The organism is Flavobacterium olei, assembly GCF_039749035.1.
Taxonomy (GTDB): Bacteria; Bacteroidota; Bacteroidia; order Flavobacteriales; family Flavobacteriaceae; genus Flavobacterium; species Flavobacterium olei.
In genome coordinates, this window is sequence record NZ_JBDKWC010000004.1 from 461,371 (window position 1) to 519,041 (window position 57,671).

Here is a 57,671-nt window from a genome sequence, read left to right on the forward strand (position 1 = left end):
CGGCGTTTCCATGGATACCAAAAAGCCTTTATGGACAGCAGCAATAGCAAAAGCTAAATTACCATGGATCAACGTAAGCGATTTAAAATACTGGACTTCTCCGGTTGTAGGAGATTATATGCTGCAATCCGTTCCGTTGAACTTTTTAGTAGATAAAAACGGAATTATCATAGCGAAAAATATTCATGGAAAAGCTTTGGAAGACAAGATAAACAGCTTGTTGCAATAGTTTTGTAACGGCAGGAATAAAGCAAAGCCGCAGGTCGCAAAGGCAATAAACCATATAAGTTATATAAGCATGCTGTAGTGAGCTTATATAACTTATATGTTAAAAAAAAAACTCGGCGACTCTGCGGCTTTGCGAGATAAATTACTTCGCGCTACTGGTGTATTTTTGGCACCTTTACGGTTAAGCCAAACTTCAAAAACACAAAATTCCAATTGAAACCATTGCTTCAATTGGAATTTTTTAATTTGAAATTTTGCTTCTAAGATTCTTTCGTAGTTTTTTTAACACCTCCAAAACTCGTTTTCAGCATTTCTCTTATCTGAAACTGGGTTTTGTTTCCCGATGCGCTTTTCCAGTCTTTAAGATCATAAATATGAATTTGTTCTGCATACGGATTTGTAAGAAATGAAATTCTCGAAATCGTGTATTTATAGTATTTCAGTTCGTGAGATACATGTCGGTTTGGGACTACAATCAATATGTTTTCCCAACTCAAAAAGTCCTGCGGAACGTCGTTTCTTTCAAGCAATCCTAAAGATTCGAAAAAAGCATAAATCTTCTGATCATTAAGTTTGTGTATCTTAAGATCGAGGGTTTTAAAAGTACTCTGGAGTCTATTTTCGTTAATAATAGTACTCATAGTGGTAATTGCTTTTTAAGATTTAAATATAAAATTACATCAAAAGAAAATAATTTCTGAAAGTTATGCCATTAGATTCATTCTAAATTTTGTTCTCCCTGTTATCCACATTATTACAAAAGAGTTATCATATTTTGATAAAATACTATCGGTGTATTAAATGTAAATGCTATAATTTTATCGTTCTATGATTTCTACTAACTACCAAACCTTATGAAAACTACTCTGAAAAAACGATTTACTTACTACTTCTTTATAATATGTTTTACCATTTCTGCACAGACAAAATCGCAAAGAGAACTTCTGTTAATTGATACAGACTGGAAGTTTTCGTTCGGGCATTTATATGATACTAAAAAAGATTTCGGTCATGCCGAAGGCTATTTCTCCTATTTAACCAAAACCGGATTCGGAGACGGACCTGCAGCCAAAGATTTTGATGATCGGGCGTGGAGACAATTGGATCTTCCGCATGATTGGGCAGTAGAGCAGCCTTTTAGCGAAAGCGCAAGTTTTAGTCACGGATTTAAAGCGGCCGGAAAAAATTATCCGGAAAAAAGTATTGGCTGGTACAGAAAAAAAATCAGCATTTCTAATGAAGATCTTGGACGTATTATTTCTTTAAAATTTGATGGCGTTTTCAGGAATTCAAAAGTATTTTTTAACGGATTTTATTTAGGAACCCAACAAAGCGGCTACAATGGTTTTGAATATGATGTGACGGCGTATGTGAATTACGGAGGAGAAAATACAATTGTAGTCCGCGCCGATGCTTCGATGGAAGAAGGCTGGTTTTATGAAGGTGCCGGAATTTACAGACATGTTTATCTTCAGAAAACAAATCCCGTTCATGTAGTTACAAATGGAACTTATGTGACTTCAGTACTTAAAAACAATGATGCGGATGTTACTGCTGATGTGACGATAGAAAATAAGGGAAATTTTAAAGGTTCGATAGAAATTATAAACACAATTTTTGATGCCGAAAAAAAACAAGTTGCCTATAGTTCTGAAAAAGAACTGGCTCCGGAATTTTATCAAAAAAGAAATTACAGCTCGAAATTATATGTCAAAAATCCGCTTTTATGGGATATTGAATCACCGAATCTGTATCGTTTACATACTGAAATCAGGCAGGATGGAGAAGTTATCGATAGTTATGAAACAAATTTCGGTATCAGAACAATTGAATTTAATGCAGAAAAAGGATTTTTCTTAAACGGAAAGCCTGTGAAGTTAAAAGGCACAAACAATCATCAGGATCATGCGGGAATAGGTACAGCCTTGCCGGATGAAATGCAGTATTACCGAATTAAAAAACTGAAAGAAATGGGTTCGAATGCCTATCGCTGTTCCCATCATCCGCCAACACCAGAATTATTGGAAGCCTGTGATCAACTAGGAATGCTGGTTATAGACGAAACCCGTTTGATGGGAATAAACGATTATCATCTAAATGATTTACAAAAAATGATCGAGCGCGACCGTAATCATCCCAGTATTTTCTGTTGGTCTGTGGGTAATGAAGAATGGCAGATAGAAGGTGGCATTACCGGCGAAAGAATTACAAACGTAATGCAGCATTTTGCGAAAAGTATTGATCCGACAAGGCCTGTAACAGTTGGAATTAGCAGCGGGTTTAAAAGCGGAATTTCGTCTGTGGTAGAAATTATAGGATACAATTATTTGGGTAACGGAGATATCGATGCACACAGAAATCAGTTTAAAAACCAGCCTGGAATGGGAACCGAGGAAGGTTCTACTTTTGCAACTCGAGGCATTTATTTTACCGACGACGCAAAGCATTACCAAAGCGCTTACGATAAAAAACCGCGTCCCACATTTTACAGCATCGAAGAAGGCTGGAAATTCTATGCAGAAAGGCCCTATTTAGGCGGAATTTTTATCTGGACAGGCTTTGATTACCGCGGTGAACCTACCCCGTATGGCTGGCCGTCTGTAACATCTTATTTTGGAATGATGGACGTTTGCGGTTTCCCTAAAGATAATGTTTTTTACCTCAAATCCTGGTGGGGAACTGAACCTGTCTTGCATTTGCTGCCGCATTGGAACTGGAGCGGAATGGAAGGCAAAGAAATTGATGTTTGGGCGTATTCGAACTGTGAGGAAGTCGAACTTTTCCTGAACAAAAAAAGTCTCGGCAAAAAGAAAATGCAGCAAAACGGACATTTAGAATGGAAAGTTAAATACGAATCAGGTGCATTGGAAGCAATTGGTTATAAAAAAGGTAAAAAAGTTTTAACGGAAATTCAAAAAACAACCGGAAATCCTGAAAATGTAAAACTGACTCTGGATAAAGAAAACAAAGCCAACTCAAAAGTTAGTGTTATAACTGTAGAAGTTACCGATAAAAAAGGTCTTCATGTGCCAACCGCAGACAATGAAATTACTTTTGATATAAAAGGAGGAAAGATTTTAGGAGTAGGAAACGGAAATCCGACTTCTCTTGAGAACGATCAGTTTATTGCTGATTTAAAATTAGTTTCCATTACGGATTTTGAGGAACAAAAGGGAAAAACTGCCGATCTTTCTTTGCAGTCCGGTTATCCTGAAAATGAATGGATTTCAGCGTTTAAAGATCGGGATTACAAAAATCAGGCACTATCGTATATTTACCGTGGAAATTTTGAGTTGACATCGGTCTCAGAGAAAAATCAGGTGAATTTCTTTTATAAAAAAATCGGAACCGCGGCTGAAGTTTACATTAACGGAAATAAGATAAATCCAAGTAAGGAAGATCCGCAAAGATATATTTTGGATACAAAACTTTTAAAACAAGGTAAAAATTCTGTTAATATCATTACAACTCCGTTGCAAAAAATAAAAGACTGGGATGTAATGAATACAGATCCCGGAATTATTCAGGTTATTATTCCGGCAGAAAACTGGAAGAGAAAACTTTTTAATGGTTATGCCCAGATTATTATTGAGAAAGAAAATAGTACCAAAGAAGTTGTTTTAACCGCTTCCGAGAAAGGGTTAAAGAATGCCACAATTGTGGTGAAGTAAACGCAAAGCACGCTAAGATATACGCAAGGTTCGCAAATAATATTTAATATGGCAAAATCGCGAAGACGCAAAGTTTGTTTCAATTGCCTCCAGCTTTAGCTGGATTAAATTGATTATCCGCAAAGTTTTGTCATTCTGAGCGAAGTCGAAGAATCTCCTTAAGGAACTCTACAACAGAAATTGTAAAAAAACTTTCCAAACTCTCTGATTTTGAGTTCACATTTAGCTTTAATAAGATAAAAACTTTTGAGAGCATGCGTAAATTTTAACGCTCTTAGCGAAAAACCTGAAACCTGAAACAAAAAAAAACAAAGCGAAATATTGTTTGATTTTCATAACTTTGCAAAATGGAAAAGCAGACAGAAATACAGAATTGTGATTTTACATCAGATTTAAAGCTCAAAGGTTTCAGAGTATATCAGATAAATGGGGATCTGAGTAAAATTCCGGTTTACAGCCGAAGAGATTTTTACAAAATCTGTATCAATACAAGTAAAAGTATTATTCAATATGCCGACCGCGGAATAGAAACCGATGGAACTATTCTGTTTTTCGGAAACCCGATTATACCTTATTCGTGGGAAACAATATCCGAGGAATTTGAAGGATATGCCTGTGTATTTACCGAAGAGTTTTTGAAAACAAAAGACCGTTCAGAAACACTCCATGAATCTCCTTTGTTTAAAATAGGAGGGACGCCGATATTTACTTTAAATCCTGACCAAAAGGTGTTTATAGATTCATTATTCCAAAAAATGATTACGGAGTATGAAACTGATTATGTTTTTAAAGATGATTTAATGCGCAGTTACATCAATCTGATTATTCATGAATCTATGAAGATGCAGCCATCAGATAACTTCTTTAAACATAAAAATGCTTCGTCTAGAATTACCTCTTTGTTTCTGGAATTGCTGGAAAGACAATTTCCTATCGAGACCAAAGATGAGCCTTTAGCATTAAAAACACCTCAGGATTATGCTCAAAATCTGGCAGTCCATGTAAATCATCTCAACCGTTCGGTCAAAGAAGTAACTGGGAAACCAACAACGGCGCATATCACAGAAAGAATTATTACAGAAGCAAAAGCTTTATTGCAGCACACCGACTGGAGTATTTCGGATATTGGTTATTCTCTCGGATTTGAATATCCGAGTTACTTTAATAATTACTTCAAAAGACTTACAGGAACGGTTCCAAAATCGCTTCGCATGTAAATTGTTTGAATTTCATAATTTATTGTTTGATTATTATTAATTTCGATGCGAATTGCTGCTGTAATTTTGCATCAAATAATTAGTATTAATCCTTTATCAGTTTTTAGATAACTAAATAAACTTCACAAAGCACATTCTTGCTTTTAATTTAGTTTAAAAACCGATTTCAAAAAACAAATTAATTATGAAAGCAACAGATCAAATTAAATCAACCATTTTTTCCAAAGGAGATTTAGCTTCTGCGGATTATTTTACCGGAAATGCATGGGTTAAAATGTTGGTACCCAACGATCCCGTTTTGAATACCGCTGTAGGTAATGTGGTTTTTGAGGCAGGTGCACGCAACAACTGGCACACACATCCTGGCGGACAAATACTAATTGTAACCCAAGGAACAGGATATTATCAGGAAGAAGGAAAGCAAATTCAGCTATTACAAGCAGGAGATGTAGTTAACATTCACCCTGAGATAAAACACTGGCATGGCGCCGCTCCGGACAGTGAGTTTACACATATTGCAATTAGTACAAATACAGACAAAGGAATCGTAGATTGGCTTGAACCTGTGACAGACAAGCAATACAATAGTTTCAAAAATAATTAACTTAAATAACATTTTTATGGCAATACAGTATTCAGCAAAAATAGAAGAAGGAACAGTCCCGAATACCTTTATGACCGGAAATGTTTCTTATAAAAAGCAAACTAGTGATATCCATCCTGAAAACACGATAATCAAAGACGTTTCTTTTGCGCCGGGAGCAAGATCCAACTGGCATAGCAATGCAGGTCTTCAATTGATTATTGTGACCCAGGGCGAGGGTTACTATCAGGAAAGAGGCGGGAAGATCAATCTAATTCAGAAAGGGCAGGTTCTAACCATTTTACCAGGTGTAGAACATTGGTACGGCGCAACGCCAGAGCGTTCTTATTCTCACATTACCATTGTTACAGAGATTGATAAAGGTTCCGGAATCTGGATGGAAAGCGTTACAGATGAAGAATATTATTCTTATTAAGCAGCTAAGTTTTATAAGTTGCCAGTATATACAGTTTTTAAAAGCGATAAAAAGCTAAAATTTTATTAACTTTATATCTGTATCTTTTTGATATATAATTAATTGCGTTTTTATTTATTATGTGTCTTGAATTAATCTTCGCGAAATCTTCATTCAGATAAAAAACTATTCTGGTATTTAAGATAACAAAACCTGAACCTGATCCCGAAGCCTCGGGAGAAACCTGAAACCTGAAACAAAAAACAAAAAAATATATGGAAACTAAAAACATCAAAGCCTTTGGTACAGAAGCTGCCGAAGCACCTTTACACACATTAGACATTAAAAGAAGAGAAGTTTTGGCACACGATGTTGAAATTGAGATCTTATATTGCGGAATTTGCCACTCTGATCTGCATTCGGCCAGAAATGAATGGCATGGCACCACTTACCCAATTGTTCCCGGACATGAAATCGTTGGGCGTATCACAAAAATTGGCGATCATGTAAAGGGTTTTAAAGTGGGAGATTTAGCCGGAGTGGGCTGTATGGTAGATTCTTGCAGAGAATGCGAGCATTGTAAAAACGATTTAGAGCAATTTTGTGACGAAGGAAATATCCAGACTTTCAATTCGCCAGACAAACATTTAGGAGGACAAACTTATGGTGGTTATTCGCAAAGTATTACAGTAGATGAGAATTATGTTTTGCATATCTCAGATAAGTTAGATTTAGCCGGAGTTGCCCCTTTACTATGTGCCGGAATTACAACCTACTCTCCTTTAAAACACTGGAAAGTCGGTCCTGGCCAAAAGGTGGGTATTGTAGGAATTGGCGGTCTTGGTCATATGGGCATCAAAATAGCCAAAGCAATGGGCGCACACGTGGTGGTTTTTACCACTTCTCTTTCTAAAACAGAAGATGCACAACGTTTGGGTGCAGATGAGGTTGTTTTGTCTACAGACGAAAATCAGATGGCGCAGCATGCCAAAAGTTTAAATTTTATTCTGGATTGTGTTTCTGCAGAACATAATATTGATGCCTATTTAAATTTACTAAAAGTAGACGGAACACTTACATTGGTGGGAGCACCTATGGATCCGCTTCCTGTAACCTCTTTCAGCTTAATTTTAGGAAGAAGAAGTTTTGCCGGGTCTCTTATCGGAGGAATTGCCGAAACTCAGGAAATGCTTGATTTCTGTGCCGAACACAATATTACGGCAGATATCGAATTAATTGGTATCAATGAAGTAAACGATGCCTACGAAAGATTACTAAAAGGTGATATTAAATATCGTTTTGTGATTGATATGGCTTCTTTAAAATAGTTTATAAGATTTAAGCTGCTAAGATTTTATGCTTTAAAGTTAATTTTGAAAAATTAAAATCTTAGCAGCTTAAAAAAACAAAACCCCTCAAGCAATTCAACTCTTGAAGGGTTTTTAAAAATAAATAATAACCAATTAATTTATTTTATTTTTTGTCCAGACTTTCTTTTAAGGACTTTGCGTGTTGTAAATGCGTTGTAATTACAGGGATACTATTAGAAGCCCATGTTTTTACTTCAGCATCAGTTGCTTTTTCAGAAGCATCTTCTAGTTTTTTAATGGCTTTTTCGTGACCGTCAACCATCATTGAAACGTATTTTTTATCGAAGTCAACTCCGGATTTTTCGTTTAACTTGTTATATTCTTCCTGACCATCTTCTGTTAAAGCAGTTGGTAGTGTAAAGTTTTTTGCTTTTGCTAAAGCACTAACTTCAGAAGCAGCTTTGGTATGTTCGTCAACCATCATTTTACCAAATTTTTTAACCTCTGGGTTTGTACTTTTTGTCTGAGCCAATTTGCCAAGTTCAATTTCAGCTAAATTAATTTCAGCCTGATCTACTAAAAATTCAGAATCATCTTCTTTATTGTCAACAGAGTCAAATTTAGTTTCGTTAGCGTCTTCTGCAACTTCTTTTGGATCTTCTTGTTTGGTTTCATTTTTACAAGATTGAAGGAATAAAATAATAAGTCCTGCTCCTAAAATGGCTTTTCCGGCTAATAATAACTTTTTCATAATTTGTATGGTTTTAATGTTATGATGTAAAATTACCTTCAATGTGTAAGAATATTTTACAGGATTTTGCAGAAATGTTATAGGATTTGTATGGTTAGTATTTTTACATTATAAAATGTATTAAGTATATTAGCCTTATAAAAAGCGTTTCTGATGAAAATAATAAAGAAAATTTGTGGATGTATTCTAATTGTACTGGCATCGATATTATCGCTGACCACTTTTGCCGGACTTTCACAAGCAATATTTATTAATAGTATAGAGGAAATTAAAAAATCTACGCCTCATGGAATTGGATATTTAATAGGAACATTAATAATGGGGTTTCTCTTTATTCTTTTAATACGCTTTATGTTTAAGTCCGGGTTTCGATTAATTAAGCCTGACAACAAATATGTTGAATTGATTGATGATATCGGATTATGAAAAGCACCTTTATAATTTTTTTTCTTGTACTGAGTAATTTTCTTTTCTCCCAAATAACTTACTCCGGTTTTATTGATAAATACCCGATAGAACTCGTCACCGATATTTATTCTGATGGTCCGGGCTCTGCAATTTATGCCTATTCTAATGTTGATACGCCAATTGTTCTTAACGGAGAATTGAAAGGAAACGTACTGGTTTTTACAGAAAAGAACCAGGATAAACAAAATGCAAAACTTACTTTTAAAAATTATGATTCCCAAAGCGGGCAGTTAAATGGAATCTGGAAAGATTTAAATTCTAGTAGAGAACTTCAGATTAGCCTGAAAAAAGAATTTGATATTAATTCTAATCCCGAGCAGGCAGAAAGAGAAATCCTGCAGTCTTCTTCTTTAAAAAACAGCTATTTTAAACTCATTATCTCTAAAGATTCAAATGTAAGCGGAGTCAGAATTATTGAAAAGAAGACCGATAAATTAATTCAGAAAATAACGGTACAATGCCAGCTGTGGGGATTAAATAATATAGATACCGGCGATTATAATTTTGACGGATTTGAAGATTTCTCGGTTTTTGAATCGAGTTATGCGGGTCCTAATACTTCCAGGATTTATTTTCTATATAATCCGAAAACGCGAAAATATTTTGAAAGCAGTTATAGCGGAACTTCTTTGGAATTTGACAGTAAAACCAAAAGAATTTATGAGCACAACCAATGTTGTGCCGGCAGAAGTATCGAGCGGGCAGAATATAAATTAGTCAATAATAAAATGGTTTTGGTAAAAAAGACCTGTCTGGAATATGACGATAAAACGCAGGATTATAAAAAGATCATTTGTGACTGATCGCTATAAATAAAATTATTTAGTAAAAATCCCAACTCATTCGAGGCGGGATTTTTTTTTGTCTCAAATCCAAATAATTCATAACGATTTAATTATAGAATTTCTCTGAAAAATTATGTAACACTTTTCTTGTGTTATTGATGGAACTTTGACTTAACAGATTTTTGAAATCTTTAATCCAAAATTTACAAGTCATGCCAGATGGAATAAGAAATGAAGAGCAGTACGAAGCACTTATAAAAAAGGGTTACAGTAAAGAAAAATCTGCACGAATTGCTAATACACCCGATTCTGGGGAAAAAGGAGGAAAAGCAAAACCATACGAAGAATGGACAAAGGAAGAACTCCTGAAACAAGCTGGTAAAGCAGACATTAAAGGTCGTTCTTATATGAACAAAAAAGCCCTTATTCATTCTTTGAGAAATAATTAAACATTTAACAATTCGCCAAAATGAACGCCGCAGCCAGAAAAGAAAATTTAATGAACCAATTGATTAAGACGCCTCATCTGGTGATTGATAAACTGGATTTGGAGTATGTTAGTGATAATCGGTTGACAATTGTACGCTGTCGTGAAGGTGAGAATTTCGTTTATAAAAAAAATGGCAGAGATGTAAAGTCTAAGTCAGAATTAAAACGAATTAACAGTTTGGTTTTACCGCCGGCGTGGCAAGATGTAAGAATTGCAGATTGTACAAATGCTCATTTACAAGCGGTCGGAATTGATGATAAGAACAGAAAACAGTATCGCTATCATCCGAAGTGGAATTTAATTCGAAACCAGACCAAATTTTATAAGATTGCCGAATTTGGAGCCAAGCTGCCTGCAATTAGAAAGCAAGTGGATCTGGATCTGGAAAGGAAAGAATGGTGCAGGGAAAAAGTTGTGGCTTTGGTAATTCGATTAATGGAAGAGACGCACATTCGAATAGGAAACGAAAAATATGCGAAAGACAATAAATCGTACGGGCTTTCGACTTTAAGAAAACGCCACATCAACATTAATAAAAATTCGTTGCGATTTGAATTTATTGGAAAAAAAGGAAAACAGCACACCATAACCACGCGAAACAAACAGCTGATTAAACTGGTTAGCCGTTGTGAAGAAATTCCGGGTTGGGAAGTTTTTAAATATTACGATAAAAACGGCGAAAGAAAAGTACTCGACAGTCATATGGTAAACGAATATTTGCATGCCATTTCGGGACAATATTTTAGTGCGAAAGATTTCAGAACCTGGGCAGCATCGATCATATTTTTCGAAAGCCTCATGGAAATGGGAGTAACGGCTGATGAAAAAGAAGCCAAAAAAAATGTGGTTGCCGCTTTTGATATGACTGCTGAAGCACTGGGGAATACCAGAAAAGTATGCAAAGATTATTACGTTCATCCTTTATTGATTTCAACTTATGAAGACGGATCAATTCAAAAGTATTTCGATGACGTTAAAAAAAGCAGAAGCAATAAAAAATATTTCACAAGATCAGAAACTGCATTCTCTGAATTGATTCAGAATTATGAAATCAATTTGATAGACTGCAAATAAATAAAAGAGTTAATGCTCTCTCTAAAAGCTTCATACAGAATCATTATTAACTAAAAAACTATTATTATGTTACGTTGGACAGTCACCTTTATTATTCTAGCCATAGTGGCGGGAATATTTGGTTTCGGAGGAATCGCCGCTGGAGCCGCAAGTATAGCTAAAATTTTATTCTTTATATTTTTAGTCTTATTCATTATTTCGTTAATCAGCGGAAGAACAAGAGTTTAAAAAAGAATAGCATTCAATAACAATTAAAACGACACATTCATTCAGAGTGTGTCGTTTGTGATTTATAACAAAATAAAATAAAATCATGGGAACAAAAAGTGGCGCTTATCAGGATGTTTACGTTAAGAGGGAAGATAAAATGGTAAGCTTAAAAAAAGATGTGACAGATTTTTGTGAAAAGTATATAAAACCTGTTCATCCGGAGAATTGGGACTGGTCGGTTCGTGATTTTGAAAATCCCGAAAACGACCCAACAGTTGAAGAAGCAAGAGCCATTGCAAATGTTATTCTTAAAGATTTAAATTATAAAGAAGACACAGACGTGGATCTTTCTACAATGAATAATGTCCACGCCATAAAAGCGTATTTAGATCCCGACAGCAAACATGAAGCTTTTAATATGGAGGAATTTGCTTTTGCATTAAAAGTAGAATTAGAACACGGAAGGATCAAAGATGTAAATGTGACTAATAATCATCCTTTTTTGACAGCCATGATTGCACTTGCTCACATGACAGAAACATTAACTTATTATAAGAGGCTGAAAGTGATGGAAGCGGAGGGAGAGATCTACGAGATTACCAGAAAGATGCAACATTCTACAATCGATAAGGAGAAATGGCAGGCTGAACTTCACGACGCCGAAGAAGAACTAAAAGAAGCCAGAGCAGGACTAAAAGAACGCCTGGAGAAAATGGACGATATTCCGGTATTGAAAATTATTGGAGATTGAGTTATTAGATTTAAGCCAAAAAAACCGTTAATATCTTAATTAACGGTTTTTTTATTATCGCTGAGAAGGCTTAGAATTTTCTCGGATCATTTTCAGGATACTCTTCGTCATCATTGTCTTCCTGAACATCATCTTCGATGTATTCGTTGTCATCCTCTTCGTCTATATCTTCTTCAATAAAATCGTCGTCTTCGTCGTCAATATCTTCAAGCGCAGCTTCTGTTTCATTGAAATCATATTCTTCCTCTCTCAGATCTGACGGATTGTCGAATTCGTCATTTTCATCTTCCAGTTCCACTTCGTAAATAGCATCGCTATTGTCTTCTAAATCTCTGTCTGTATGAAAATCATCATCCAGATCATCCAGATCAGAATCTCTGGTAAAAATTTCCTCATCTGGATTTGGTCCGTCAGGATTGCTGCCATTTCTCACGGTATAGCCACGTTCTGCAATTTCGCTGGCATCGGTGTCAGAATCCTTTGTGTCTTCAATATCGTACAGATCTTTACCTAAATTTCTGTCATTAGAGATGTGGTTATCAAACTCTCTGTTTTTGCTGTCGTTATTATCTATAGTGCTCATGATGTCTTTATTAATAATTAGTATAATACAAATCTAGCACCGATGAAGGGAAATTTATTATAGAATTATAAAGTCTAATTGTATAATTAACAGATGTTTAGAATAGAATTTAAATTGATAATTTTATAACCAGTCCCGCATTTGTCTAAGTAATTTTATAATCTAATTAATTCTTAAAATTATTATTATGAAAACTGCAAATAGTACAAAGAAAACGGAAAGCACTACAAAGAAAGCACCAGCAAAAGAAACCACACCAAGAGGAGTTACAAAGCCAAAAGCCAATGCAGCATCTGGTCTTACAGAATTATTTGAAGATGCATTAAAAGATATTTACTGGGCAGAAAAAGCACTGACTAACGCGTTGCCTGTTATGTCTAAAAATGCTACATCGCCTGAGTTAAAAGATGCTATTGATAACCATCTTACAGAAACCGAAGAGCAAATCGTTCGTTTGGAAGAAGTTTTTAAAATTATCGGTCAAAAAGCTACAGCAAAAAAATGTGATGCAATGGAGGGCTTAATTGAAGAAGCAAAAGGAATGTTGGAAGAAACAGAATTAGGCGTTGTGCGTGATGCAGCAATTATTGCAGCCAGCCAGAAAATTGAACATTACGAAATTGCTACATACGGAACCCTAAGACAGTTTGCAGAAACACTGGGATTGCAGGAAGCTGCAACTTTATTGGAGCAGACACTTGATGAAGAAAAAGATGCAGATAAACTATTAACAGATGTTGCTGTAAATGCAGTAAATCTTGAAGCTGCTGAATTAGAATAAAAAATCAGAATGCAAAGAAAGTGCAGTTTTAGGACTGCACTTTTTTTAATTCAACTAAAATCAATTGTATGCCAGAAGGTCCTTCCATAGTAATCTTAAAAGAAGAAGTACAGCAATTTACAGGACAGAAAGTAATTTCTGTTTCCGGCAATACTAGTATTGATATTTCTGGTTTAAAGGATAAAACTGTAATTGCTTTTAAAACCTGGGGAAAACATTTTCTCATTTGCTTTGATTCTTTCACCGTTAAAATTCACTTGTTGATGTTTGGTACCTACCGGATCAACGAACGAAAAGAGTCTGTACCAAGATTAAGCCTGGTTTTTGAAACCGGTGAACTGAATTTTTATACCTGTTCGGTCAAAATTTTAGAAGGAGACATCAATTCTCATTACGACTGGAGTGTCGATGTAATGAATGAAATTTGGGATCCGAAAAAAGCACAGACCAGTATTGAAAAAATGCCGGATAAAATGATTTGTGATCTCATTTTAGATCAGGATATTTTTTCGGGAGTAGGGAACATCATCAAAAATGAAGTTTTATACCGCTGTTATGTGCATCCTGAATCTGTTGCAGAGAAAATTCCGCCACATATTATCAGTGAACTCATCGCAGAATGTTCCACTTACAGTTTTGAATTTTTATATTGGAAAAAGAAGTTTGAACTTAAAAAGCACTGGAAAGCCCATACAAAGAAGACTTGTCTGAGGTGTAATCTGCCGTTTCAGAAAAAACATACCGGAGTAAAAAAACGCAGAAGTTTTTTCTGCACGAATTGTCAACAGTTATATAAATGAAAAATAAATTAATAATAGGATGTTCCAGCTATTACAATAGTTTTTGGAAAAATGTTTTTTATCCGCAAAACCTGCCTTCCAAAAAATGGTTTGAGTTTTACTGCCAGCATTTTGATACTTATGAATTTAATGCCAGTTTCTATAAATTTCCAACGGTCCGCGTTTTTGAAAATTGGTATAACAAATCACCGGAAAATTTTCTGTTTTCTGTTAAAGTGCCAAAAGAAATTACACATCTTAAAAAACTTAATGACTGCGAAAGTCTATTGAATGAATTTTACGAAGTCTGCAAAACCGGAATGAAGGATAAACTTGCCGCAGTTTTGTTTCAATTTCCGCCAAGTTATGCTTATAGCAGAGAAAAATTAGATGCAATAATTGGAATACTCAATTATGATTTTAAAAATGTAATCGAATTTAGACATGAAAGTTGGTGGAACGATGAGGTTTGGAATTTATTCAAAGAAAATAATATTACATTTTGCAGTGTAAGTCATCCCAGTCTTCCGCAAACAATTTTCACTGATTTTCCAATGATTTATTTGCGTTTTCACGGAATTCCGAGATTATTCCATTCCAGTTATTCTACTGATGAATTACAGCATATAGACAAAAAAATCCACTCTAAATCGGGATTTGTTTACTTTAATAATACCGCCAGCGAAGCAGGAATTCTAAATGCCCTGGAGCTAAAAAGAATGATTGATTAATTATTTAAAGCAATAATAAAAAACAAAGAGCGCAAAAGGTTTACTTTTGCGCTCTTTGTTTTTTATAGAAATAAAAAGTCTATAATTTAAGACTTCCTTCAATTCCGTCATCCATTGTTTTTCCGGTTACAAATGCCGCGGTCATTTTAGCAATAGCTACCATTTTTCCGTTTTTATTATTCCAGTAATATCCATCCTCAGGAACTACTTTAATAACGCTCAAGTTGGGATCATCAACTCCGCCCGGCATCCAGACTTTTACAACCGGACTCCATAATTCCTCAATAGTTTCTCTGTCATAAGAGATAGAAGCTGTTCCGTGTAGTGTTAAAAACTTATCGTGAGGTTCAGAAAAGAAAATTTCTACCATCGGATTCATAGTAATTTCTGCATTATGCGTACTGTTTCTGTCAGATAAAAACCAAAGTTGACCTTTATCGTCTATTTTTTGAACAGACATTGGTCGTGATTGTAATCTGTATTCGTTGTACGTACAAAACATACATGTTTTAATATTTTCAGCAAGATCTTTTATCTTATCTACTGCAAATTCATCTGTAAGGTCTTTATGATCGCCCATAACTTTATATTTTTTGTTTATATTTTTACTATCAGACAAATAAATCATCTGTCTTTTGCTACATATAAAGTTGCATAATTTTGCTGTTTTACGGCTTATATAATTAAAGTTATAAATTATGAGATTCCAATTTTGAGTTTTGTACGAATTTTTGTTTATTACTCATTTGGTATTCAGATTTATATTATATTTGAATTGTATAACTCTAAGCCGAATAACATGACAAATTTTACTATTTTCTATACTGATGATGATGAAGATGATTTGAGTATTTTTGCCGATGCGGTAGAGTCGATTCCACAACAAATAACACTTCAAACTTATTCGGAAGGGCAAAATTTCCTAAACGCCATTGCAGAAACACCAGCGACACCTTATGTTGTGTTTTTAGATTTAAATATGCCGGGTAAAAATGGATTTGATGTTTTGGAAGAACTTCGAAATTCATACAAAAAAAACATTCCCGTTGTCATATATTCTACATCCAGCGAGCCGGGTATTATAGAGAAATGCAGAAAACTTGGCGCCAATTGCTTTATAACAAAGCCTGTTTTAATGAGCGATATTAGAAAAGCAATAGAATATGCCATACAAATCGACTGGAACCAATTTATTCCAACTCCGTCCAATTTTGTTTTGAAATACTGATTCTAAGTTAAATCCGGAATATAAATATTAAAAACAGAACCTTTGTCCTTTTCACTCGTAACAGTGATAAAGCCTTTGTGATTCTCTACAATTTTTTTGACGATTGCCAGACCAATTCCGGTTCCTTTAAATTCGCTTTCTGTATTTAACCGCTGGAATACTTCAAATATTTTTTCTTTATAAACAAGATCAAAGCCAATACCGTTGTCCGACACTTTTAGATGATGATATATTTTATCTTTATATTGTGCATCGGGAAGTGAGCTGCCGTTGACTTCTGTAAACGAAATTTTAATTTTGGGAGCAACATCTTTTCTTGTAAATTTTAATGCGTTTTCAATTAAATTATGCAGCAATTGTCTAAACTGAAACTGAATCAGAGTAGCTTCTCCTAAATTTTTATACTCAATTGTAGCCTTTTTTTCTTCAATACGATCAGAAAAATCGCTTATTACTTCTTCTGCAATTTCGTCTACCTTCACCACGGTAAAAACCCTGTCGGCAGAATTTGCTCTGGAATACGTTAATAAATCCTGTATTAAAGTCTGCATTTTTTTTGCCGAAATTTCAATTCTAGAAAGATAAGTCTTCGCACTAGCCGACATATTTTGATCGTCTAAGTCGGAAAGACGGCTCGCAAAAGTTTGTATTTTTCGTAACGGTTCCTGCAGGTCATGGCTTGATATATAGGCAAAAGACTGTAATTCGATATTCATATTGACCAAATCCCTGTTTTTTAATTCCAATTGAGTTGTACGCTCAAATATTTGATCTTCAAGCTGATTCGTGAAGTTTTTTTGTTCTTCGATATCCGTGCTGGATCCTACCCACATTTGTATTTTTCCAGCTTCATCCAATTGCGCTATAGCGCGGCTCAATTGCCATCTATAGGTGCCGTCGTAACGTTTAAAACGATGAATAAACAAGAAATCACGCCCTGTCTTGACAGACTCCATCCAGAGTTTTACATTCTCTTCGCGGTCATCGGGATGAACAATTTGAAGCCATCCGTCTTTTTCTATATTTTCTCTGGACAGACCCGAGAAATTGTATAAAGTTTCATTAAAATAATTTAAATTTCCAAGGGCATCGCTTGTCCAGATCAGCTGTGGCATAGAATCGGCGAGAAGCTTGAATTTTTGCTCGTTTTTAATTAATACGTCCTGAATGTTTTTATCTTCTGTAACATCCATCAGCGTTCCGATCATTTTTAATGGATTATGATATTCATCAAAGAATATTTTTCCATGTACCTTAATCCAGCTGACAGAATTGTCTACTTTAATTATTCGGGCTTCATATTTATATATGCCATTTTTTAAAGCTTCTGAGAAAGCATTTTTTACAATATGGTCATCTTCGGGCAAAATTCGGTCGCGAATATCCTTGTGCGTAATTTTTGTGTCTTTTTCGAACCCAAAAATGTGCAGTAAACTGTTGCTGTAAATTATTTTTTTCTTGATGAGGTTTAAATCCCACATCGCAATTTCGCCGATTTCTGCCGCCAGACGGACTCTTTCTTCTGCAGTTTCTACTTTTTTTCGTGCCTTTACTCTGGAAGATACATCGTTAACAGTACACATAATACCCGATGTTTCGCCATTTTTTTCATAAAGCGGGGTATATTCGTAATCGAGATAGAATTTTTTTAATCTTCCTTTTATATCATAGTAGGCAAGAGATTCATTTTCGCGGATTGTTTTTCCGTTATAGAAAACTTCCCTTAATAACTCGGGATATTTCTGATTGAGCAATTCCGGAAAAACTTCTAAAACAGGTTTTCCTAAAAACTCCTTTTCTTCTTTTTGCCAGACATCACGCATCATCGTTTTGTTGGCCATTTCGATAATATAATCTTTGCCTCTGAAAATTGCCATTGCAATAGGAGATTCGGTAACTATATTTTTAAAAGCGTTGGCGCTTTCTGTCAAAAGATGTCTTTCTCTGGCTTCAGAAGTTACTTCATATACGACCGCAATTACGCCGGCAATTTCGTTTTCTTCCTTCAACGGATAAAATACAAGATTAAAATAGCCCTGTTCTTCTTTGCCGTAGCGGTTTAAAGTTACGGGAAGCTCGTCGGTGTAATAAGGGATTCCGGTTTCGTAAACATTCTTCAGTAACGGATAAACAGTCTCTTTTGCCTCCGGAATTGCCTCGAAGATTGGTCTATGCAAAATTTCGCTTTCTTCTCTGTCAATAATATGAAGATAGGTTTCATTAGCCATATCTGCGACAAGCTCCGAACCTTTTAAAATGACAACTCCCAGAGGAATCTGCTTTACAATATTTTTAAAACGCTTTTCGCTGTCTTCCAGTTTACGGCGTGTTAGTACTTTGTCTGTGGTTTCATTGCAAATTACAAGAACGCCTGCCGGTTTACCATTTTCATCTATAACCGGGCTGTAGCTAAAAGTCCAGTGTGCATTTTCTATCTGGCCATTTCGATAAATTGGCAATAACTGGTCTTCGTGCCAGGTTGGTTTACCTTCAGCCATAACCTGATCTATTAAGGGCTTGATAAAATCCCAGATTTCTGGCCAGAAATCTGCACCTTTTGCTCCAAGAATATCAGGATGTTTACCGTCTTTACCCAAACTGGGACGATAAGCGTCATTATAAAAACAAATATGCTCTGGTCCCCAAAATAAAAACATAGGAAATTTAGAATTCAAAAGAATCCCCAAAGTAGTGCGAAGGCTTTGTGGCCATGATTCTACAGCTCCAACTTCCGTCTTGCTCCAGTCTTTGGAACGGGTAAGCTGTCCCATCTCTCCGCCATTTGCCAGAAAATCATAGTTACTATTCATGGTTATATCTATTGTCGTAACGACTTTTTTTGTTTACTAAATTATCAAATAAATTTAACGTTTATTAAAATTAATAAAAATAAATAGCCCTTTAAATATGAATTTTGAATGAGGCAAGATTAAAATCAATTGAGTTAATTTTATTTGGTATCAAAACGGAAATTTGATATACAGATAAAAACAAAAGATATGAAACGAGAAGATTCAAAACACGAAACCGATAATATCAAGATCTATCAGGAGGAAGGATATACCGCTAATTATCTTTTCCAGAACGATCATTTAGTAAATGCAGAGACTAAGGAGATATATAATCCCGAAGATATATTTATTGTAGCACATCACCGTTATGAAGGGATGAGTGATCCGGATGATATGTCTATATTATATGTAATCGAAACTAAAAAAGACAATCAAAAAGGAACCCATTTATTAGGATACGGACCAATGGCAGATTTGGAAGAAGCAGAATTCTTTAAAGATATTCCGAAAGCCAACTATTCTAAAAATTCTGACATAAACGAATTGACTTAAAAAATAAAAATAGATTGGTATTTTTATTTTGCTGATGAGCAGTTGTTTCAAATTTATTTGGAGCAGCTGCTTTTTTTTTTGGAGGTTTATTCATTTAGAGGGACAAAGGTTCAAAGGTGGGAAGGTGCAAAGGTTCAGAGGGACCAAGGAACAACAAATGATGAATGACAAGGCTTTAAGATCTAAAGCTTGTCCTACTTACAATAATCTTTTTAAGATTTCCTAATTCAATTATTTTTAAATGCCGTGTAAAAATTAAAAAAAACAAAAGTTATAGATACAAAGCAAAGCAAGCGAAACCTCATTTGTTGTTCTTTTTCCCTTTGTCCCTTTAAACCTTTATTCCTCTGAACCTTTTTTCCCCTTCTTAAAATCTAATAATAAAATTATGAAATATCTCACCGAAATTGTATAAATGTTTGAGTTACAATATGAACGAAATTTGGTTTAGAATTAAGACAGAAACCAAGGCGGGTAATTGACTTTCTAAATAAATTACCTGCAGGTTATAAAACCAAACCAAACCATGAAGAAACTTTACATAAATACAGGAGGATTTGACTCTATTTTTGATAATCTTAAAGAAAATTTTGGAGGAGAATTATTTATTTCTTCAAACGAGTATAAATTGACAATAAAATCAAAATGGGCAAATGGAAATATCACCGGTGTACGTTTTGAAAAAGAAATGTCATATCTCAATTTTGATTTAACTTTTAATCAGGATGTGAATTTAAGTATAGAATCTAATCCTTTTGCGCCGGTATTTTTTGCTTACTGCGAAAAAGGAACTGTTTATCATAGTTTTGGAGCAAACGGTACTGTTAAATATTTGAAGAAGCAGCAATCCGGTATTATGAGTAATTCTTCTTCTATCAATAGTGTATTGTATTTTGAAAGTCATAAACACATACAGTTTTCGTTGGTTGGAATGCCAACAAACAGTGAAACGGCAAAAAATAACTTTACCTCTCAGTTAAAAAACAGATTCACTAACGAATCCGGTAATTATCTTTATATCGGCGCAGAGAATCCAAAAATAGGAGAAAAGCTTCAGGAACTTAAAAGCATCCCGCAACAGGGAACTGTTCGTTATTTATTGATGAAGAGTATTTTAAGAGAAGTATTAGAGTTGGAGATAGCGCAACACAGTTATAATTATTTAACTCCTTTTGAGCCTATTTTAAAGTTTGCTATTAAGCAATTAACAGAAATTAGAAAGATTTCAGATATAAATTTTGGCGCTATAATGACTCCTGTATTGTACATTAAAAGAAATTTACAAACCAAATTGCTACGACAAAAGTATCATTTAGAACTAGAGCCATTCAACCAAAAATTAGCTAGCTAGTAAGCATTATCATATCCTCATCTACAAAAAAACAGCTTCTATCGGGCTGTTTTTTTTTATCCTTTTATTCTTTTTCGTAATAGAGAATAAAATAAACCATGGTTAGATTTAAAAGTAACGAAATACTGTTTGTAATTATAAGTATTATGTCACTTTTTAAAATTCCGTACACTACCCATACTGCAATTCCGAAAGTCAGAATGCTGAACATTTTAAGTGAGATCTCTTTTACTTTTTTGGTTTTCCAAACTTTCAGGATTTGAGGAATCGTCGCAATTGTTACGCAGCCTCCTGCAAAAAGTCCTATGATATCGATGTAATTCATGTTTATGGATTTGTTTTGCTCCGCAGATGTAGTAGAATTTTTTCAACCAAAAGTCCGTTACATCTGTGAGGCATTAATAATATTAAAATAATATCTTAGAACTAAGATCTTATCATCTTTAAAAACTACCCGCCAACCAATTCTCCACCATTAATGTGAATAAATTGGCCTGTAATATAACTGCTGTCTTCAGAAGCAAGAAATACATAGGCAGGTGCAACCTCAGACGGCTGTCCGGCTCTTTCCATCGGATTGTCTTTTCCGAAATCGGATAATTTATCAAAACTGGCTACAATCAGAGGTGTCCAGATTGGACCCGGAGCAACACCATTAACACGTATTTTTTTCTTTGCCAGCATGCTTGATAATGATCTGGTAAAACTAACAATTGCACCTTTTGTACTTGCGTAATCTGCCAAATGTTCGCTTCCGCGGAAGGCGGTAACAGATGTCGTGTTGATAATGACATCGCCTTCCTGTAAAAAAGCAAGTGCTGCTTTTGTAATATAGAAATACGGATAAATATTGGTTTCAAAAGTTTTATGAAGCTGCGTGCTGGTTATTTTTTCCAGTTCGTTTCTCGGGAACTGAATTGCTGCATTATTCACAACAATGTTAAGTCCTTTAAATGTAGTATGGCATTTTTTAATTGCCGCTTTACAAAACTTTTCATCTTTTAAATCTCCGCTTATCAAAAGACATTCTTTTCCTTCCTTTTCTACCAGAGCTTTGGTTTCCAGTGCATCTTTATCTTCTTTTAAATAAACAATCGCGATGTTGGCACCTTCTCTTGCAAAATGAACCGCAACACTTCTGCCGATTCCGCTGTCTCCACCTGTTATAAAAGCAATTTTGCCCAGTAATTTTCCGCTGCCCACATAATTATCGCGAATAATTTCGGGTTCGGGATTCATCATATGCTCGTTTCCGGGAAGATTTTGTTTCTGTTCCGGAAATGTTTGTTTCTTTTTCATGATAACTTCTTTTTAGCTAATTAAAATTAAACTCAAACCCTAAAAATGCTTATCTTGAAAGAAATTTTGTTTGCCTCAATAAGTTCATAATGTCATATTGTATGAAAATACAGTCAATTAGAAAAAAAGTGCTCTGGAGCGGGGAATTTCTAATATCTTCAAAATCATATAGGAGATCATACAACAAGCTTAAAAAGTGGGAATTTTGTAAAGATTTTGGATTAAAATAAAAAAGTCGCACCTAATTTTTTTTATACATTTGAGAATTTGTACGTTGTTTTTAAGATTTGATTATACATTTCTTCAAAAAAATAAGAAAATTTTTAGATTCATTTAAATTCACAAGTTTTGATTTATAACCGATTTAGTTTTAAAGCATGGTATTAATTGTAGACGATATAAGGGCAAATATTATTGCCTTGAAAAAAACATTAGAGCTGCATAATATCGATGTTGACAGTGCCGAATCCGGAGAAGAAGCGCTGAAAAAAATTCTAAAAACAGAGTATTGCCTCATTATCATGGATGTTCAGATGCCGGGACTTGACGGATTTGAAGTTGTTAAAATTCTTTCGGGCAATAAACGCACAAAAGATATTCCTGTAATTTTCCTTTCGGCACTTAATACCGAAAAAAAATATATTTTTAAAGGATACGAAACCGGAGCTGTAGAATATATTACAAAACCTGTAGATTCAGATTTACTGATTTTAAAGGTAAAAACTTTTATTAAAATATACGAGCAGCAAAACGAACTCAAAGCCATAAAAGATCTCTTATCCAAAGAAATCAAAATCCGAAAAGAAGCGCAGGACAATCTTGAAATTAAAATTGCAGAACGAACAAAAGAACTCGTGCAGAAAAACGAAGAACTTGAACTTCGTAATCACGAATTACAGCAATTTTCCTGGGTAGTTTCGCACGATTTAAATGAACCTATCCGTAAGATTCAGATCTTTATTAAAATTATTAAAGACCTTTATTTAAAGACAGACGAGAAAGCCATCGATTATGTAGACAGGACTATACGATCGGCAGAAAGAATGCAGACTTTAATTACAGATCTTTTAGCTTATTCCCGACTTTCTGCCCAGGTTAAACCTGAAAAAACCGATTTAAATATCGTTTTGCAGGAGGTTTTGGGTGATTTTGATTATCTCATAGAACGTAAAAATGCTACAATAAGAAGCAGCGAACTTCCGACAGTGGACAGTATCCCAAGTCAGATGCGTCAGGTTTTTCAAAATTTAATTGGTAACGCTATTAAATTTTCAGGTCATGATCAAAATCCACTCATCGAAATTACTTCTGAAATAATTCTGGATAAAGATATTGAGAGCCCGACATCTCCGGACGGTAAATTTTGCCGAATTACGGTAAAAGACAACGGAATTGGTTTTGACGAAATCTATCTCGACAGAATATTTATTATTTTTCAAAGTCTCAACGACCGCCAGAGCTACGAAGGTACGGGTATCGGACTCGCAATCGCAAAAAAAATCATAGACAAACATAACGGATTAATTACCGCCAAAAGTAAACCAGGCGAGGGTGCAAGCTTTATTATCGTCCTGCCGCTAACCAATAAATAATACGATATAACAAAATGGACAGCAATTTTAAAAGAAATTTACTTGTCAGCTCATCAGTTTCCCTGCTAATCTTAATGATTAGTTCAACGGCCTCCTTTTTAAGCATTAAAAATCTTCTTGACAGTAATGGATGGGTCAATCACACACAAGAGGTTATTTATAATCTGAATGCAGCATCTGCGACGATTACAGATGCGCAGACCACCATGAGAGGATATTTAATTTCCGGAAATACAGATTTTCTGGATGATTACAGTATCGCCGAAAAAGTTTCGGCACAATATTTTGAAAAGCTTGAAGAACTTACTGTAGATAATGTTTCCCAACAAAAGAGACTGGACGAATTAAAGCCGCTTCGTACCAACTTTTTCATGTATCTCCATAATCTTTCGGTAAAAAAACAGCTTCAGAAAGATAATGCCACTTTTGATCTGGCCGAAGGAAGAAAAATGATGGATGAGCTTCGTACTAAATTTAAAAGTATCGAAAACAGCGAACAGCGTTTACTTTCAGAACGTATACAAAATTCAGAACGCTTTGGTAATTACAGCTTTATTCTGATTATTGTAGCGTTTATAGTGGCACTGATCATTACAGTGGTGTTTTTTGCCAGAATTCTTAAAGATAATAATGCGCGCACACTTCTGCAAAAAGAACTGCAGCGTAAAGATGCTGAAACAGCAGAAAGACTGGAAGTTATAAGCGGTATTGCATCACAGATTTCTAAAGGTAATTATGATGTTAAAATCGATGATACCAAAGCAGATACTTTAGGTGCATTAGGAGGTTCTCTTCATGAAATGAGAGATTCTCTTAAAAATTCTTTTGAATTATTGTCGCAAAAAGAATGGCTGCAGACAGGAGTCGCTTCTTTAAATGATAAAATGCTGGGCGAGAAAACAATTCAGAAATTATCAAAAGATGTTATTGAGTTTTTATGTCAGTATACCAACAGTAGTGCGGGAGTTTTGTACATCGTAGACGGCGAGGAAATTACCGTTTCCGGAGGTTACAGCTATATTCCGAGCAAAAACCGTGAAAGAATTAAGAAAGGCGAAGGTCTTATAGGTCAGGCAATTGTGTCCGGAAAAATGCTGGAACTGAAAACTTTATCGCCAGATGATATTCAGATTAATTATGCGTTGGGACAAATTAAACCAACTCATATTGTGGCATTGCCATTGATAGATTTTAAAGTGGAAGGTGCTGTCGAATTAGCAAGTATTTACGGTTTTTCTGTTCTGCAATTAGAATTTTTAAATATCGTAGCCAATAATATTGGTATTGCCATAAAGGCAACCCAGAACCGTAAACGTGTGATGGAACTTCTGGAAGAAACAAAATCACAATCAGAAGAATTACAAATCCAGCATAGTGAGTTAGAAGCTATCAACGCAGAACTTGAAGCACAGACAGAAAAACTGCAGGCTTCTGAAGAAGAACTTCGCGTACAACAGGAAGAACTGGAACAAACCAATGAGGAACTGTCGGAAAGAAGTGTTTTATTAGAAGAAAAAAATACAGAAATTCAAAAGAAATCAGAAGCATTAGAAGTTTCAACACGCTATAAATCTGAGTTTTTGGCCAATATGTCGCACGAATTAAGAACACCTTTAAATTCGATTTTACTATTGAGCCGTCTATTGTCTGAAAATAATAACCAGACCATGAACAATGAAGAAATTGAATTTGCAAAAGTAATTCAGAGTTCAGGAAACAGTTTGTTAGGCTTAATTGACGAAATTCTTGATTTATCTAAGATCGAAGCAGGAAAAATGGACCTTGAGTTCCTGGATGTTTCGACTAAAGAAATAACAGATAATTTGCATAATCTGTTTAATCTGGTAGCAAAAGAAAAAGGAATTAACTTTGAGATTATTACCAACAATGCACCGATTGTTATCAAAACAGACAAAATGCGTTTGGAGCAAATTCTGAAAAATTTAATTTCGAATGCAATCAAATTTACAGAAAAAGGAACAGTAAGCCTTGAAATCAGAGTAGATTCAGACGATGATAAAATCATCTGTTTTATTGTAAAAGATACCGGAATCGGAATTCCGTTAGACAAGCAACCGTTAATTTTTGAAGCTTTCCAACAAGCAGATGGTTCAACCAAGCGTAAATACGGAGGAACCGGTTTAGGTTTATCTATCAGCCGTGAACTTGCCAAATTACTACAGGGAGAAATTACCCTGCACAGTAAAGTAAATGAGGGAAGTACATTTACTTTGTGTCTGCCGGTTTTAGGATTTGCAATGAATAAAATGTCTGTTGATAAAATTCCATATGCAGAATTTACTGAGGAGGAACCGGAAGCAGAAGCAAATGAGCAAAAGCCAAGATACATCAGTGAAGTAATTCCGGACGAAATTGAGGACGACAGAAACAATATTGAAGAAGACGATAAAGTAATTTTAATTGTCGAGGACGATATAAATTTCGCAAAATCGTTATTGGCTTTTACTCAGAAAAAAGGCTATAAAGGAGTAGTTGCCGTGCGTGGTGATTATGCCCTAAATTTTGCGCTGATTTACAAACCGGTCGGAATTTTATTAGACATCGAACTTCCAATAAAAAGCGGCTGGCAGGTTTTAGAAGAATTAAAAAATAATTTGCACACCAAACATATCTCGGTTCATATTATGTCTTCGCATAAATTGAAACAGGAAAGTTTGTTAAAAGGTGCTGTTGACTTTTTAGACAAGCCTGTTGCTTTTGACAGAATTCCAGATGTTTTCAAACGTATTGAACACATTGTGAATAAAGAATCGCAAAAAGTTTTAATTATTGAAGACAATCCGAAACACGCTAAAGCATTGGGTTATTTCTTGGGAACTTACAATATTAATTCAGAAATCAAAAGTGAGGTTTCCGAAGGTTTGTCTGCTTTAAATAAAGAAGATGTAGATTGTGTCATTCTCGATATGGGTATTCCCGACAAACAAGCTTACGAAATTCTGGATGGCGTTAAGAAAAGCCCGGGCTTAGAAAATCTTCCTGTAATTGTGTTTACTGGGAAAAGTCTGTCTATAAATGAAGAATTAAAAATTAGAAAATATGCTGATTCTATTATTGTAAAAACAGCACATTCGTACCAAAGAATGCTGGACGAAGTTTCGCTTTTCCTTCACCTGGTAGAAGTTAAAAAAGAAGGAAAAGATAAGGATAGCACTAAAAAACTGAATTCGCTAAATAATATTTTATTTGAGAAAAAAGTATTAATTGTAGACGATGACGTTCGCAATATTTATTCACTTTCAAAAGCCCTGGAAGCTTTTAAAATGAATGTTATTACTGCTTTTGATGGAAAAGAAGCAATTAAAATATTAGAAGAAAATCCAGATACAGATGTGGTATTATTAGACATGATGATGCCAAACATGGACGGATATGAAACAGCAGAGAAGATTAGGAGCAATCCTAAATTTCTTAACTTAGCAGTTATCGCGGTAACAGCAAAAGCAATGACCGGCGACAGGGAGAAATGTATTAAAGCAGGTGCTTCAGATTACATTACAAAACCTGTCGATGTAGATCAGCTATTGTCTTTATTGCGAGTTTGGCTGTATGATAAAATAAAATAAGAGTACTTTAAATGGGAAAAAAACGTGTGTTAATTGTGGATGATGATTCCAGAAATATATTTGCTTTGGTGAATACACTAAAAGCGAAGTCGTATGACTGTGTGTCTTGTTTAAGTGCCGAAGAAGCTTTAAGGATATTAAAAGACGATGCATCTATCGATGCTATTTTATTAGATATGATGATGCCGGAAATGGATGGTTATGAGGCAATTCCTCTTATAAAAGCAATTCCGTCACACCAGTCTACCTTAGTTGTGGCCTTAACAGCGCAGGCTATGACAGGAGACAGAGAAAAATGTTTAGAGGCTGGGGCAGATGCATATATCTCAAAACCAGTAGATGTGGATAAATTACTTCAGGTTTTGGAGGAAATTTAAATAATTATGATTGAAGATATTGAATTAGAAACTCTCATAAATGAAGTTTACGAATATTATGGTTTCGATTTTGGGAGTTATTCCAGAGCGTCACTTAAAAGACGTGTAAGCCGGGTTTTTTATTTAGACGGATTTAAAGATTTTCACGATTTCTTGTCGAAAGTTCGTACAGACGAAGAATATTGCAAAACCATGATCGACGAAATAACGGTTAATGTAACCGAGATGTTTCGTGATCCGTCTTTTTATCACACGCTTCGCAAGGATATTCTTCCATTATTAGGAACAAAACCATTTATAAGAATCTGGCACGCAGGATGTTCTACGGGCGAAGAAGTGTATTCTATGGCTATTATGCTCAAAGAAGGCGGTTTGCTGCATAAGTCCATTTTGTATGCAACAGACATTAATGCAAAAGTATTGGAAACGGCTAAAAGTGGTATTTTTCCATTACGAATGATTAAAGATTACGCAGATAATTACCGAGATTCCGGAGGACAAAACGACTTTTCTGATTATTATATCGCAAACTACGGATTTGCAAAATTTGATGAGAGCCTGGCAGAAAAAATGGTTTTTTCACAACACAATCTGGTTTCAGATACATCGTTTAATGAGTTTGACCTTATTATGTGTCGTAATGTTTTAATTTATTTTGATAATAACCTGCAAAAAAGAGTAATTAATTTATTTGATGACAGCCTGGCTGTATTGGGTTTTTTAGCACTGGGAACAAAAGAAACTATAAAGTATTCTATATCTCCGACCAAATATAAACAATTTGAAAAAGAGAAAATATGGAGAAAAATAAAGGAATAAAAGATTGTAAAGTAGTAATAATTGGAGGCTCTGCAGGAAGTTTGCAGGCATTATTACAAATTCTGCCGTTTGTAGAAGATACTATATCTTTTGCTGTGATCATTGTCGTGCACAGAAAACATTCAGACGAGCAGACTTTAGAAGCGCTGATCGCTTTAAAAGCCAAGATAAAAGTAAAAGAGGTAGAAGATAAAATAAAACTGAAATCAGGATTTATCTATATTGCTCCTTCCAATTATCATTTATTATTTGAAAAAGAAGGAACCATTTCTTTAGATACCTCAGAAAAAGTAAATTACAGCAGACCCAGTATCGATGTTTCTTTTGAGTCTGCTGCCGAAATTTATGCCAGTCATCTGGTCGGAATTTTACTTTCAGGCTCGAACTCTGACGGAACATTTGGTTTAAAAACTATTCAGGAAGCCGGAGGGACAACCATTGTTCAGGACCCGCTTTCTGCAGAGATGCCATTTATGCCCAACAATGCCATTGTACACAATAAACCTGATTTTATTTTAAAAACAGAAGAAATTTTAGAATTTATCAATGCAATAAATAAGGCTTAATTTTGGTCTTCCGGTAAGATGACTTTATTCAGTTCAGCTTCTTGTTCTGCTTTCTTCTTAGCCGCTTTACCTTTTCCAATCGGAATTCCGGCCGTAACATATAAGGATCTGTTAAATTGATTATTCGGACCGTCGCCTTTCATTACAGTAACCAGACCATGATAGTATTGTACGGTAATATTTAAACCGTTTCCAACATTTAAATGATAACCCGCACCGATGGCGACGCCGGCATCAATAACGTGAATCTGATCCCTGATGTTTTTTTTGAAAACTACTTCGTCCTTATCAATTTCATTTTTAAATTCATCAAATGCTCTGGCCAGCAATCCAAATTGAGGTCCGGCTTTGAGATAAATATTATTTTTAAATTGGTATTTAATTAAGATCGGAACATTAAAATAACGTATTTCGCGATTGACACTTCCACCGGAAAAAGTATTGTCCAGATTAGGATTATTGAGAGAGTACAGCGGAATTTCCTGCGCTCCCATAGGTGACTTCACAATTACGCCGGTATTGATCATCCAGGCGGGATTATTTTTAGACTTAAAGTCGAAATAAAAACCCAGATTAAATCCGGTATTGGTGGCAGAAGATCCCATATTTGAAATCGTGGAAAAATTTACGCCACCTTCTAAGCCAAACTCCAAAAATTCTGAATTGAGCTTATCTCCAAAAATTAAGGAAATCAAAACCTGTGACCGAACTGGTGACATGCTTAGACAAGCAAAAATTACCACAAATGTCTTTTTCATAAAATGGGAATTAAAGTCCAAAACGATATTGTAAACCTCCTAAAACCTGCGTACGGCTACCCAGAAATCCGGCTTCAACTCGAAACATAATGTGTTTGTTGTATTGAAATTGCGATCCAATAATAAAATTCCACATGTCTTTTGGTGCCTTTTGAAGCGAGTATTGTATTGTAGATGATCCTGCGGTACTTAAGGCGCCATCCATGCTGGTCAGGAACGTTCCTGCACCTTCCAAAGCTCTGTTTGCCGTGTTATGTCTGGCAATATTCGCCGGGTTTTGCTGTTGTGCAGGCGAAAGACCGCTCCACCAGTCATCAACTTTCATCTGATTTTCGGCTACTTTAGCCAGACCATCATCCACTTTTTGCTGTGCATCTTCCAGCGGAAGTACATCACCCAACGCTAAATTACCATTGGTATCTCCGGAAATATGAACACGAAAAGCTCCGGTCCAGACGGCAATATTTTGATCCGGTTTTTTAAATTTGAATGCTTTTCCCAATCGTGGTCCAAAAATAAAAGAGAACGCGGGTTTGTCCAAAGCATCAATATCTGTCCATGCCATATTCATATCCAGAGCAAGCCACGCACCGCCAATGCCAATAGTGGGAGTCATCCCAAGACCAAAAGTAGTTCCGTTAAAATTTTGCTGCGTCTTAAACGATGCCGCTTCAGACCAGTTGTTATCGGCATCGGGAATCCAGATACCTGCATTTATTTTAGTAGTAGAATTGACTTTTCCGAGTATTCCATATACATTTAGAAAAGGAAGCAGCCATACATCGGGCCGGATATTAATGGCGGTTGCCTCGACAGAACTCTTGTCAAATCTGACAATTTCATCTAAGTTGTGAAGCGGTCCATTGTTAAAGCCAATCTGTAGATTATTGATAATGATTTCAGAATCCTGCCAGAAATAATTTACTGAAATCCCCGCAGAGTAAGGTAATTTATATCCCTTTTGAGCAACTTTTTCACCCCAAATGGGCAACGCGTATGGATATTCTTCTGCTTTTAAACTGTCCTTCAGGACCTGATTTTTTTCCCCAACAATTTTATCTGTATAAACTTGCCCAAATATGGAGAAACTGCATAATAATAAAAAGGCTGATATTAGTTTGTTACATTTCATTTTTATAGAGTTTTAAAATTAATTTAACTGCTTAGAAAATAGATGACTAACGTATTATCGAAATTTTGGCTTATTATGTGTTTTACAGGTATATAGAAAGGATTTTAAATTTTAATTATATGTTTATTTTGTTAAAGTTAACTAAATTTCTTTAACATTTTAAAATTATTGAAAAAATAAATTTAATAAGAGCAAGAGTATCAGAGAGTTTCGTGAAGAAAGTTGAATTTTTGGATAGTATTAAATACTTATGAGTCTAAAAAGTATTATTTTTACGAAAGTGAAATGGATAGCAATCATATTATCAGTTTACCTAATGGCACTTTCTAACATGCCATGTGCTGATATGGAAATAAACAGTGCTATGCATAAAACGGCTCAGTTTGCTTCAGAAAATAATCATTCTCACGATAAGGAAAATGATCTTTGTTCGCCATTTTGTGCCTGCAATTGTTGCGGTGCACAAGTTTTAAGTCATCAGTCTGCTGTAATTTTTGAATTTCCAATGGCTTATACTCAAATTACGATTGCAGAACCGAATTATAGTTCAATATTTATTTCCAATTTCTACGGAAGTATTTGGCAGCCGCCTCAAATCGTATAATGATAGCCGGGTAATTCCGGTATAGAGAGTTGTGACTTTATCGCAACATTTTATAAGGCAGTAATCTGCCTGATTTCTCATATCATTATATCATTCAAATGCTAGATAAAATCATTCAGTTTAGTATAAGGAATAAGTTCGTTATACTATTATTTACCCTCGTTTTAATTGCGTGGGGAAGCTATTCGCTTAAAAATTTGCCGCTCGATGCCTTGCCGGACGTAACCAATAATCAGGTTCAGATTATTACCACTGCACCAACTTTGGCGAGCCAGGAAGTCGAACAATTAATTACCTATCCGTTGGAAAGGGCCGTAAAAACCGTCCCCAATATTTTGGAGCTGCGCAGTATTTCGCGTTTCGGATTATCGGTTGTAACTGTTGTTTTTGACGATGATGTTGATGTATACTGGGCACGCGAGCAGATTTTTCAGCGCTTAAAACAAGCCGAAGAAAACATTCCTGATTATGTCGATTCTCCGGAACTGGCACCAATTACAACGGGTCTGGGCGAAATTTATCAATATGATGTGTATGCCCAAAAAGGCTATGAAAACAAGTACAGTGCTGTAGAATTGCGAACCATTCAGGATTGGATTATCATTCCGCAGCTGCAGGGAATTAAAGGAATTGCCGATGTAAGCACCTGGGGCGGAAAATTAAAACAATATGAAATTGCCGTAAATCCTAACATGTTGAATAGTTTAGGTGTCACAATTACAGAAATTTTTGATGCCTTGGCAAAAAACAATCAAAATACCGGTGGCGCATATATTGAAAAAGATCAGTATACGTATTTTATTCGCGGTGTCGGAATGGCCAGAGGCGTCAGGGATTTAGAAAATGTAGTAGTAAAAAACCGTAACGGTTCGCCGGTTTTGGTGCGTAATGTAGCAGAAGTCCGCGAAGGCGTAGCGTTACGTTACGGAGCTTCTACAAAAGACGGAAAAGGAGAAATTGTTTCCGGAATGGTTTTAATGCTTAAAGGCGAAAATTCCAGTGCCGTTGTAAAAAGGGTGCACGAAAAAATGGAACAGATTAATAAAAGCCTGCCCGAAGGAGTTGTGGCAGAGGCTTTTATTGACAGAGGCAAATTGGTCGATAATTCTATTGCAACAGTAACAAAGAATCTTCTGGAAGGTGCCTTAATTGTCATTTTTGTATTGATTTTATTTCTGGGGAATTTGCGCGCCGGACTAATTGTCGCTTCTGTCATTCCGCTGGCGATGCTCTTTGCTGTGATTTTAATGAATGCTTTTGGCGTGAGCGGTAATCTCATGAGTCTGGGTGCAGTGGATTTCGGAATCATCGTCGATGGTGCTGTTATTATTGTAGAAGCCACTATGCATCACCTTCAAAAAATAAAAAATAAAAAAGAATTGACGCAGAATGAGATGGATGATGAAGTATATAATTCTGCATCAAAAATTAGGAATAGCGCCGCTTTTGGCGAAATAATTATATTAATTGTATATCTTCCAATTCTTGCATTGATCGGAACCGAAGGTAAAATGTTTAAGCCGATGGCGATGACTGTTGGTTTTGCCATAATCGGTGCTTTTATTCTTTCGTTGACGTATATTCCCATGATGAGCGCGTTGTTCTTATCCAAAAAAACAGAACATCCAACCAATTTCAGCGATCGAATGATGTTGTGGCTGGAAAATCATTATATGCCTTTGCTTAAAAAAGCGCTCGAATTTAAAAAGGCAGTTCTTTCTTTTTCTATTGCCTTGTTCGCTGTGGCGTTTATAATTTTTCAGAATATGGGAGGCGAATTTATCCCCACAATAGAAGAGGGAGATTTAGCCATCAATGCGACCATTATGACAGGAAGTTCGCTTACGCAGATGGTCGAAACTACAACCAAATTCGAACAAATTCTCAAAGCAAAATTCCCCGAAATCAAAACGATTGTGACGAAAATTGGAAGTGGCGAAATTCCAACTGATCCGATGCCAATTGAGAGCGGTGATTTAATTATTGTTCTAAAAGACAAAAAAGAATGGAGAAGTATGTACCGAAACTGGGAAGAACTGGCGAACGCGATGAAGGAAGAAATGGAAATAATTCCCGGCGCCAATATCGAGATTTCGCAACCCATCCAAATGCGTTTTAACGAATTAATGACAGGAAGCCGATCTGATATTGCGATCAAAATTTTTGGTGATGACCTGGAAATTCTCGATGCCAAAGCCCTGGAACTGATTTCGAAAATAAAAGGAATTGAAGGAATTGGAGATTTAAAAGCAGATAAAGTAACAGGTTTACCACAAATAACCGTTAAATACGAGTACGATAAAATTGCACTTTACGGATTGAATATTTCAGATATCAATCAAATTATCCGTTCGTCTTTTGCCGGAGAAAGTGCCGGAAAAATTTACGACGAAAGCAAAAGATTTGATGTTGTAGTAAGAATGGATGAAAAGAATCGGGAAGATATTACCGATGTCAGCAATTTATTTATACCGCTTCCGAACGGTCAGCAAGTGCCTTTATCTCAGGTTGCTTCAGTAGATTACGAGCAAGGTCCGGTGCAGGTCATCCGCGAAGACGGAAAACGAAGAATTACTGTCGGTTTAAATGTACGCGGGCGAGATATTAAAAGTGTTGTTGAAGAAATTCAAAAGAAATTAGATAAAAATTTTAAACTTCCTGCGGGCTATTATGTGACGTATGGAGGCCAATTTGAAAATCTGATCGAAGCTTCAAAAAGACTTTCCGTAGCGCTTCCAATCGCTTTGGGATTAATCCTGATTTTATTGTATTTCACTTTTAAAAGTGTAAAGCAGGCTTTCCTGATCTTCACTGCGATTCCGTTATCGGCAATCGGAGGTGTTTTTGCTCTTGCTTTACGCGGAATGCCATTTAGTATTTCTGCCGGACTCGGTTTCATCGCACTATTCGGAATTGCAGTCCTTAACGGTATCGTATTGATTTCGTATTTCAATCAGTTAAAATCGGAGGGAATTTCAAATGCCTTTCAAAGAATTTTGATTGGAACCAAAACGAGATTACGTCCCGTTTTAATGACGGCGGCGGTTGCATCGTTAGGTTTTCTTCCGATGGCATTATCAACAAGCGGCGGAGCAGAAGTACAGAAACCGCTCGCTACAGTAGTTATCGGCGGATTGATCTCTGCTACATTATTGACTTTAATTGTTTTGCCGATTTTGTATCTGATGCTGGAAAAAATTAACCGCGAGAAAGTTAGTAAAGGGGAAAATTAGTAAATGAGAAATTAGTAAATGAGAAAATTAGTAAATGAAAAAATTTGATAATTAGATAATTTATTGCTTGTGAAGAAAAATAATAATTTCTCTCGCAGATTCTGCAGATAATTTAAATGAAAAAAATTAGCTTGAGATTAAACGTAAGCAGAGTAAAAAATAAGCTGTGAAAATCATCTTAAATCTGTAGAATCTGCGTGAAATAAAATTTAAGAAAAAATGAGAAATTCAATATATATAAAGAAGAAAATCACCTTAACGAACTTTGCGAAAAAAGCCTTACGAACTTTGCGGTTAAGCACGTTCTTGTTAACAGGAACAGTACTATTTGCACAACAATCTGTAAGTCTTGAAAAAGCAATAGAACTTGCCAAATCCAACAATATTGATTTAAAAATCGCCAATCAGGAGATAGAGAAACAAAATGTTCTTAAGAAAGCCGCTTTTCAGCCAGACGCCATGCAGGTACAATATCAGGGCGGGCAATTTAACAGTGTCGATTTTGATCATAACGTTTCGGTACAGCAGTTTTTTCCGTTAGGAAATAGTACCAAGGCAAACCGAAAATGGCAGGAAGAACTGGCAAAACTGGCAGAAAAGCGAAAAGCACTATCTGAATATGAAATAGAAAAGGCCGTAACATTGGCGTATTATCAATATCTGTATGGAGTTTCCATTCAGAAACTTAATGTAGAACTAAATGGGATTTACACGAAATTTTTGAAAAATGCCGAGCTCCGTTTTAAAACCGGAGAAAGCGGAAATATCGAAGTAATAAGTGCCAAAGCTAAAGTTAAAGAAATCGAAACGCAGAGAGTACAATTGGAATACGATCTGGCGATTTACCAGAAACAGTTACAGTTTTTCATTCAGACTAATGGAGATATTATTCCGGATCCAAATACTGCATTGCAGTTTGCATTTATTGACACTCAGGAAAGTTCTAAAGCAGAAAATTTAATTACCGCTTTTTACCAACAGCAAATATCGGTTTATGAAAAAGAAGCCGGAACTTTTAAGGCTTCGAGAACTCCAAAAGTTGGGTTGGGATATTTTACGCAGACGATAAATACAGCATCCTTATTTCAGGGTTTCACAGCAGGATTACAAATTCCTTTGTTTGGCAGCGTTAATAAAGCCAAAGCAAAAGCAGCAGAAATAGGTATTTCGCAGTCACAACTGGCTTTAGACAAAAATAAATTGATTTTAAAACTGCAAAGAGAAGAACTGCAGAACAACTTCAAAAAACAACAAAGTAATTTAGCTTATTATCAAAATGAAGGATTGCAGTATGCGGATCAGATTATTGCAACTGCCCAAAAAAGTTATGAGAATGGCGATATGAGCTATTGGACCTACATTAGTTTTTTAAATCAGGCTATTGATATTAAAAAGCAATTTGCAGAGGCTACGCACAGTTACAATCAAAGTGCTATAGAACTGCAATTTCCAAACATCAAAAACAATTAAGAAATGAAAAATATATTGAGTTATTTAACAGCAAAGAAAGCTAAGTTGTTTAAGCAAAAAACGCAAAGTTTATTTTTTTTGAATGCCTTTGGCTATGTCTGTGTGATCCTTGCGGTTATCCTGACAGGTTGTAATGAAAAGAAAACGGAAGAAGCTCACGAAGAAGAAAAATCAACAACAGAAGTTACCTTAACCGCTTCTCAATACAAAACAGTGGGCATTGAAACGGGATTTATTGAGGACCGAAATCTCAATAAGATCATCAAGGCAAATGGTTACACCACAGTTCCTCCACAGAATTCTGCAGAAGTTTCTACACTCATTGGCGGAACCATAAAGGATATTTATGTGCTGGAAGGAACTTATGTCAATAAAGGGAAAGTTTTAGCAACCATTCAAAATCTGGAAGTCATTGAGATGCAGGAAGAATATCGTTCCGCTGTAGCGAATATCGAATATCTTCAATTAGAATACAATCGTCAGAAAACATTAAGTGACGAAAATGTAAATCCGAGGAAAATATTTCAGGAAGTCAAATCTAAATTAGCAACTGAAAAAGCACGTGCCCAAGCCGCTAAAAATAAATTAGAAGCCTTACATGTGAGCACAAAGGGAAGCTCAACTTTGGTGCCTATAGTTTCTCCAATAAATGGTTATGTGGGGAAAATTAATATTGCGAAAGGTGCTTTTGCCAATACCGGAATTTCACTTTTTGAAGTCGTAGACAATTCACAAATGCATCTGGATCTCAATGTGTATGAAAAAGATCTGGGTTCTATTTCGATTGGTCAGGTCATTGATTTTGTATTGACCAATCAGTCCAATAAATCCATTAAAGGAAAAATTTTCGGAATCAATAAATCTTTTTCTAACGAAAGTAAAACAGTTGCGGTCCATGCTAAAATTGAACCAGCCGACGCGAAAGGTTTGATTCCGGGAATGTATGTTTCGGCCAATATCAACATTATCAATGCGACAGTTCCGGCATTGCCCAAAGATGCTGTTGTTCGCAATGCCGATAAATATTTTGTATTCGTGCAATCTGAAGAAGGAGAAGAAAAACACGAACATAGGACAGAAGAAAAAACAAAGGCGCATGAAAAGGAAATTTACTTTCGGGCGACAGAAGTAATTCCGGGAACCACAGATTTAGGTTTTACAGAAATAAAGTTTGTGAGTGAACTTCCGTCAAATGCTAAAATTGTGACAAAAGGTGCTTTTTATCTGCTTTCTGCAATGAAGGGCGGGGGAGAACACGAGCATTGATCTTTTTAAAGTTTCTGAGGTTTTAAGTTGCTAAGATGCTAAGTTTTGTTTCAGGCAGATTTTGCAGATTTAAGCAAAATTTTTTAATTCTTTGATCTTGGTAATTTGGGGCAAAAACTTTATGTCTCTGCGACTTTGCGAGATTAAAAAACAGCTTTTGCTCAAGCAAAAATTGGCACAAATTGATTAAATTTATAACACTATTAAAACCCAAGTTTGAACTGGAAACCTGGAAACATAAAACATGAAACTTCAACCATGATGCATCAAGATAAAGACATAAAAAACACAAAAAATAAAGCTAAACCTTCCTGCTGTTCGCATGATAAACCTGAACATTCAGATCATGACGCACATGATCACGAAGGTCACGATCATGAACATAATGTCGAGGGAAGTTTATTCCAACTATTTCTGCCTTCGATTATTTCATTTGTTTTACTGATAATTGGAATAGCAATTGACCATTCTTTTCCGCAGGAATGGTTCACCGGATTTGTGAGAATGGGATGGTATGCGATTGCGTATCTGCCGGTTGGAATTCCGGTTTTGAAAGAAGCTTTTGAAAGCATGATGAAAGGAGATGTTTTTTCGGAATTTTTACTAATGTGTATTGCAACAATTGGTGCATTTGCGATTGGCGAATATCCCGAAGGTGTGGCGGTAATGCTGTTTTATACCATAGGCGAAACTTTTCAGGGAATGGCGGTCAGCAGGGCAAAATCGAGTATCAAAAGTTTACTGGATCAGCGTCCGGATGAAGTTACTGTTCTGGAAAATAATACTGGTGTAAAAGTAAAGGCCAAAGAGGTTTCAATAGGACAAATAATTCAGCTTAAAGCAGGTGAAAAACTAGGTTTAGACGGGCAATTATTATCTGATTCTGCTTCTTTTAATACAGCTGCGCTGACAGGAGAAAGCAAACCTGATACCAAAAAGAAAGGGGAGACCGTGCTTGCGGGAATGATTAACGGAAATACTGTTGCAGAAGTAAAGGTTACTACCGGCTACAACGACAGCAAGTTGTCTAAAATTCTGGAAATGGTGCAGAATGCGACAACCAAAAAAGCGCCTGCAGAATTGTTTATTAGAAAGTTTGCGAAAATATATACGCCCATTGTAGTTTTTCTGGCCATTGGAATTTGTTTGCTTCCGATGCTTTTTGTAAACCCCTATGTTTTTAACGTCTGGTTGTACAGAGCGTTGGTTTTTCTGGTAATTTCGTGCCCTTGTGCATTAGTTATCAGTATTCCATTGGGTTACTTTGGCGGAATCGGTGCGGCGAGCAAAAACGGAATTCTCTTTAAAGGAAGTAATTTTCTGGACAGCATAGCTACAATTCAGAATGTGGTGGTGGATAAAACCGGAACTATGACAGAAGGTGTTTTTAAAGTACAGGAAGTCGTTATAAAGCCAGAGTTTAATAAAGAAGAAATCCTTAAACTGGTAAATTCTTTAGAAAGCAGAAGCACACATCCTGTTGCCACAGCGATTCATAATTATGTGGGACTAGTCGATTCGTCTGTAGAATTGAAAAATACAGAAGAAATTTCCGGACATGGCTTAAAAGCTACCTATAACGGAAAAGAACTTCTGGTAGGGAATTTTAAGCTTCTGGATAAGATTGGAATTCAGTACGATGCTAATCTCTCTTCAATAGTTTACACTACAATTGCAATTGCTTTTGACGGTAAATTTGCAGGTTATCTGACTATTGCTGATGAAATTAAAGAAGATGCGAAGGAAACAGTTTCGAGGCTGAAAACTCTTGGTGTAAAACTCACAATGTTAAGCGGCGATAAAAATAATGTGGTTCAGTTTGTGGCACAAAAAATAGGAATTACGAATGCTTTTGGTGATTTGCTGCCTGAAGATAAAGTCAATAAAGTAAACGAAATAAAAGCCGGTAATCAAACGGTGGCGTTTGTCGGTGACGGAGTTAATGATGCGCCTGTAATCGCGTTAAGCACAGTGGGAATCGCAATGGGAGGTTTAGGAAGCGATGCAGCAATAGAAACCGCCGACATCGTGATTCAGGATGATAAACCAGGCAAAATTGCAATGGCAATAAACATCGGGAAACAAACCAAAAAGATTGTCTGGCAGAATATCACATTGGCTTTTGTTGTTAAAGCTTTTGTTCTTATTCTCGGCGCAGGCGGACTGGCAACCATGTGGGAAGCAGTTTTTGCAGATGTCGGAGTAGCTTTATTAGCAATTTTGAATGCCGTTCGCATTCAGAAGATGCGGTTTTAATCAAAAATTTTCAGGATGAAAAATCTTTTATTTATAATCGAGGCACGCGCCGGCAGAGAAAATGAATTACCTCCCGTTTTAACTAAAGGTTTTTATGAATTCTAAATGTGGCTTTAGCCTGATAATTAAGTTTGGCTAAAGCCTTTTTCTGTGCGATTTTATTTCCGCCTTGAATACTGGAGGAAATTCATTCGGCTGTTTTTTATGAATTTAAAACTTTAACTCAATTATCCTTTCATCATTTTCCAAAGAAACTTCAGTCCGGTTACTTTCACAAGGAGTCTGAGTGGGATACCAGTTTCTGCCCGCTTTTACCATAATTAATAAACCGTGATCATCTCCAATGGCAGAAAAATTTTCATTATTATCATTTTTAGAAAAATAATGCAAACCATGGTCAGCAATTAATTGATCTCCCAGTTCTAATGGATTCTCTGTTACAATTCCGATTTCGCTGATATTTAAAATAGAAGCCGGAGAAAATTCCCCAACGTAATCAATATTAAGGTCATGTCGGGCAATGAACTCTAATAAATTCCCATTATTATCATAAAAATAAACGGCGTGTGCATTCCAGTTTTCAAAATGCGTAATAATATATTTGTCTTCAATTAAAATTAAATCAATTTTGTTTTTGCACCATTCCATCGCTTCACCAAGCTGATTTTCCGGAATATTAAATGCAAAGTGATAAATGGAATTGAATTGCGGATCCTCAACGAATTTTAATATGGAAGTCCCTGCCTGAATCGTAACCGAATTTTTGTCATTTTCTAAAATAAATAAGCCTAAAACTTCCTGGTAAAATGATTTCGTTCGCTGTATATCTCTCGTGCTGATTTGAATTTGGTCTATTTTCATGGTGCTCTGTTTTCTTTAATTATTGAAGGATAATTTCGTTCTAATCAAATTTAAGAAATACCATTGTGATAGAGGCTTATTTTTATCTTTTACTTCAATGAATGGATAGGGAAATGATATGGAGTACTAAAAAAAATATACAATTTTAATAAAGGTATTTTCTTTTTTTGTTACTATTTCGGCATTTCAGGTACCATAATTCTTCTGGTGGGCGTGCTTAAAGTTTCAATAAATGCCAATAAATCGCTTATTTCCTCTTTGCTTAAATTTAATTTTCGAAGCATTGGATCTGATTTTGGAATTAGCGAATCTCTTGCTGTTCCCAGATATTTTTTCTGAACCGGGGATGGATTTCCCAGATTGTATAATTCTACAACGTCTAATAAAGTGGGGAAGTGCCCATGATGCATCCACGGTTTTGTGTTAGCGACTTCGCGTAAAGTAGGTGTTCTAAATTTACCAATATCTTTTACATCTTTAGTTACATTATAACGCCCGAAGTCTTCATTTTTTGTTCCAAATAAAGTTTGTCCGTCATTATGAAATTGATTATCACTAAAATAAGGCGTATTGTGACAGTTAATGCATTGTGCTTTGGTCCTGAACAAATGCAGGCCTTTTACCTGCTGATCAGTATAAATTTCTGATTTTCCGCTTACAAACTGATCAAATTTACTTTTCGGACTATTTATAGATCTTTCGAATGTTGCTAATGCGTATTGAATCCGCTCCAGCGTCACCTTTTTATCTCCAAAAGCAGTAGCAAACAAGTTGTTGTAACCTTTTATTTTAGCAATTTTATCCACTGCAATCGTGAGTTTTTCATTCATTTCTAAAGGATCTGAAACAGGAAACTGCGCTTGATCTTCTAAGCTTTTCGCTCTTCCGTCCCAAAATAAGGAAGTGGCATAAGCCGAGTTTAGAATGGTCATTGAATTACGTTTTCCGGTTTGGCGATCGTGTCCAAACGAACGTGTTAAGTTATCTGTCCAGCCCAGTTCCGGATTATGGCAGGAAGCGCAGGCAATTTGTCCGCTTCGTGATAATCTCGGATCAAAAAACAAAATTTTTCCCAGACTTTCTTTTTCCTTGGAATAGGAATTATAGGCAGGATAAGGAACTGCAGAAAGCACGCCAATATCCTGAAATTTAGATTTATCGACATTTTCGTGTAATTCTGCAGCAGGCCATTTTGAGGAATCTCCGCTCGAATAGACTTTTCGTAATTCCTGAATATCGGTATATTCATTTCGTTCTGCATTTTTATAAGCCGTCAAGCCCAGCAGAAACAGGATTGGAAGGATTAATTTTTTCAATTCTTTTTTTTTTTTGATTTGTTTCAGGTTGCTAAAAGGGCTTGAAACGTGAAACTTTAAACTTTAAACCTTTTCTTTAGACTCCAAAAACTTTGTCAAAGTTTTAAACTTTGACAAGCTCAACGAGATTTTTTGGTTTCAAGTTTCAGGTTTAAAGTTTCAAAGTTACTTCAACCTGAAACCTGAAACTTGCAACCTGAAACAACTTTAAAAGTTACAACGTAACCTCTTTAGGACATGGAATGCTTAAAGGAGCTGGTTTTGGATAAACCTTGTTGTTGTACATTCTGTATTGTGTAGAAACGGTTCCTCCAAAAAGTTTCTCGTTTGTTAATTTTAATTCAAAAGAAATTTCAAATAAACCATTGCTAATTTCTTTATACGTTCCTTCGCCGGAAATGGCAATAATATGTGTATTTGTTGCACTGGACCCGATGGTTAAATCCTGCGGAATAACCAAAACAGTTCCTTCAGTTTTACTGTTTCCGTTGGCAGGAAAAAATTCTAAAGCTGAGGTAATATTAAATCCTGGAGATATAGCTGCCGAGCCGCTTTCGTTAGAAAACCATCTTTTTAAACCAAAAGAATTTACAGTATTCGTTCCGCTGGCAACATTAAATCCGATTTTGAAAGCGTCGTGATACACATCATCATTTGGGTTCGCCGTTCCTTTATCGCTGTAAAGTATTGCATTTTCATTATCTTTTGCAACAATAACAGGAAAAGTTAAAGCATTAAAAGTCTGCCAGGCGCAATTACCAGTAGTATTACTAAACCAATGTTCTCCATACGTTAAATAAAAGGCATTCGTCGGATCTGTAAATTTGGATGCGGGATATGCCTGTACGTCTCTAAGAGATTTTATTGGTTTTACAACCGTTAAAGTTATATTACCAGTCGCGATGTAATTAGGAGTATTTACTAAAGTAATTTTGGATTCATAACGAGCATCGTCGTTTTGAATATCTTCCAACAACGTCAAATGATAAGTTATGGAACTTCTGTTATCTCCATAATCATCATGAGTCAGAGAATATTCGAAACCGTTTTGAAATTTGAAAATAGGATTACTTTCTATTTCAGATGGGATAAATCCGTTTGGGAAATTTACTTTAAAATCGACTTTTTCGCCCACTTCACCTTTTACGACGAATTGATTTACCGGAAAAGTATAGTTGGTGCTAATGTCGCCTAAAGTAATTGTAAAAGTGTCATTTGGATAAGTTGTGTTTAGGTTTCCAATATGAATGGCAGGATCTGAGGCGCTTTCCAGTTTTAAAGAAATGGTTTGTTTTTCAGCCCATCTTTTTTCAAAAGAAACAAAAATGGTATCTGTCAATTTATTTCCTTCAAACAATAATTCTGCTGCTGGTTCCAAACTAAAACTGTTTGGATCTCCAGAAGTTTGTGCGCTAAAATTTACCTTAACAGCAGATTTTAGACCTGTTGAAGTCAAAGCTACCGGTACTTTAAAAGTTTTGACAGACTTGTTTTCAAATGTATTTACTGGCAGGCCAGAGGTGTTTTTCGCAGGATATTCTAATGGTATATTACTTGTGCTTACCAAAAAGTTAAATCTCACAAAAGGATCTGTACTGGTAGTATCTAATCTATAATCGTCTTTTGAACAAGAAACGAATAATACAGCAATAATGCTTAATGCAGCTATAATTTTAATACGATTCATTTTGCTTTAAATTATGGTTAAGGTTAAGATTGCTTTTTGGAATTGGCAGAACAAATTTTGGTGAAGGGTAGGTTAGACTACAAGCTGCAGACAGACAGCCGTCATTTCGGGAAACATCTTTATGATTTCTAACGATGTCAAAAAATAAATGACCTTCAAAACAAAGTTCTTTTCTTCTTTCCAGAAATAGTGCGTCCTGTAGATTCTCCGAATCTTTTAAAGCAGTTGCATTTGCTCGGGATCTTATAGTATTAATATCTTTTTTAGCTTGATCAGTATTGTTTAGTTTTAATGCAGCTTCGGCACGAATTAAGTATTGTTCACTTAATCTGGAGACTACATATCCTGGATTTCCCTGGAATTTTTTAGTAAAATAATAATTCAATTTTACTGGCTGCAGATTCACTAAGGTCGTTAATGGCTGTACAAGAAATAATTGTCTTCTAATATCTGAAGCTTCGTATAAAGCTATTAAATCTTGTGAGGCCACATATTTCTGAAAATTTTTAGTATCGGTATAACCAAAAAGTGCTGCTAAAGATGAACTTGTCGTACCCTCTTCATTTTTTGATACCGTAAACTCCATTAAAATTTCAGAAACAGGAAGATCCGGCTGCTCCCATTGGGCTATATAATTAGCAGAATCTACTAAATTTACACCAGAATTTGAAATGACATCATTAGCAGTATCATAAGCCTTCTGCCAGTCATTTTTAGATAAATATACTCTGGATAATAAAGCTTTTGTATTGTTTTTGTTGAAATAGCCGTAAGCAGGTCCGCTTAAAAGTACATTATCTGAATAAAGGCTTATTGCAGTTGTAAGGTCTTCGACAATATGTGTATAAGTATTGGAAACAGTTTCCCGAGAAGCGTATTGAAGACCATTTGTTATTGACTTGGTACTGTATACAATTCCTAAATGAGATGCATCAGAAGTATAACTGTAGTTTTGACTATAAAACTCACTTAATAAAAAATGCATATAAGCTCTCGCAGTCAAAGCTTCTGCTTTTATTTGTTTTTTCTCAGCTTCTGTAGCATCCTTTAAACCGTCAACAAATTCTATAATTAGATTTGCTTCGTTGATAACCTTATAACCATTTCCATAGAAATCACTTAAATCAGAATCAAGAGATTGATCATTAAAAGAGTAAAATCCTTCGAGAATCGTAGGAACGGTAATTATTCCGTTTCTGTTTACATCATCAGAATAAGTTGGAGAGAACTTAAGGTTCCCGCCTTGTAAATCTGAATATACTGCAAAAGTCGGACTCGTGTGAATACTTCTAAGATCGTAATAAACACCATTTAATGCGGTAAGAACTCCTTTTTTATCTGCTAATTGTTCATTTATAGAAGTTTGTGTTCCCGGTTCCTGTTCTAAAAAGTCGCTGCAGCTTTGTAGTAAACATAGCAGCGCTAAAACAACTGAAAATTTTAAGGTTTTTATATTTTTAAAGTATTTCATCTTTTTAAAATTTTGTATTAATGCCACATGAAATAGTTCTGGCTTGTGGATAGGTGTAACTCAATTCTCTAATACCGTTCATTCCGGAAGGACTTTTTTCTTTATACCAATACAGTAAATTTGAAACATCTGCAAATACAGTTAAGTTATCCAGAAAAGTATTTTTCACAGGAACATTATAACTCAAATTGATATTACTGATTTTAATATAAGTAGCATCAAAAACATATTTACTCATATTTGCTATCAAAGTGTTATTACTCGGAGCAGGCTGCGTAACATTATCGCCCGGGTTCCTCCAATAGTCATAAGCGTTTGTTGACATATTTCTATTCGAAGTAATTCTGTATTTACCGATGATGTCATCTGTAACCAATTTATCGCCGCCCAATTGAAAAGCACCCGTTATAGACAGCGTGATATTGTCATTTAATGAAAATCGGTTACTGAAACCTCCAAATGCTTTAGGCTGTGTATTTCCGATAGGTTCCCAGTCGGCATTAGTAAATAGTTGACTGTAAGTTGCTGCATCGTAAACCTGACCATTTTTTCTAATAAGATCTCTACCCGTAGCAGGATCAACCCCAATCCAGTTTACTCCCCATATGGTACTTGTGCTGTAACCAATTTTTTGTGCCAAAGCAATATTCGCCTGAGAATAATCACTGCCAAGCCCCAATAAGTCGGTTACTTTATTTTCTACTGTTGAAATATTAAAAGAGGATGACCATTTGAACTTTCCTTTGTTAAACCATTTTATTCTTGTAGTAAATTCAAAACCTTTATTATACATGCTTGCAGCATTTAATTCTAAAGTATTATAACCATTTTCTACCGGAATATCTCTGGCAACAATCAAATCTGATAAATCATCATAATAATATTCTAGTGATAATTCGATTCTGTTGAAGACATTAAAGTCAATACCAGCATTAAATTTTGTATTTTTTTCCCAGCTTAAATTTCCATTTGGGGCATCGCCTACAGTGGCATATTCTGTACCATTATATCCATTTTGTGAAATGTTATACAAACCTTTTGAACGGTAAGATCCAATCCTTGAGTTACCTGTTGAACCGTAGCTTAGTTTTAATTTTAAAAAATCAATCCAGGAATTTGATTTTAAAAAATCTTCATTACTGATTATCCATGCTAAACCTGCACCACTATTTAAAGCTACATTGGTATCATCGCCAAATACTGAACTTTCGTCACGTCTGATATTTCCTAAGAAAAAGTATTTCTTTTTATAATTGTAATTGATTTGAGAAAATAAAGAAACCCTGGAACCGTTGCTGATATCAGATCTGTAACTTTGTTTTTCATAGGTTTCATCTTCAAGAGTGGCATTATTATCATCTTGTATAGCCTCCGAAACGGCATGAATAACATTCGGATTAATAAAACCAGTAGCTGATGCATAATGAAACTTTCCTTTTTCTTCTGCTAGTTCAAAACCTAAAACACCATCTATTCCATGATTCTCAGTAATCTGCTTATCAAATAATGCTTGTCCCTGCCAGTTCCATTTAGTAGATTTACGTTCGTTAATTGCTCTTCTTCCCCAATTTGGATAGGTTTGTCCATCAAAAATAAAAGTACCGCTGTTTCTGCCGCTTTCATTTTCTCCAGAGAAATAACGATCTTGTTCTTTGTCTTTATAATCAATTCCAAATAAAGACTGAAACTTTATAGATTTATTTAATTCATAACCTAAATTAATACTTCCTAATAGTCCGTAAGTATTGGTTTCATTTTTATTCTGAGCAATAGCAGCCAACGGATTTCCTCCAGTTACTCCCGTTACTCCGGATAATGAATAAGATCCATCTGCATTATAAGGTGAGATAGTTGGAATATAGGCATAAGAATAATAAGTATTAGGAGCCACTTTTTGAATGTAACTTGGATTCAATGAAAGATTAACATCCCATTTTGATTGTCTGTAACCTAAATTGATTCCGGCATTTAATTGTTTGGTTGTATTTCCTAATTGTGGTTCGTCAATATTTAAATACGAAACATTTGTTCTGTATGAGAATTTAGAATCAGCACCAGAAACATTAAAGTTATACTTATTATAAATTCCGTCTTTGTTTAAAAGATCAAACCAATCTGTATTTATTCCGTTATAAGTTAGCTGCGCAGTGTTAGGAGAAGTATTTCTTAAATATTGATTTCTCATTTCAGTATATTGTTCTCCATTTAAATACTTAATCTGATTGATGGCAGAAGAAATTCCCAATTGGTTAGAGAAACCGAATTTAGCTTTACCAATTTTTCCTTTTTTTGTAGTAATTAAAATAACACCATTTGCACCATCAGCCCCATAAAGACCAACAGCTGCGGCATCTTTAAGTACTGTAAAAGTTTCTATGTTTTCTGGAGCAATTTGGGCTAAAGGGTTAGCCAAATCTTCAGAAAATGCACTTTGTCCATTAAAAAAAGAGCTATCAATATAATTTTCTTCAGACATAATAACACCGTCAATGATAATAAGCGGCTGTGTAGAGGTTCCTACGATTGAATTTCCAATAGGTTTTAAACTTCCTTGTCCGCGAATATTAATTTTAACAGGACCTCCAACCCCAGAAGTATTTTCGATAAGAACACCAGCGATTTGACCTTCAAGCATTTTATCAACACTTTCAGAAGCTTGCTGCACGGGAATATCTTTAGAAGTCAAGGTAGAAATACTTCCTACAATTTCTTCTTTAAGCTTTCTAGTTCCATAAGAAGAAGTAATAATTACAGGATTTAATTCGTCTGCAGCTTCTTCAAGGAAAAAAGAAAATAGTTTTTTAGTGCCTGCTTTTTGCGATTGCATCTGCATGCCTAAAAAGCCAGCTTCAATTATCAGATTCTGAATATCATCGCCGGTTAACTGATATACAAATTTTCCGTTAAGATCTGTAATAGCACCCATTCCTCCATTTCCTGTTCCTTTTACTCGAATGGTCGCACCGGGAAGAGGCAATTTACTTTTGGCATCATAAACAATTCCGGTAATGAAACGTTCTTTTTCTTTAGCATCCGTATCTGACGCATTTGCAGCATTTCGCGTTAATAAAACCTGCTTTTTCTGAATGTAGTAGGAAATGTTTTTATCTTTCAGCAATTGCTTTAAAACAGTTTCTAAAGTTGCATTATTTATATTTAAATCAGCCAACTGCTCCGCATCAATTTTTTGGGCGTTGTAGATGATTCTAAAATCAGTTTGTTCTTCAATCAGTTTTATAATGGTACTAATTGGTTTGTTTTTGACCTGTATTGTGATTCGCTTTTCTTGCGAAAAACCTTTTAAGCCAGATATAAGAAGGGCTAAGAAAAACAGCACTTTTCTTAATCTATTGGGGGTTAGTAATGTCATGTTTATTAGTTATGGAAAATAGGTGTAATCGTAATGGTTTTTTGTTGTACAGAATAATTAAAAGGCGTGTCACGTTTTAGAAGTTCCAAAATGTTTTCGACACTAGATTCACTGATTTTTATTGAGCCGGTAAAACTCTGTTTGGCCAAAACAGTATTTTCATTGATTATTTCAACGTCGTAGGTTCGTTCAATCATTTTTGTTATTGTAGAAAATGAAGTGTTGTTAAATGCTAGTTCACCTTTTGTCCAGGCTTGATAAAAAGAGGTATCTACATCTTTTTTGGTAATTTTTTTAGACTGACTCTGCCATACTGCCATTTGACCTGGTTGTAGGAGAACTGCATTTAGAGGATTGTCTTTTTCAGACATTTTTATACTTCCTTCAACCAAAACACTGCGTACCGTGTTGTCTTCAGAATAAGCACTCACGTTAAATTGAGTTCCGAGAACTTCAATTTCAGATTGTTCGGCATGAACAATAAATGGATGCTCTTTGTCTTTGGCAACTTCGAAAAATGCTTCACCGCTTAAATAAACATTTCGTTTACCGTTTATTCCAAATTGTTCGGGATAGCGAAGAGTTGTACCGGAATTTAAACTGACAAGTGTACCGTCTGAAAGTTTAAGTTTGAATGTTTTTCCGTACGGAACTTTAAGAGTATGATATAAAACGTCTTTATCGAGAACTTTTCCGAAATAAATAATGTGACCGGCAAATTTTTTAGCAACCAATTCGCCTCTATCATTTACCAAAGCAGTCTCATTTTTTTCGGTAATATATTCTAAAGTTCCATCGCCTAATTCCAGAACAACTTCTTTAGAATCTGTTGTGCTTTCAGTAAAATAGAAAGCCAGTTTTCCTAACCCAAACAAAACAACAAGAATAGCCGCATATTTAAAATACTTTCTTATTCTGTTTTTTGGTGGTAAAGCAATTACAGGAACCTCACTGGAAACAGTTTCGGAAAGTGTGCTTAGCGCCCAGGTCTTTTTTAAAGTTATAAATTGCTTTTTGTTTTCTTCAGAAATATCGATCCACTCAAAAAGTTGTTCAACTTCCTGCTCTGAAGCTTCATTAGATAAGTATTTATAAATTAATTCTGATGTCATAAATGCGTTTTTAATTTCCCGCTTTATTTAGTACACTTCAGAATTACAATACCCTATTTTTTATTTTTAATTATTACAAATAAAGATAAAAATCAAGAACAAATAATCGGATAATTTTGATTTCAAAATCTTTAAAGCCTTTGTCATGTGGGCTTCTACAGCTTTTATAGTTACCTGCATTTCTTCGGCGATTTCTGAGTTTTTTTTATTTTCGAAACGTTTTTTAATAAAAACTTCCCGGGTTTTACGTGGTAATTCATTAATAGATTCCTGAATGACGCGCTCCAATTCGTTTAATTCTAAAGTATCAAATGAAATCGAATTTAAGACCTCAATATTCAATTCACGCTCTGTTTGATTTAGTAACTCATTTTTGAATTTGTCTTTGACTTTATTATGACGAATAAGATTTAAACATTTTGATTTGGAGTAGGTGTAAAGAAAAGACTGAATCCCGTTAATAGATTCGATACTTTCATGGTTTTGCCACAAATGCACAAAAGCTTCCTGTGCAAGATTTTCTGCTTCCTCTGTATCATAAATAAACTGGATGCAGAAAGATTGAATTCTTCTGAAGTATTTTTCATAAAAATAACCGAAAGCCATTTCGTCTCCTTTCCTGAAAGATTCAAAATTTTGGTTCTCTAAATTGGTATTTTTATTCATTTAATGAAATTACTTGAAAGCAATATAAGTAATTAATTTTAGGACTACTTAATAGAATTTGCCGTGGAAAGCGACAAATATAAAAGTTTATTTATATTAGTTCTAAATAAAATAAGATTATTAATTGTTTTGAGGAATTTTATTCAGAATAAGTTTAGAAAGCTTTTTTTTAACCGCAAAGACCAAAAGTTTTTCACATCCTGAAGCCTCATGACGCAAAGATTTTTAGGTTGGATTATTTTAATCAAAGTCCGCAAAGCTTGGGTGAGACAAAAATTAATTGCCTCCAGCTTTAGCCGGAGGTTAAAAATATTGAATTAGCAAAGGCTTTAGCCAAACTTTATCATTTAGCTACAGCCTGAACAGCATCTTCTTAAAACCTCCAAACCTGGAGAAATAGATATTTTTGAACAATAGATTTTAAATATAGCCAACGGTTTCAACCGTAGGGCCATAATATGTTTCCATAAATATATTTCCATAACAGGTTTCCTTTGCGAACCTTGCGTTCTGGAAAATTAGCAGGAAGCTCAAAAAACTTTTGCGGTTAAATAGAATTAATAATCAAATCAATATCTTCAGATAATCTTTTTGCCAATTCAGGTGTTGTGCTGTTATTCAGAACATAGCGAACCAGCTTTCCGTTGTTTAAGATTTCTTTTTTAGAATAAATCATGTCAAAATATTGTTGCGAATCTACAGGAATATTGGTTACTTCATAATAATAACGCGAATCTTTTAGTGCGGGATATTTTTGCAGTAAATAGTCATTAATAGTAAAAGTGGCTCCTTTTTTATACAGATCTTCAGAAGTAATAGGAGTAATGGTAATTTCCTTAATGGTTTGCTTTAAGGTTTTATAATCTTCCTTCGAGGTAGAAAAATCAGAAGAGGTCAGTTTGTCTTTTTGGGATAATCTACGCATCACAGAAAGACGAACATAGTCGTTGCTGATAGCTGTTACTTTAAAGACAAAATAATAATTCTGCATACTCTGACTTCCGTTTGAACCTCTTTGTTTGCTAAAAATAAAACTTCCCAACTGCAATTTATGTTCGGGAGTCTTGATGTCTTTTTTCCATTTGTATGGATTATAAACGAATTGTTTAACAAGGTAAAAGGCAATAATCAGAAGTAAACCGGCAATCAGAATTTTTTTCATGTTTTTAAAACTTAGTTAAAAATACTAATGCTTTTTGACTTAATCGCAAAGCACGCAATTTTTTTTTAAAAAGTGGTTTAAAACGCAAAGTCCACAAAGCGTATTGATACAGCTTTGCGGACTTCCCGAAAAAACCTTATGTTCTTTGCGGTTAAATAGCTTTCCGGCTAAAATTCCTCCATCCAAAACCAATCAACAATAAATTGAAAAGTAACAACGGTAAAAAAGCCTTTAAAAAACCGGTTTCAGTTGAATCTGTAAAAGTCTCTACTTTAAATTTTCCCCAGTTTTCCTGCGTTACAGGTGCTTCTTCAAAGATTTTTGGATAGAAGTACAATCTCATTTTTTCGTGGAAAAGCTTGGTTTCTTTCAAAAATAAAAGCTGATTTCCAAGATCTGACTTTGCCGTTTCATTCAGCTGAATCTGCGTGTGAAGCGTAGGGATAAACATTGCAATGGTTTGGCTGGCCTGGTTTCGCTGTTCCAGTTTCGATTCCAGTTCGCGCGACTGCACCGCCGATTCGTCGTCTCCCATTTGCTGCATGGCATAATACCAAAGCCAGGTAAATTCGGCTTTTTCATCCAATTTGTATTTTCTAAACTGCGGATAATGCTGGTAGAATTTCTCCATTGTTTCTTTCTTATCCATATCCCACTTTTCGTGATATGCGTTTCGCTGTTTCAACGTTACTTCAAGTGCCTCAGGAACTTTATATTTGTTCACGATGTACGTATTAATTGCAGCCGGCAAAATAATAATCAGGAAAAGCCAGATCGTTAATAGTATTACAGCATTAAAATTCGAATGCTTTTGCAGTGAAACAATAAAGAAGCATACTGCAAACCAAAATAGGATATATAAAATCGCTAATCCAAAGAAGATAAAAAACGACTGATCCAGGGGAATGTTTAAAAATAAAATACCTGCAAACAATAGAACAGATAACAGGACAAGCAAGCTTATAATTCGGATATAAAACAGCTTTAGAATATAAATAAAGGTGTTCCGACTCTGTGTGGCAACTATTTTCCAGGTTCCGCTTTCTTTTTCTTCTGAAATAATATTGTATGAAAAAGCGATGATCAAAAGCGGAAAAAGATAGATCAGTACAAAACTAAAATCGATATTTCCGGACAAAAGATTATTCGGATTGTTGAGTTCTGCATCGTATTTCTGAGCTTCGAGTCCGCGAATCGTAACACTCTGAATCGACGGGTTTATATCACGCTGGCCAATTGCCAGGCTGTTTATAGCCAAAGTTTTATTGACTAATGAAAACTTGATGTAATACAGCAAAAGTCCGATTTCGTCTTTATGAAAGGCGGCATTTCTCGCAATATGCTCTTTTTGATAAACTGCTGCTTCCTGGATGTTATTCTGTTGTTTTTCCTGAAACTGTTTTCCAATCAAAAGGCTTATAAAACCAATACAGAGCAGGAAAATCAATCCTGTCTTAGTTCCTTTCGATCGTATAAAATTTTTATATAATAATGCTAACATATTAAATGGCTTTAAGTTTTTTGGCTGCGATTTTGATGAGAATAAAAAGCAGCGTAATCCAGAGAACAATGGAGATAATCGAGATAAATTCGTTTTTAAGAACGGTCAGTATTCCTTTTGGTTCGTAATGAAATTCTTCGACATCGGCCCAGTGTTCTTTACCAATAATTTTGGGTTTATCCGATTTTGTATTGCTGATGTATTTGATCTGGAGCGCATTCATCTTCTGCGCCATTTTATAACGATAATCTTCCGCCTGCTTTTGAAAATCGACATACGAATCATAATCGGTGTTAGAAAGTCCCATAGACAGGTTCTTCATCGCTATATAGGGATTAAAGAAAGAAACTGTTTTAGAAAAACTATTTTGTTTTTTATAGACTTTCAAAAGTTCTGCTAAATGTTCATTATAAATCCGCGAACTGATTTTCTCTCCTTCAGTCATAATAAAGCCGGAATAATTAAACGGGAGTTTTTGTACAGAATCGACATTATAAGCTCTTAAAAGAGAATCTTTTATTGCTTTATAATGCGGATCATTGGGATTATGGCTGTCGCCTTGTTTGAGAATATCTTTTTCTATGTCGCTGTTAAATTTAATTTTAGAAGGCGCTTCATAAATATAAGCTCCCAAAGCCTGAGTTGTTCTTGGAAGAATAATGGTGAACAAAAGCCAGATTCCGATAAGGGACACCAAAGCGTTTTTGGAAGTTTTGCTTATTGCCGAAATTAAGACCGCAATGGTGCAAAAGAAAATCAGATAAACAAAATGAAAGAAAATAAACAAAAGCAATTTTAGTCCTTCGTCTGCCGACACCGAAAAGTTTTGCAGAAAAAGCCAAAGCAAAACCAAAACAATAATAGTGGGAATAAACAAAAGCATAATAACACTGGCAATTCCCAGAATTTTACCAAAGAGAAGTTGTTTCCAATTAATTCCCTGAGTTAAAAGTATTTTTAAAGTGCCATTTTCACGTTCATATGCAATTGCATTAAATCCTAAAAAGAAAATTAAAAGCGGTAACAAAACCTGCAAAACCATAGCAATACTGATTTCACCAAAACGGAGCATACTGTTCGAAAAGCCGGCTTCAGAAAAGTTGGCAGTATTCTGTTTGTGTGCTTCCAGGAAAATCGCGTTTCCAAAAAAGGGTTCCATTCCGAATTCGAAAACACTTAACGAAGTACTTTTTCTAAATGCAAAATTCCCGTAATGCGCCATTCTATGCGGGTTCTTATCCGGGTTTTTCAACCAGTCTTCACGCGATTCGTGCTGGTATTTTTCGCTGGTTTCGTTTTGTGCTGTATAATTTTCCCAACCTGAAAAAGCAGCGTATAAAAGTAAAACACCAATAAAAAGTGTAATAATAAAAACGGCTTTATTTTTAAAAACAGAATCCCGCAGCTGTTTGGCGATTAAAATTTCTGCGTGTAATGATTTCATAAAATTAAAATTTATAAGTTACGGTAAGGCTCGCATTTCTAGGACTTCCGGGAAATAACCTCAAATAATTCTGAGCGCCCAGCCAATAGGTTTTATTTAATAAATTGCCTGCGTTTACAGCAATCTGCATGTTGTGGTTTGGTTTGTAATAAAGTGCTGCATCAAAAATTGTAAAGTCGGGCAATGTAAAATCTCTTGTAAACCACGGCACTTTACTGCTTTGATACTGCATCCCCAAACCAATTCCGAAGCCTGTAAGTTCAGAATCTGTGGCAAAATTATAGCGTGTCCATAGATTGGCACTGTTTTTCGGGGTGTTTTGTTTGCGGGCACCAATCAACGATGCGTTTGCGTCGTTTGTGATTTCAGCGTCGATATAACTGTAAGATGCGTTAATCTGCCAGTCCGGTGTGATGTAGCCAGCCAGATCACATTCAAAACCACGGCTGCTTTCGGAACCTCTTGTAACCAGTAAATCAGGATTTACAGGATCATTGGCATTCATCAAAATATTGCGCTGATTGATTTCGTAAATTGCTGCATTGAAACTCATTGAATTATTTAAAAATGTAGCTTTAAAACCTGCTTCTTTCAAATCACTTTCCAGAGGCTTAAACAAACTTCCCGCAGGTAAACTTCCCGTCTGCGGCATTAAACTCGTAGTGTTCGACTGAGGCTGGTAACCTTCAAGATAGGTCGTGTAGACATTTATCGAAGAATTTACAGCGTATGTGATGCCAATACGAGGTAAAAGAGCCGATTGTTTTACTTTCAATTCGTTATTGGTTTCATAATTTGTAATATCTTCAAACCATTCGTTTCTTAAACCCAGTAAAAAGGTAAATTTTTGAATCTGAATCTGATCCTGAATATAAACCGCATTTGTTGTCGTTAGTGCCGATGGCAGCGCTGTGCGTACGTTTAAAACATAATCTTCGGTATTTCTTAACGCATAACTAGGATTATTCAAATCGAAAAAATTGACATTTGGTTTTGGTAAAACAGTTCCATTTATGGTAACGGTCTGATAATTTGCAGCATTGGCAGGTACAAACGAACCAGCGACTGTTCCGTCGTTCAAGAGATAACCTCGCGCTGCATTTTGTCCGCCGCCTTTGTTTTTATTCCAACTGCTCAAATCGTGACCTGTAAGAAGTTTATGTTTTAAAGGTCCGGTTTTAAAATCAAAATTAAAATATGCCGTGACGTTATCAATATCCCAATATTGCTGACGCTGAACATATTGCATCATTGCCAGACTGGTAACCGGCACATTGTTCATATCAACAGCAAATGCATTGGTAGTGCGGTGTTCTTGGAGATCTTCTGTCCAGGTTTGTTTCATGTAAGAAGCATTAAAACCGATTTTTGAACTGAATTTATGCGAAAAATTAGTCGTTAAAATCATTTCTTTCGATTTAAAATAATCTCCCGAAGCTCCTAAATTTAAGCTGATCGGTGTTTTATTTAAATTCGTAACACCTGCTGTTGCTCCAAAAATGGGCTGTCCGCGATCGAGCACTCCCGTCATGTCGCTTAAAATTAATTCAGTATTAAAAGCCGTTTTTTCATTTGGTATATAACTGAAAGAAGGCGAGAACAAAAACGATTTATTATGAACTAAATCACGAAATGATTTGGCTTCCTGATACGCGCCGTTTACACGGTACAATAGGGTTTTAGACTCATTTAATGGACCTGTAAAATCTAAAGTTCCGCGTAAAGTACTGAAACTTCCAACTGTAAAACTGACTTCTTTTCGATCTGTTGCCAAAGGTTTTTTGGTTACCATATTGATGCTTCCGCCCGGATCTACAGACGAAAAAGTGGCGCTCGATGGTCCCTTTATGACTTCGACACGCTCAATATTGCTCGTTAAAGGCTGTAAAAAATAATACTGACGGGTTCGCATTCCGTTAATAATCTGGCCTTCTTCATTTTGTGAAATCCCCCGAATCGTATATTGATTGTAATAACTGGCCGGAATTACTCCGCTGGCCATTTTCACGGCATCGGCTAGGTAAATGGCGCCTTTATCTGCAATTAATTCTTTGGTAATCGAAGAAATAGACTGCGGAATATCTTTGTTTAAAGCCGCAATTTTAGTAGCCGAAAACGAATAATCGCTGTTGTATTTTCTGGTAGCGCGACCTACAATTTCAACCGTCTGGAGTTCGTTACGCTTCTCGTTCAAAGAATCTGTAGCGATACTGTCCTGCACTTTTCCGGCATTTTGTGCGTGCAGGAACATACTGCTTACTAAAAATAGTAAGGCAAAAAAATGTTTCATTTGTATGAAAGTGGAAAGCTCAGTTTCCTTTTAAACGGTTTGTAAATAGAGATCTTCGAGCTCATTTGCCGAAATTTTTGAGGCTTCGATAACGGTAACCAGATTTCCCTGTTTCATAATTCCGATGTGCGATGCCACTTCTCTGGCTCTGAAAATATCATGTGTTGCCATTAATATTGCCGTCCCATCGGCCGAAAGTTCTCTTAAAATCTGCGAAAATTCGTTGGATGCCTTAGGATCCAAGCCGCTTGTAGGTTCGTCTAATAAAAGCACTTTTGCTTTTTTTGCAATAGCAATAGCGATTCCAACCTTCTGACGCATTCCTTTAGAATAACCTCCCAGATTTTGATCGTGAGCTTTAACCTGAAGTCCGGCTTTATTCAGAAAATAGGTCAATTCTCCTTTTGAATATTGAAAACCCGCAAGTGACGAAAAGAACTTAAGATTTTCTAAACCGGTGAGATTTGGATACAGCATTACAGTTTCCGGAATATAAGCCACAAATTCTTTGGTTGTCACGGCATTTAAGGAAACAGGAATATTATTTATAGATAAACTACCTTCTGTAGGGGCAATAAAACCAAGGAATAAGTTGATTGTTGTTGTTTTTCCAGCTCCGTTTTGCCCTAAAAGCGCAAAAATTTCGCCTTCTTTAATTGTTAAATTTAGCGCGTTCAAAGCAGTATAATCACCATATTTTTTGGTGAGATTTTCAGCTGTAAGCATAATTGTATTGTTTTGATTGAGGTAAAAAAAATGATAGAGTCCGCATACTGTTAAGCTCACGAATTCTACTATTATAAAATGAATTGATTTACGAGAAGTATCCGCGAAAGCGCAATCTTACTATAAGATTTCTTTTTAGAAATAGCGCGGAAAACTAAGAATTAAAGCAGGGCAGGAGGTGCTCTTAAAGCAAACAAACTGCCTTTGAAGAATGTAGAAACAGATTTTGTATAAACAAAATGCGCTTTTATTTTAGTCTGTATTTTTTGAAGAGTTACAGATTGATAAACGTTCGGAATATAAGTGCTGAAAGAAAAATAACAAATTGGGCATTTTGTATCAGCAGAATGACTGTG

50 protein-coding genes (2 of these 50 only partly in view) are annotated in these 57,671 nt (G+C 35.4%); 28 read left to right on the plus strand and 22 right to left on the minus strand.

All coding sequences use genetic code 11. From position 1 onward, the window contains the following. On the plus strand, window positions 1-229 hold the 3' portion of the coding sequence (locus ABEB31_RS12900; protein WP_347052032.1) for a TlpA family protein disulfide reductase. Its footprint begins 260 nt before the window's first position; 229 of the gene's 489 nt are visible here — the last part of the coding sequence; its start codon lies off the left edge, out of view; the stop codon is at window positions 227-229. 259 nt (window positions 230-488) lie between these two features. On the opposite strand, the gene ABEB31_RS12905 is transcribed toward ABEB31_RS12900, so the two are convergent. Beyond that, window positions 489-869 carry a hypothetical protein gene (locus ABEB31_RS12905; RefSeq protein WP_347052033.1) on the minus strand — a complete coding sequence of 127 codons (381 nt, stop codon included), beginning with the start codon at window positions 867-869 and terminating at the stop codon, window positions 489-491. Window positions 870-1,082: 213 nt separating this feature from the next. Between ABEB31_RS12905 and galA the strand changes: the two genes are divergently transcribed. The 5 genes from galA to ABEB31_RS12930 all read left to right on the plus strand — a co-directional run bounded on the left by galA (window position 1,083) and on the right by ABEB31_RS12930 (window position 7,442). After that, window positions 1,083-3,899, plus strand: a complete 2,817-nt coding sequence (galA, locus tag ABEB31_RS12910; protein ID WP_347052034.1) for a beta-galactosidase GalA — start codon at window positions 1,083-1,085, stop codon at window positions 3,897-3,899. Between the two features lie 347 nt (window positions 3,900-4,246). Continuing rightward, on the plus strand, window positions 4,247-5,116 hold the full coding sequence (locus ABEB31_RS12915; RefSeq protein WP_347052035.1) for a helix-turn-helix domain-containing protein: 870 nt from the start codon (window positions 4,247-4,249) through the stop codon (window positions 5,114-5,116). Between the two features lie 184 nt (window positions 5,117-5,300). Next, the gene (locus tag ABEB31_RS12920) at window positions 5,301-5,720 is read left to right on the plus strand and encodes a (R)-mandelonitrile lyase (RefSeq protein WP_347052036.1); all 420 of its coding nucleotides are present in this window, start codon (window positions 5,301-5,303) and stop codon (window positions 5,718-5,720) included. Window positions 5,721-5,736: 16 nt separating this feature from the next. Then, window positions 5,737-6,135 (plus strand): cupin domain-containing protein, encoded by a 399-nt coding sequence (locus ABEB31_RS12925; protein WP_347052037.1) that lies wholly within the window; start codon window positions 5,737-5,739, stop codon window positions 6,133-6,135. A gap of 254 nt (window positions 6,136-6,389) precedes the next feature. Further along, entirely contained in the window at window positions 6,390-7,442 is a 1,053-nt protein-coding gene (locus ABEB31_RS12930) for an NAD(P)-dependent alcohol dehydrogenase (RefSeq protein ID WP_347052038.1), read from the plus strand. Between the two features lie 145 nt (window positions 7,443-7,587). On the opposite strand, the gene ABEB31_RS12935 is transcribed toward ABEB31_RS12930, so the two are convergent. Further along, window positions 7,588-8,175, minus strand: a complete 588-nt coding sequence (locus ABEB31_RS12935) for a DUF4142 domain-containing protein (protein WP_347052039.1) — start codon at window positions 8,173-8,175, stop codon at window positions 7,588-7,590. A 153-nt stretch (window positions 8,176-8,328) separates the two neighbouring features. On the opposite strand from ABEB31_RS12935, the gene ABEB31_RS12940 reads away from it, so the two are divergent. The 6 genes from ABEB31_RS12940 (at window position 8,329) to ABEB31_RS12965 (ending at window position 11,953) form a co-directional block, all read left to right on the plus strand. Further along, on the plus strand, window positions 8,329-8,601 hold the full coding sequence (locus tag ABEB31_RS12940) for a hypothetical protein (protein WP_347052040.1): 273 nt from the start codon (window positions 8,329-8,331) through the stop codon (window positions 8,599-8,601). Next, the gene (locus tag ABEB31_RS12945; protein WP_347052041.1) at window positions 8,598-9,446 is read left to right on the plus strand and encodes an XAC2610-related protein; all 849 of its coding nucleotides are present in this window, start codon (window positions 8,598-8,600) and stop codon (window positions 9,444-9,446) included. Before ABEB31_RS12940 ends, ABEB31_RS12945 begins: the two co-directional genes overlap by 4 nt. A 194-nt stretch (window positions 9,447-9,640) precedes the next feature. Beyond that, on the plus strand, window positions 9,641-9,877 hold the full coding sequence (locus tag ABEB31_RS12950; protein WP_347052042.1) for a DUF7218 family protein: 237 nt from the start codon (window positions 9,641-9,643) through the stop codon (window positions 9,875-9,877). 20 nt (window positions 9,878-9,897) lie between these two features. Next, window positions 9,898-10,992: a DNA topoisomerase IB gene (locus ABEB31_RS12955; RefSeq protein WP_347052043.1), complete on the plus strand. Its 1,095-nt coding sequence runs from the start codon at window positions 9,898-9,900 to the stop codon at window positions 10,990-10,992. Window positions 10,993-11,058: 66 nt separating this feature from the next. Continuing rightward, a complete protein-coding gene (locus ABEB31_RS12960) occupies window positions 11,059-11,220 on the plus strand; it encodes a DUF1328 domain-containing protein (RefSeq protein WP_073417710.1) in 162 nt (53 codons plus the stop codon). Window positions 11,221-11,305: 85 nt separating this feature from the next. Then, the gene (locus tag ABEB31_RS12965) at window positions 11,306-11,953 is read left to right on the plus strand and encodes a DUF5661 family protein (RefSeq protein ID WP_347052044.1); all 648 of its coding nucleotides are present in this window, start codon (window positions 11,306-11,308) and stop codon (window positions 11,951-11,953) included. Window positions 11,954-12,023: 70 nt separating this feature from the next. Here ABEB31_RS12965 and ABEB31_RS12970 read toward each other — a convergent pair whose 3' ends face one another. Then, the gene (locus ABEB31_RS12970) at window positions 12,024-12,536 is read right to left on the minus strand and encodes a hypothetical protein (protein ID WP_347052045.1); all 513 of its coding nucleotides are present in this window, start codon (window positions 12,534-12,536) and stop codon (window positions 12,024-12,026) included. A 187-nt stretch (window positions 12,537-12,723) separates the two neighbouring features. Here ABEB31_RS12970 and ABEB31_RS12975 point away from each other — a divergent pair, with 187 nt between their 5' ends. From ABEB31_RS12975 to ABEB31_RS12985, 3 genes are all read left to right on the plus strand, one after another. After that, window positions 12,724-13,317 (plus strand): YciE/YciF ferroxidase family protein, encoded by a 594-nt coding sequence (locus ABEB31_RS12975; protein WP_347052046.1) that lies wholly within the window; start codon window positions 12,724-12,726, stop codon window positions 13,315-13,317. A 68-nt stretch (window positions 13,318-13,385) separates the two neighbouring features. After that, window positions 13,386-14,117, plus strand: coding sequence for a DNA-formamidopyrimidine glycosylase family protein (locus ABEB31_RS12980; protein WP_347052047.1), 732 nt, complete (start codon window positions 13,386-13,388; stop codon window positions 14,115-14,117). Then, window positions 14,114-14,827 carry a DUF72 domain-containing protein gene (locus ABEB31_RS12985; protein ID WP_347052048.1) on the plus strand — a complete coding sequence of 238 codons (714 nt, stop codon included), beginning with the start codon at window positions 14,114-14,116 and terminating at the stop codon, window positions 14,825-14,827. The genes ABEB31_RS12980 and ABEB31_RS12985 overlap by 4 nt, the downstream gene beginning before the upstream one ends. 79 nt (window positions 14,828-14,906) lie before the next feature. Here ABEB31_RS12985 and ABEB31_RS12990 read toward each other — a convergent pair whose 3' ends face one another. Next, window positions 14,907-15,407 carry a pyridoxamine 5'-phosphate oxidase family protein gene (locus tag ABEB31_RS12990; protein ID WP_347052049.1) on the minus strand — a complete coding sequence of 167 codons (501 nt, stop codon included), beginning with the start codon at window positions 15,405-15,407 and terminating at the stop codon, window positions 14,907-14,909. Window positions 15,408-15,626: 219 nt separating this feature from the next. Between ABEB31_RS12990 and ABEB31_RS12995 the strand changes: the two genes are divergently transcribed. Continuing rightward, a complete protein-coding gene (locus ABEB31_RS12995) occupies window positions 15,627-16,055 on the plus strand; it encodes a response regulator (RefSeq protein ID WP_347052050.1) in 429 nt (142 codons plus the stop codon). A 2-nt stretch (window positions 16,056-16,057) separates the two neighbouring features. On the opposite strand, the gene ABEB31_RS13000 is transcribed toward ABEB31_RS12995, so the two are convergent. Then, complete coding sequence (locus ABEB31_RS13000; RefSeq protein ID WP_347052051.1) at window positions 16,058-18,865, minus strand: PAS domain-containing sensor histidine kinase; 2,808 nt, start codon at window positions 18,863-18,865, stop codon at window positions 16,058-16,060. A gap of 189 nt (window positions 18,866-19,054) precedes the next feature. On the opposite strand from ABEB31_RS13000, the gene ABEB31_RS13005 reads away from it, so the two are divergent. Both ABEB31_RS13005 and ABEB31_RS13010 read left to right on the plus strand, forming a co-directional pair. Continuing rightward, window positions 19,055-19,399: a hypothetical protein gene (locus ABEB31_RS13005; protein ID WP_347052052.1), complete on the plus strand. Its 345-nt coding sequence runs from the start codon at window positions 19,055-19,057 to the stop codon at window positions 19,397-19,399. Window positions 19,400-19,925: 526 nt separating this feature from the next. Continuing rightward, the gene (locus ABEB31_RS13010) at window positions 19,926-20,750 is read left to right on the plus strand and encodes a hypothetical protein (RefSeq protein WP_347052053.1); all 825 of its coding nucleotides are present in this window, start codon (window positions 19,926-19,928) and stop codon (window positions 20,748-20,750) included. Window positions 20,751-20,814: 64 nt separating this feature from the next. Here the strand turns inward: ABEB31_RS13010 and ABEB31_RS13015 are convergent, their stop codons facing one another. Further along, the gene (locus tag ABEB31_RS13015; RefSeq protein WP_347052054.1) at window positions 20,815-21,075 is read right to left on the minus strand and encodes a SemiSWEET family sugar transporter; all 261 of its coding nucleotides are present in this window, start codon (window positions 21,073-21,075) and stop codon (window positions 20,815-20,817) included. 125 nt (window positions 21,076-21,200) lie between these two features. Beyond that, window positions 21,201-22,049, minus strand: coding sequence for an SDR family oxidoreductase (locus ABEB31_RS13020; protein ID WP_347052055.1), 849 nt, complete (start codon window positions 22,047-22,049; stop codon window positions 21,201-21,203). A 377-nt stretch (window positions 22,050-22,426) separates the two neighbouring features. On the opposite strand from ABEB31_RS13020, the gene ABEB31_RS13025 reads away from it, so the two are divergent. The 5 genes from ABEB31_RS13025 to ABEB31_RS13045 are packed head-to-tail and all read left to right on the plus strand — an operon-like array spanning window position 22,427 to window position 28,990. Beyond that, the gene (locus ABEB31_RS13025; RefSeq protein WP_347052056.1) at window positions 22,427-23,641 is read left to right on the plus strand and encodes a hybrid sensor histidine kinase/response regulator; all 1,215 of its coding nucleotides are present in this window, start codon (window positions 22,427-22,429) and stop codon (window positions 23,639-23,641) included. 14 nt (window positions 23,642-23,655) lie between these two features. Further along, window positions 23,656-27,228, plus strand: coding sequence for a response regulator (locus ABEB31_RS13030; protein WP_430408230.1), 3,573 nt, complete (start codon window positions 23,656-23,658; stop codon window positions 27,226-27,228). Between the two features lie 11 nt (window positions 27,229-27,239). Continuing rightward, window positions 27,240-27,605 (plus strand): response regulator, encoded by a 366-nt coding sequence (locus ABEB31_RS13035; RefSeq protein WP_347052058.1) that lies wholly within the window; start codon window positions 27,240-27,242, stop codon window positions 27,603-27,605. 6 nt (window positions 27,606-27,611) lie between these two features. Further along, on the plus strand, window positions 27,612-28,424 hold the full coding sequence (locus ABEB31_RS13040; RefSeq protein WP_347052059.1) for a CheR family methyltransferase: 813 nt from the start codon (window positions 27,612-27,614) through the stop codon (window positions 28,422-28,424). Further along, window positions 28,403-28,990 (plus strand): chemotaxis protein CheB, encoded by a 588-nt coding sequence (locus tag ABEB31_RS13045; protein ID WP_347052060.1) that lies wholly within the window; start codon window positions 28,403-28,405, stop codon window positions 28,988-28,990. Before ABEB31_RS13040 ends, ABEB31_RS13045 begins: the two co-directional genes overlap by 22 nt. On the opposite strand, the gene ABEB31_RS13050 is transcribed toward ABEB31_RS13045, so the two are convergent. Both ABEB31_RS13050 and ABEB31_RS13055 read right to left on the minus strand, forming a co-directional pair. After that, window positions 28,987-29,748 (minus strand): porin family protein, encoded by a 762-nt coding sequence (locus ABEB31_RS13050; protein WP_347052061.1) that lies wholly within the window; start codon window positions 29,746-29,748, stop codon window positions 28,987-28,989. The genes ABEB31_RS13045 and ABEB31_RS13050 overlap by 4 nt on opposite strands. 10 nt (window positions 29,749-29,758) lie before the next feature. Continuing rightward, a complete protein-coding gene (locus ABEB31_RS13055; RefSeq protein ID WP_347052062.1) occupies window positions 29,759-30,880 on the minus strand; it encodes a hypothetical protein in 1,122 nt (373 codons plus the stop codon). A gap of 250 nt (window positions 30,881-31,130) precedes the next feature. On the opposite strand from ABEB31_RS13055, the gene ABEB31_RS13060 reads away from it, so the two are divergent. From ABEB31_RS13060 to ABEB31_RS13080, 5 genes are all read left to right on the plus strand, one after another. After that, window positions 31,131-31,484 carry a DUF6660 family protein gene (locus tag ABEB31_RS13060; RefSeq protein ID WP_347052063.1) on the plus strand — a complete coding sequence of 118 codons (354 nt, stop codon included), beginning with the start codon at window positions 31,131-31,133 and terminating at the stop codon, window positions 31,482-31,484. 98 nt (window positions 31,485-31,582) lie between these two features. Then, the gene (locus ABEB31_RS13065) at window positions 31,583-34,717 is read left to right on the plus strand and encodes an efflux RND transporter permease subunit (protein WP_347052064.1); all 3,135 of its coding nucleotides are present in this window, start codon (window positions 31,583-31,585) and stop codon (window positions 34,715-34,717) included. A gap of 219 nt (window positions 34,718-34,936) precedes the next feature. Further along, window positions 34,937-36,187 (plus strand): TolC family protein, encoded by a 1,251-nt coding sequence (locus tag ABEB31_RS13070; protein WP_347052065.1) that lies wholly within the window; start codon window positions 34,937-34,939, stop codon window positions 36,185-36,187. A gap of 3 nt (window positions 36,188-36,190) precedes the next feature. Beyond that, on the plus strand, window positions 36,191-37,453 hold the full coding sequence (locus ABEB31_RS13075) for an efflux RND transporter periplasmic adaptor subunit (RefSeq protein ID WP_347052066.1): 1,263 nt from the start codon (window positions 36,191-36,193) through the stop codon (window positions 37,451-37,453). A 258-nt stretch (window positions 37,454-37,711) separates the two neighbouring features. Further along, window positions 37,712-39,709, plus strand: a complete 1,998-nt coding sequence (locus ABEB31_RS13080; RefSeq protein ID WP_347052244.1) for a heavy metal translocating P-type ATPase — start codon at window positions 37,712-37,714, stop codon at window positions 39,707-39,709. A gap of 210 nt (window positions 39,710-39,919) precedes the next feature. On the opposite strand, the gene ABEB31_RS13085 is transcribed toward ABEB31_RS13080, so the two are convergent. The 13 genes from ABEB31_RS13085 to ABEB31_RS13145 all read right to left on the minus strand — a co-directional run. Next, window positions 39,920-40,570, minus strand: coding sequence for a VOC family protein (locus ABEB31_RS13085; RefSeq protein ID WP_347052067.1), 651 nt, complete (start codon window positions 40,568-40,570; stop codon window positions 39,920-39,922). Between the two features lie 173 nt (window positions 40,571-40,743). After that, a complete protein-coding gene (locus ABEB31_RS13090; protein ID WP_347052068.1) occupies window positions 40,744-41,886 on the minus strand; it encodes a cytochrome-c peroxidase in 1,143 nt (380 codons plus the stop codon). 214 nt (window positions 41,887-42,100) lie between these two features. Then, window positions 42,101-43,573 carry a hypothetical protein gene (locus tag ABEB31_RS13095; protein WP_347052069.1) on the minus strand — a complete coding sequence of 491 codons (1,473 nt, stop codon included), beginning with the start codon at window positions 43,571-43,573 and terminating at the stop codon, window positions 42,101-42,103. Beyond that, window positions 43,560-45,044 carry a RagB/SusD family nutrient uptake outer membrane protein gene (locus ABEB31_RS13100; RefSeq protein ID WP_347052070.1) on the minus strand — a complete coding sequence of 495 codons (1,485 nt, stop codon included), beginning with the start codon at window positions 45,042-45,044 and terminating at the stop codon, window positions 43,560-43,562. The genes ABEB31_RS13095 and ABEB31_RS13100 overlap by 14 nt, the downstream gene beginning before the upstream one ends. 4 nt (window positions 45,045-45,048) lie before the next feature. Then, the gene (locus tag ABEB31_RS13105; protein WP_347052071.1) at window positions 45,049-48,414 is read right to left on the minus strand and encodes a SusC/RagA family TonB-linked outer membrane protein; all 3,366 of its coding nucleotides are present in this window, start codon (window positions 48,412-48,414) and stop codon (window positions 45,049-45,051) included. A 5-nt stretch (window positions 48,415-48,419) separates the two neighbouring features. Then, the gene (locus ABEB31_RS13110; RefSeq protein WP_347052072.1) at window positions 48,420-49,526 is read right to left on the minus strand and encodes a FecR family protein; all 1,107 of its coding nucleotides are present in this window, start codon (window positions 49,524-49,526) and stop codon (window positions 48,420-48,422) included. 66 nt (window positions 49,527-49,592) lie between these two features. Beyond that, on the minus strand, window positions 49,593-50,192 hold the full coding sequence (locus ABEB31_RS13115; RefSeq protein ID WP_347052073.1) for an RNA polymerase sigma-70 factor: 600 nt from the start codon (window positions 50,190-50,192) through the stop codon (window positions 49,593-49,595). A gap of 547 nt (window positions 50,193-50,739) precedes the next feature. Next, the gene (locus ABEB31_RS13120) at window positions 50,740-51,354 is read right to left on the minus strand and encodes a hypothetical protein (protein WP_347052074.1); all 615 of its coding nucleotides are present in this window, start codon (window positions 51,352-51,354) and stop codon (window positions 50,740-50,742) included. 151 nt (window positions 51,355-51,505) lie between these two features. After that, window positions 51,506-52,855 (minus strand): DUF3526 domain-containing protein, encoded by a 1,350-nt coding sequence (locus ABEB31_RS13125; RefSeq protein ID WP_347052075.1) that lies wholly within the window; start codon window positions 52,853-52,855, stop codon window positions 51,506-51,508. A gap of 1 nt (window position 52,856) precedes the next feature. Further along, on the minus strand, window positions 52,857-54,299 hold the full coding sequence (locus ABEB31_RS13130) for an ABC transporter permease (protein ID WP_347052076.1): 1,443 nt from the start codon (window positions 54,297-54,299) through the stop codon (window positions 52,857-52,859). A 4-nt stretch (window positions 54,300-54,303) separates the two neighbouring features. After that, window positions 54,304-56,589, minus strand: coding sequence for a TonB-dependent siderophore receptor (locus ABEB31_RS13135; RefSeq protein WP_347052077.1), 2,286 nt, complete (start codon window positions 56,587-56,589; stop codon window positions 54,304-54,306). 30 nt (window positions 56,590-56,619) lie between these two features. Further along, window positions 56,620-57,315: an ABC transporter ATP-binding protein gene (locus ABEB31_RS13140; protein ID WP_347052078.1), complete on the minus strand. Its 696-nt coding sequence runs from the start codon at window positions 57,313-57,315 to the stop codon at window positions 56,620-56,622. 161 nt (window positions 57,316-57,476) lie between these two features. Beyond that, window positions 57,477-57,671, minus strand: the 3' portion of a protein-coding gene (locus ABEB31_RS13145; protein ID WP_347052079.1) for a hypothetical protein. 156 nt of this gene lie beyond the right edge of the window; 195 of the gene's 351 nt are visible here — the last part of the coding sequence; its start codon lies off the right edge, out of view; it ends in the stop codon at window positions 57,477-57,479.

Bases quoted from the DNA above. Each gene is read 5' to 3' on its own strand.
- ABEB31_RS13065 (WP_347052064.1), top strand. From the start codon at position 31,583: ATGCTAGATAAAATCATTCAGTTTAGTATAAGGAATAAGTTCGTTATA.
- ABEB31_RS13045 (WP_347052060.1), top strand. From the start codon at position 28,403: ATGGAGAAAAATAAAGGAATAAAAGATTGTAAAGTAGTAATAATTGGA.
- ABEB31_RS13120 (WP_347052074.1), bottom strand. From the start codon at position 51,354: ATGAAAAAAATTCTGATTGCCGGTTTACTTCTGATTATTGCCTTTTAC.
- ABEB31_RS13095 (WP_347052069.1), bottom strand. From the start codon at position 43,573: ATGAATCGTATTAAAATTATAGCTGCATTAAGCATTATTGCTGTATTA.
- ABEB31_RS13080 (WP_347052244.1), top strand. From the start codon at position 37,712: ATGATGCATCAAGATAAAGACATAAAAAACACAAAAAATAAAGCTAAA.
- ABEB31_RS13070 (WP_347052065.1), top strand. From the start codon at position 34,937: ATGAGAAATTCAATATATATAAAGAAGAAAATCACCTTAACGAACTTT.
- ABEB31_RS13015 (WP_347052054.1), bottom strand. From the start codon at position 21,075: ATGAATTACATCGATATCATAGGACTTTTTGCAGGAGGCTGCGTAACA.
- ABEB31_RS12970 (WP_347052045.1), bottom strand. From the start codon at position 12,536: ATGAGCACTATAGATAATAACGACAGCAAAAACAGAGAGTTTGATAAC.
- ABEB31_RS12995 (WP_347052050.1), top strand. From the start codon at position 15,627: ATGACAAATTTTACTATTTTCTATACTGATGATGATGAAGATGATTTG.
- ABEB31_RS13130 (WP_347052076.1), bottom strand. From the start codon at position 54,299: ATGAAATCATTACACGCAGAAATTTTAATCGCCAAACAGCTGCGGGAT.
- ABEB31_RS13125 (WP_347052075.1), bottom strand. From the start codon at position 52,855: ATGTTAGCATTATTATATAAAAATTTTATACGATCGAAAGGAACTAAG.
- ABEB31_RS13005 (WP_347052052.1), top strand. From the start codon at position 19,055: ATGAAACGAGAAGATTCAAAACACGAAACCGATAATATCAAGATCTAT.
- ABEB31_RS12925 (WP_347052037.1), top strand. From the start codon at position 5,737: ATGGCAATACAGTATTCAGCAAAAATAGAAGAAGGAACAGTCCCGAAT.
- ABEB31_RS12940 (WP_347052040.1), top strand. From the start codon at position 8,329: ATGAAAATAATAAAGAAAATTTGTGGATGTATTCTAATTGTACTGGCA.
- ABEB31_RS13030 (WP_430408230.1), top strand. From the start codon at position 23,656: ATGGACAGCAATTTTAAAAGAAATTTACTTGTCAGCTCATCAGTTTCC.
- ABEB31_RS13020 (WP_347052055.1), bottom strand. From the start codon at position 22,049: ATGAAAAAGAAACAAACATTTCCGGAACAGAAACAAAATCTTCCCGGA.
- ABEB31_RS13085 (WP_347052067.1), bottom strand. From the start codon at position 40,570: ATGAAAATAGACCAAATTCAAATCAGCACGAGAGATATACAGCGAACG.
- ABEB31_RS13060 (WP_347052063.1), top strand. From the start codon at position 31,131: ATGAGTCTAAAAAGTATTATTTTTACGAAAGTGAAATGGATAGCAATC.
- ABEB31_RS13000 (WP_347052051.1), bottom strand. From the start codon at position 18,865: ATGAATAGTAACTATGATTTTCTGGCAAATGGCGGAGAGATGGGACAG.
- ABEB31_RS12965 (WP_347052044.1), top strand. From the start codon at position 11,306: ATGGGAACAAAAAGTGGCGCTTATCAGGATGTTTACGTTAAGAGGGAA.
- ABEB31_RS12980 (WP_347052047.1), top strand. From the start codon at position 13,386: ATGCCAGAAGGTCCTTCCATAGTAATCTTAAAAGAAGAAGTACAGCAA.
- ABEB31_RS12975 (WP_347052046.1), top strand. From the start codon at position 12,724: ATGAAAACTGCAAATAGTACAAAGAAAACGGAAAGCACTACAAAGAAA.
- ABEB31_RS13010 (WP_347052053.1), top strand. From the start codon at position 19,926: ATGAAGAAACTTTACATAAATACAGGAGGATTTGACTCTATTTTTGAT.
- ABEB31_RS13035 (WP_347052058.1), top strand. From the start codon at position 27,240: ATGGGAAAAAAACGTGTGTTAATTGTGGATGATGATTCCAGAAATATA.
- ABEB31_RS13050 (WP_347052061.1), bottom strand. From the start codon at position 29,748: ATGAAAAAGACATTTGTGGTAATTTTTGCTTGTCTAAGCATGTCACCA.
- ABEB31_RS13110 (WP_347052072.1), bottom strand. From the start codon at position 49,526: ATGACATCAGAATTAATTTATAAATACTTATCTAATGAAGCTTCAGAG.
- ABEB31_RS13105 (WP_347052071.1), bottom strand. From the start codon at position 48,414: ATGACATTACTAACCCCCAATAGATTAAGAAAAGTGCTGTTTTTCTTA.
- ABEB31_RS13135 (WP_347052077.1), bottom strand. From the start codon at position 56,589: ATGAAACATTTTTTTGCCTTACTATTTTTAGTAAGCAGTATGTTCCTG.
- ABEB31_RS13140 (WP_347052078.1), bottom strand. From the start codon at position 57,315: ATGCTTACAGCTGAAAATCTCACCAAAAAATATGGTGATTATACTGCT.
- ABEB31_RS13115 (WP_347052073.1), bottom strand. From the start codon at position 50,192: ATGAATAAAAATACCAATTTAGAGAACCAAAATTTTGAATCTTTCAGG.
- galA (WP_347052034.1), top strand. From the start codon at position 1,083: ATGAAAACTACTCTGAAAAAACGATTTACTTACTACTTCTTTATAATA.
- ABEB31_RS12915 (WP_347052035.1), top strand. From the start codon at position 4,247: ATGGAAAAGCAGACAGAAATACAGAATTGTGATTTTACATCAGATTTA.
- ABEB31_RS12920 (WP_347052036.1), top strand. From the start codon at position 5,301: ATGAAAGCAACAGATCAAATTAAATCAACCATTTTTTCCAAAGGAGAT.
- ABEB31_RS12950 (WP_347052042.1), top strand. From the start codon at position 9,641: ATGCCAGATGGAATAAGAAATGAAGAGCAGTACGAAGCACTTATAAAA.
- ABEB31_RS13055 (WP_347052062.1), bottom strand. From the start codon at position 30,880: ATGAAATGTAACAAACTAATATCAGCCTTTTTATTATTATGCAGTTTC.
- ABEB31_RS12935 (WP_347052039.1), bottom strand. From the start codon at position 8,175: ATGAAAAAGTTATTATTAGCCGGAAAAGCCATTTTAGGAGCAGGACTT.
- ABEB31_RS13025 (WP_347052056.1), top strand. From the start codon at position 22,427: ATGGTATTAATTGTAGACGATATAAGGGCAAATATTATTGCCTTGAAA.
- ABEB31_RS12985 (WP_347052048.1), top strand. From the start codon at position 14,114: ATGAAAAATAAATTAATAATAGGATGTTCCAGCTATTACAATAGTTTT.
- ABEB31_RS12990 (WP_347052049.1), bottom strand. From the start codon at position 15,407: ATGGGCGATCATAAAGACCTTACAGATGAATTTGCAGTAGATAAGATA.
- ABEB31_RS12955 (WP_347052043.1), top strand. From the start codon at position 9,898: ATGAACGCCGCAGCCAGAAAAGAAAATTTAATGAACCAATTGATTAAG.
- ABEB31_RS12905 (WP_347052033.1), bottom strand. From the start codon at position 869: ATGAGTACTATTATTAACGAAAATAGACTCCAGAGTACTTTTAAAACC.
- ABEB31_RS12930 (WP_347052038.1), top strand. From the start codon at position 6,390: ATGGAAACTAAAAACATCAAAGCCTTTGGTACAGAAGCTGCCGAAGCA.
- ABEB31_RS13040 (WP_347052059.1), top strand. From the start codon at position 27,612: ATGATTGAAGATATTGAATTAGAAACTCTCATAAATGAAGTTTACGAA.
- ABEB31_RS13100 (WP_347052070.1), bottom strand. From the start codon at position 45,044: ATGAAATACTTTAAAAATATAAAAACCTTAAAATTTTCAGTTGTTTTA.
- ABEB31_RS12945 (WP_347052041.1), top strand. From the start codon at position 8,598: ATGAAAAGCACCTTTATAATTTTTTTTCTTGTACTGAGTAATTTTCTT.
- ABEB31_RS12960 (WP_073417710.1), top strand. From the start codon at position 11,059: ATGTTACGTTGGACAGTCACCTTTATTATTCTAGCCATAGTGGCGGGA.
- ABEB31_RS13075 (WP_347052066.1), top strand. From the start codon at position 36,191: ATGAAAAATATATTGAGTTATTTAACAGCAAAGAAAGCTAAGTTGTTT.